The organism is Pseudomonas sp. DF5 (genome assembly GCF_058148225.1).
In genome coordinates, this window is sequence record NZ_JBYVYM010000030.1 from 1 (window position 1) to 57671 (window position 57671).

Below are 57671 nucleotides of genomic sequence, written 5' to 3' on the forward strand. Positions count from 1 at the left end.
ACGTGGCGGAGAACACCACGGCAGTCACGACAGTGGTGGCGACCGATGCCGATCTACCAGCGCAGACGCTGAGCTACTCGATCCTGAATACGGCCGGAACGGACTTCAGCAAATTCTCGATCAGTTCGAGCGGGGTGCTGACGTTCAATTCGGCGCCCGACTACGAGAATCCCCAGGATGTCGGTGGGACCGCCGGCGACAATGCCTATGTTGTGGACGTTCAGGTGGCCGACGGCAATGGCGGAATCGATACTCAGACCATTACGGTAAACGTGCAGAACGTCGTCGAAACGCCAGTCGATACCGTGGCGCCGACCGTGACAGTGACAGGGACTGCCTTAGGAAGCTCGATGGGCTCAACGTCGACGGTCACATTCCAGTTCAGTGAGGTTGTGAGCGGCTTCAGTCTTTCTGACGTCTCAATGACTACAACAAGCGGAACGCCTCGCGGAACCTTCAGTAACTTTACCCAGGTTGATGGCGATACCTACACGGCAACCCTGACCAGAACCCAGGGCGGTAGCATAAAAGTCGACGTTGCCGCGAACAGCTACACCGACCTGGCGGGTAATGCTGGTGCGGCCGGGAGCAGTGCCAACCTTCCGGCAGGCGTTGCCGGCGAACCGATCAATCTAGCCCTCAACGCTCCGTTGGCCGATATCAGCGGCCCTGTAACGGTGTCCATCAGCGGGGTTCCCTCGGGGTGGGTGTTCAATGCAGGAACCGACAACGGCGACGGCACATGGACCGTGCACACCAACGATCCCGGCGCATTGACTGTGACAGCCCCAAGCGACTTCGTGGGGGCGTTGGTGCTTGATGTCAACATGAACTGGAGCAACAGCGACGGCAGCACCGCCAGTGCCTACGTGTTCAACAACGTCGAAGTCTATGCCCCAGGCGCGCCGATCTTCGCCTTGTCCGCTGATGACAACCTGAGCGGCTCGTCCGGTGCCGACACCTTCGTCTTCGCCCAACCGATCGGCAACAACCAGATCTTCAATTTCGATGCCACGGCGGACAAGATCGACTTGGTCGGCTTCACGGGCATCAACGGCTTTGCAGACTTGAGTATCACTAACGACGCCAACGGCAATGCATTGGTCAGCATCAGCACCGGCCAGACAGTTACCCTCAAAGGTGTCGATGCAGCGGACTTGAGCGAAGCGAACTTCCAGTTCGATGTCGACCCACTCACCAACAACACCGGGACCCTCACCATTGCCGACGGCGCGATCATGCCGTTCGGTGGCAGCATCAATAACAGCGGCACCATCGAGCTTGGCTCCGCCGGCAGCACGACCAGCCTTGAGATTCTGTTCCGTGGCGCGACATTGACCGGTGGCGGCCAGGTGCTGCTATCCGATAACGCGCAAAACGTAATTTTCGGCGGCAGTGCCGACACCGTACTGACCAACGTCGATAACCGTATTTCCGGCGCCGGTCAGTTGGGTGCCGGGCAGATGGTGCTGATCAATGCGGGGCTGATCATGGCCAGCGGGCTGAACAGCCTGGTGCTCGACACTGGCACCCACACCATCACCAACAGCGGGGTGCTGGAGTCCACAGGCCCAGGCGGCATGACGGTTGCCAGTGCAGTCGAAAACACCGGCCACTTGTGGGCCAACGGTGGCGACCTGCACCTGCTGGCCGATGTGACCGGCGATGGCAGCGCGACCATCGACGGTAACGCGACCCTGACCTTCTCCGGTGCTGCACACGGGTCCGTCGCCTTCCACGGCGAAGGCGCGGGCACGCTGGTGATTGCACAGGCCGAAACGGCGGGCTCGCTGGCCGGCATCCTCGGCCTTGAGAGCGATGACATGCTGACGTTCGGCAATCTCGCTTTCGGCGCCAACACCCAACTCAGCTACAACGCCAACGCCTCTGGCGCCGGCGGCCTGCTGACGGTGGACGACGGCGTGCACCGGGCCGAGGTGAACCTGCTGGGGCATTACTCGGCGGAAGACTTCCAGGTCACCGACGGCGGTCAGGCCGGCACCCAGGTCAGCTACCACGGTGAATCCAGCGGCACGCTGGTAGGCAGCATGCTCGCGGACACGATCAGTGGCGGCGATGGCAACGACATCATCGTGGGTCGTGGCGGCGAAGACACGCTCAGCGGTGGCGCGGGAGCCGACGTGTTTGCCTACTTCAACGTGAATGAAGGCGGCGACCATATCCTCGATTACAACTACGCCGAAGGGGACAAAATCGACCTCTCCGCACTGCTCAAGGCGAACTTTGTCGCCGGCACCAGCCAGGTGTCGGACTTTGTCCAAGTGGTGCAGACCGGCAGCGACATTACCGTGAAGGTGGATACCGATGGCGCAAGTAATGGCAAGAACTTCGTCGACGTGGCGGTGCTTGACCACGCTGGTACGCCTGGGCCAGATCTGGTGCGCACCTGGTTCGGGGATACGGACCATACACTGACGGCGTGATCGTGGGCAGGAGTTGAGCAGTTGATGATGGTGGAGACCAGGGAAGGTCGAACCATTATCTGACTACTCAACTCCTTCGCTCACACTGCCCCTGACCATTTGATACATCGGAGAATGCAACGCGTTAGATGAACCTCTGGGTTGCGTAGTTTAATGTGCACTACCCTGGAAAAGGATTTCATCGTGTACATCAAAGGACGCTACATCGTATCTGCCTGCGCACTGCTGTTTTTCCAGCACGCACTGGCAACCGGAATGGACTGCACAAAAGCGGCAAACGCTGTCGAAAATACAATTTGCGCGAACAAAGAACTGTATGAGCTGGATACGCAAATGGGTTCGGCCTATCGAAGGCTGATGAACGCCGCTTCACCAGCGCAAGTTGAACTGAAGCAATCCCAGCGCCATTGGTTGAAAGTGCGCAATGAATGCGTCGAAGACGTCGCCTGCCTGGACCAACACTATCGCGAACGCTTGCAGGCATTGCACGTGCAATGGGTCGACGCCATTGCCTATCAACCCGACAACGTCGATAGTCAGGCGATGGAGGATTTGCAACAACGCATCCAGGACCTTAGCAAGGACAATCCGGAATTTGCACTGGAGCGAGCACTCGACTCCATGGCGTTCGACAGCAGCACAACGTCATTCCCAGGCGACTTGGGTGAAGATGAGCAATCCGTCTTTCCCAAGACCATTCCCCAAGATGTTACAGAGGATGAGTGGAAGGCACTGAAAGCGTCCGACATCGGCAACGCCGCTGAGTCCGGGCAGACTTCATACACGCTGATGGATATGGATGGCGACGGACAGCGTGACCTCATCGTTGAAACCAATTCCGGCGGCACCGGGATGTTCAGTTACACGCAAACCTACCGTCGCAGTGAAGGTCGGTTCATCAGCAGGACATCCGAGCCTGCCAATGAATCCGGCCCACTTTTCTATACCAATGAACGCGGCGCCAACCAATCCGTGAACTGGATCAAGGCTCGCGGAAAAATCTACTTAGCCTACCGAAACGGTAGCTACGGCGTTGACCAGGTCTTTCTTCTCAATCCCCTGAAGATCAATAACAAAGTGCCTACACTGACCGTTCGCTATGGCTATCAACTGACAGTGCCCCACACTCAATATCTGGAGGACGGAACCACCGCTTTCGAACTGGAGCCAGCCCTGCAAAAGGTACTCGCGAAAGCCTTGATCGAAGTGAATGCAGATGAAGCCCTGGAGACTGGTCAACAGAAAACCCCGATCTGCCCCATTCCCCCTTCAGTAAAAGACAGTGATGACTATTACAGCTTCGGAGCGAGTTACTACGCAGTCGAACCCGTCGCCGATATGCCGGTGGTCATCGGCAACGAGTGCTTCATCGCAAGACTGGTCAATTGGTACGGGAGCTACGGCGACAAGAATGGACTGTTTGCACTGCTGACGTTGCGCAAACCGGGATCTGAAGATCAGGAACGCAGTTATTCGGTCAACGGACGTCGACATATCACACGAATGAGCACATCAATTGGCAAGGCCGAAGGTGGAGTTGAAGATTTTTAGTCAGCTTATCCACCGATAGATGGCCACAAAAAAAGCCCCACCAGATCACTCTGTGTGGGGCTTTCAAATATATGGTGTCCCAGGGCAGGTTCGAACTGCCAACCTTCCCCTTAGGAGGGGGATGCTCTATCCAATTGAGCTACTGAGACACAAGTCACGCGCAAGCAATGCGCGGGGATGGACGGCGTGCATGTTAACGGGCAGGCCCGCGTTTGTCATGTCGTCCGTAGGGCTTTTTAAGTGTAGGCAGACACCTCACAGAGGCGTGGCTTTGTTTACCGTGCAAATTGCATCACCGCAAAATGCCATCATTGCAAAATGCAATGTCGGCCTTTGGTGAAAATATCTTAAATCGTTGTTTTTAAAGAATTTAATAGCCGTTAAACTTTTGGCATGCGGGCTGCTTCGATTGTTCTCAAAGAATAAAGGAGATCAGCCCCATGAACAGCGCTCTTTTAGTCGCGAATGCAGTCGCCCTGGCGGTTCTGCTGGGTTTTCAGTTCTTCCCCGCAAACGATACTGCGATGGTTACCCAACGCACGCCTCATTACCTGCAGCTGCAAAAAGCGCCTCAATTGGCAGTCACGAGCGATCAACGCAGTTTTGTCAGCCAAGAGGTAAGCCAGGAGAGTCTTCAACTGCGCACGCAGTCTTTTGAACGCTTGGTATTTTGATTCACCCCATCAGGAGCACAGCATGTCCAAATCAGCCGCAGGCTTTTTCATCCTCGCTTTACTGAGTGGCATCCTTCATCTGTCTTTGGTCCAGGACAGAGTCATCACCCTGCCCTTGATTGCCTGCGGTGTGTTCAGTGTGCTTTTTGTGCTGGCCCTGATCGCCGGGCGCAAGATCAAATTCGATCCGGTTCTGCGCTGACACTCAGCAGCTCCAGAAGACTGGCGACAGTCACAGCCAAGTCGCCGGAGTTATCGAGTCGGCGGATTTGCGCATCACCAATCAAATCGTTTGAATCGTCAGCCGTGAACAGCATATTGCGGTGTAGTCTTGCTTCTATTTCTGCCGGGTTCTCACGCCCCCGCCGTAGCAGGCGCTCTCGCAGAACCTCTTCCTTGACCGTCAACAGCACCGGCAAAAGCGTGGGATAGCGCTGTAGCGCTTCTGCCAAGTGGCCGCGCGAACCATTGATCAGCACATCGCGACCATCCTTGAGCCATTGATCTATGCGCACAGGAATACCGTAATCCAGCCCGTTGGCCCGCCACGACAGCGCGAAATCCCCTTGGCTTCTGCGTCGCTCGAATTCTTCACGGGATACCTCGATGGCGTCTTCACCTACGGATTCAGCCGAGCGCGTGATAACCCGACGCACAACCTCACAATTACGCGCCCGCAGCGGTTTGCGAGCGGCTTCGATGAGGCTATCCTTGCCGGCCCCCGAAGGCCCCATTAAATAAATCAGCCTGCCATCCATCCTGAAATTATCCCATACCGTCCGTCTGCCCTAGTAAATCGGCCATTTGCCACTATCCTGTAAAAGGTAAGGAACAAGGATCGAATCCGCATAGCATGCACCTTCAGGCGTCTTCGGGCATTACCTGTCGGGCAAGAGGACGCGGTCAGCAATACGGACTCATGGAATGTTTTCAAACCAGTCCGCATTTCTGATAATAGGTGCTGGCATTAAGCCTTTACCCAGATCAATATTTGTCACAGAATTGACGCCAATGATCTGGCTAATTTGAGGCATGATGCGCGCCTCTATCAATTCAGGTTGAACATTTGGTCGTAGTGCTTGTCCTATCTGACATCCTGCGGCCAATCCCGAGAACCGCTCCCCTGAACTAACCGGTTAAATATATGCGCCCATTGAAACAGGCAATTTATTCCAGCCGTACGGCTGACAAGTTCGTCGTACGTCTGCCAGACGGAATGCGTGAACGCATTGCCGAAGTGGCTCGCAATCATCATCGCAGCATGAATTCCGAAATCATCGCGCGCCTTGAGCAGAGTCTTATTCAGGAAGGTGCGCTGGGCGAAGAATTGAGCATGCGCCTGGACAGCCCAGAGCTGTCATTGCACGAACGCGAACTACTGCAACGCTTCCGCCAACTCTCCCACCGTCAGCAAAACGCTCTGGTTTCGCTGATCGCCCATGACGCCGAAATGGCTGCAGACGCATCCTGATTCATCCCGAAAGCTCAAGCCAGCGTAATTGCTGGCTTTTTTTTGCCTGAAATTCGACCCCAAAAAAACCCGCCGATTGGGCGGGTTCTTTTGAGGTAGAAAGTCAGAGCAGAAAAATCGTCGCCAGCCCGAGGAAGATGAAAAAGCCACCACTGTCAGTCATGGCAGTGATCATCACACTCGCGCCCATTGCCGGGTCGCGCCCAAGCCGCGCCAGGGTCATCGGAATCAACACACCCATCAATGCCGCAAGCAACAGGTTAAGCGTCATGGCGGCGGTCATCACCACGCCCAGGGACCAACTGCCATAAAGCAGGTAGGACACCACACCAATCACCCCACCCCAGACCAGGCCATTGATCAAGGCAACCGCCAACTCCTTGCGCATCAACCTCGACGTATTGCCGGTACTGACCTGGTCCAGCGCCATGGCCCGAACGATCATGGTGATCGTCTGGTTACCCGAGTTGCCACCAATACCCGCCACAATCGGCATCAATGCAGCGAGCGCTACCAATTTCTCGATGGAGCCTTCGAACAGGCCGATCACCCGGGACGCAACAAACGCGGTGATCAGGTTTATCGCCAGCCAGGCCCAACGGTTACGCAGGGATTTCCACACTGACGCAAAAATATCTTCTTCTTCGCGCAGACCCGCCATGTTGAGAACTTCGTTTTCGCTCTCTTCACGAATCAGGTCGACCATTTCATCGATGGTCAGACGGCCGATCAGCTTGCCGTTCTTGTCGACCACCGGGGCCGAGATCAAGTCATAACGCTCGAACGCCTGAGCGGCCTCGTAAGCGTCTTCGTCCGGATGGAAGCTCACCGGATCGCTGGCCATCACTTCCGAGACCTGTTTATCCGGGTCATTGACCAAAAGGCGCTTGATCGGCAACACGCCCTTGAGCACGCCGTCGTAATCGACCACGAACAGTTTGTCGGTGTGGCTTGGCAACTCTTTGAGACGGCGCAGATAACGCAAAACCACTTCGAGACTGACATCCTCACGGATAGTCACCATCTCGAAGTCCATCAGCGCACCGACCTGCTCCTCGTCATAGGACAACGCGGAGCGGACGCGCTCACGCTGTTGAGCATCGAGGGTTTCCATCAGCTCGTGGACGACGTCTCGCGGCAGCTCGGAGGCCAGGTCAGCGAGTTCGTCGGCATCCATGTCCTTGGCCGCCGCCAGGAGCTCGTGATCGTCCATGTCGGCGATCAGGGTTTCACGAACCGAATCGGATACTTCAAGCAGAATGTCGCCGTCGCGGTCGGCCTTGACCAATTGCCAGACGGTCAGACGATCGTCCAGTGGCAAGGCTTCAAGGATGTAGGCAACGTCGGCGGAGTGCAGATCATCGAGCTTGCGTTGCAACTCGACGAGGTTTTGCCGGTGAACCAGGTTCTCGACCCGGTCGTGATGCGGACCTTCCTGGCGATGAGTCAGGTCTTCGACCACCCGCTGGCGATGCAGCAGCTCAACGACTTGAGCGAGGCGGTCCTGCAAGCTTTCTTGCGTTTTCTTTACTTCAACTTCAGACATAGGCGAACTCCACTCCCAGCAGCGGGGCACGCCGGAAGGATCAATCAGTCAATTCATGATTGTAAAAACGGGGTACTGAGTAACTACTGGGTAAGTCCATGGAGGTATTCCACAAGCCCCGGCGGGGCTGACGGGCGTAATGATAACACCGCCAGACGGTTTTAAACGTTAAAAAATTGCGGCTGAAACAAGCGCTTGCGAGACAAACCTGAGCGCTGTCCTGATCCATGGAACTGCGACGACTTATCCTGAAAAGAAAACACACCCTAGTCGAAAAATGCAGCGGCTACTCTTGATAAGGACCGTCAAGGAGGACGTCGAATGCCATGGAATGCTGATTATCTTTTACTTGCCGCCCTGCTCTGCCTGCCGCCCTGGGCGCTTGCTACGACCGTCCACCGGTGCGAAGCCCCTGATGGACGCATCACCTTCACGACCTTGAGCTGTACGACTGGAGAAAGCCTTTCGCTTCAAGACGTGCACACGTTCATGCCAGGCAGCACGACAGCTTTGATGCCAGAAGCCGAGGCTCGCGAAACATCAGGTATGAAAATCAAAAGGAGAGAGCCGACGATTGTTGGCCAATCCGAGGACAAATGCGGAAATCTGCTCAGCGCGAAGGAACGCCGCATCGCGATCATCAATCAACGAGTGGTTGCCGGCATGAGTCAGCAGGACGTCGAAAGCGCTCTTGGCAAGCCAGACAAGATCAGCACCCGAAACTCAGCCATGAGCTACCGCTACGACAACAAGCGAGGTCGCAGCGCTCACATCGAGTTCGATGAAAAAGGTTGTACTAAAGGAAAAGCCAAATCGCAGACGGCAAAAAGCCCGCGTTAAACGCGGGCTTTTTGGTGTTTGGTGCACTCGACAGGATTCGAACCTGTGACCGCTCGGTTCGTAGCCGAGTACTCTATCCAGCTGAGCTACGAGTGCATTTGTGTTTTTATACCAGATCACAACTGGTTGAAGCCAAGTTATCTACATTACTGCAAACAACTCTTAAATGGTGCACTCGACAGGATTCGAACCTGTGACCGCTCGGTTCGTAGCCGAGTACTCTATCCAGCTGAGCTACGAGTGCATTTGTTGCCGCGCATTATAGGCCGTTAAATCTTTTTGTAAAGCACTTTTTCTAGTAATTTCAACAACTTACAGAAGAAGCCAGATTACAACGTACTAAGCAAATAATGGCGGAGAACGGGGGATTCGAACCCCCGACACCCTTTTGAGGTGTACTCCCTTAGCAGGGGAGCGCCTTCGGCCACTCGGCCAGCTCTCCGCAACACGGGGCGTATATTAACCAGCTTTATCCCCGTTTGCAAACATAAAAAACGATAAAAATTAATGGCTTGGTTCTTCGTCCTTCTCTTTCTTGATACGCAGGTAAATTTCCTCACGATGCACCGCCACCTCTTTCGGGGCGTTGACACCAATACGCACTTGATTTCCTTTAACGCCGAGCACGGTCACGGTGATTTCGCCATCACCAATAATCAGGCTTTCTGCGCACCGACGAGTCAGAATCAGCATACCTTTCTCCTCACGCATTTCATTTCAGGGACAACAGTCTGCAAAAAAAAGGCATTCGACCTACAACCCAAAAGGTCGCAGCCCTACATGCCTGAGTATTGACTAGCGCGAGCAAAAGAACAGTTTTGGTACGCACCATTCAAAAAAACGAAGGGCGCGGTCAGACCGCGCCCTTCGGGGGAAACGCATTACTCGCCCTGTCGGGCCGGCGCGTCCAGTTCAAAAGCTGTGTGCAGGGCGCGCACAGCCAGTTCCAGGTACTTCTCTTCGATCACCACGGACACCTTGATTTCCGAAGTCGAGATCATCTGGATGTTGATGCTTTCTTTCGCCAGGGATTCGAACATGCGGCTGGCCACGCCTGCGTGGGAGCGCATGCCGACGCCAACGATCGAGACCTTGGCAATCTTGGTGTCGCCAACGACTTCACGGGCACCGATCTCGCGAGCGGTGTTTTCCAGCACCGATTGCGCCGCCTGGTAGTCGTTGCGGTGTACGGTGAAGGTGAAGTCGGTGGTGTTATCGTGCGCAACGTTCTGCACGATCATGTCGACTTCGATGTTCGCGGCACTGATCGGGCCGAGAATCTTGAACGCCACGCCCGGGGTGTCTGGCACGCCACGGATGGTCAGCTTGGCTTCATCGCGGTTGAAAGCGATGCCGGAAATGATCGGCTGTTCCATGGTTTCCTCTTCATCAATAGTAATGAGGGTGCCCGGACCCTCCTTGAAGCTGTGCAGTACGCGCAGCGGAACGTTGTACTTGCCGGCGAACTCAACCGCACGGATCTGCAACACCTTGGAACCGAGGCTGGCCATTTCCAGCATCTCTTCGAAGGTGATCTTGTCCAGACGCTGAGCCACGGACACCACACGCGGGTCGGTGGTGTAGACGCCGTCGACGTCGGTGTAGATCTGGCATTCGTCAGCCTTCAGGGCTGCCGCCAGTGCCACGCCAGTGGTGTCGGAACCACCACGACCGAGCGTGGTGATATTGCCGTGCTCGTCGACGCCCTGGAAACCGGCGACAACCACCACACGACCGGCCTTCAGGTCACCGCGAATCTTCTGGTCATCAATCTGCAAGATACGCGCTTTATTGTGCGCGCTATCCGTCAGAATCCGTACCTGGTTGCCGGTGTACGACACCGCTGGCACGCCACGCTTGATCAGCGCCATGGCCAACAGTGCAATCGTCACCTGCTCACCGGTGGAAACGATCACATCCAGTTCACGCGGAACCGGTTGGCCGTCGCCACTGATTTGCTTGGCCAGATCGATCAGACGGTTGGTTTCGCCGCTCATTGCAGACAGCACAACCACCAGGTCATCGCCCGCATCGCGGAATTTCTTAACCTTGTCGGCGACCTGCTCGATTCTCTCGACAGTGCCGACTGAGGTGCCTCCAAATTTCTGTACGATCAAAGCCATTTCAAAGCCGCCTCTGCCCATGAAGGGCGCCCAATAATCACTCAAACAGCGTTCTGGCCCGCCACTAGACCGCGGGCCATGCACACTGCCTTATAAACCCTGCTCTACAAATGGAACAGTCAGGGCCAATGCGGCATCCAGTGCGCCAGCGTCAGTACCACCGCCCTGCGCCATGTCTGGACGACCACCGCCCTTCCCGCCCACTGCCGCAGCAGCCTGCTTCATCAAATCACCGGCTTTGAGTTGGCCAGTCAGGTCTTTGGTCACGCCTGCAACCAGAACGACCTTTTCCTCATGGACACTGCCGAGCAGGATCACTGCGCGGCCGAGTTTGTTTTTCAGTTGATCGACCAGCGCCAGCAGCGCCTTGCCATCCTGACCGTCCAGACGCACGGCCAGCACTTTCACGCCTTTGACGTCCAGGGCAGAAGCCGACAGATCGTCGCCCGCCGCGCTGGCTGCCTTGGCCTGCAACTGCTCGAGTTGCTTCTCCAGCAGACGGTTGCGCTCCAGCACAGCCGACAGCTTGTCGATCAGGTTATCGCGGCTGCCCTTGACCAGGTTGGCCGCTTCCTTGAGTTGTTCTTCTGCAGCATTCAAGTAGGCCAGCGCCGCAGCACCGGTGACTGCCTCGATACGACGCACACCCGAAGCCACACCGCCTTCGCTGATGATTTTCAGCAGGCCGATGTCGCCGGTACGGGTGGCGTGAATACCGCCGCACAGCTCGACGGAGAAATCGCCCATGCTCAGTACGCGTACGCTGTCGCCGTACTTCTCGCCGAACAGCGCCATGGCGCCTTTCTGCTTGGCGGTTTCGATATCGGTTTCTTCGGTTTCAACCTCGGAGTTCTTGCGAATCTCGGCGTTGACGATATCTTCCAGCGCTTTCAGCTGCTCAGGCTTGATCGCCTCGAAGTGGCTGAAGTCAAAGCGCAGACGCTGACTGTCAACCAACGAACCTTTCTGCTGAACGTGCTCGCCCAGTACCTGGCGCAATGCGGCGTGCAACAAGTGAGTTGCCGAGTGGTTCAGCGACGTCGCGTGGCGCACTTCGGCATCGACGTGAGTCTCCACCGGAGCACCTACGATCAGGCTGCCCGACGCCAACACGCCGTGATGCAGGAAAGCGCCGCCGGTCTTGGTGGTGTCGCGTACGTCAAAGCGCGAAGCACCGGCCTGCAGGAAGCCGCAGTCGCCGATCTGACCACCCGACTCAGCATAGAACGGGGTCTGATTGAGGACGACGACGCCCTCTTCGCCCTCACTCAATACGTCGACCGATTGCCCTTCTTTATAGAGAGCGACCACTTTGGCCGAGCCCTTGGTGGCGTGGTAACCGGTGAACTCGGTGGCCACATCAACCTTGACCAGGCTGTTGTAGTCCATGCCGAAGGAGCTGGCGGAGCGGGCACGCACGCGCTGGGCTTCCATTTCGCGCTCGAAGCCTGCTTCGTCGATGGTCAGGCTGCGCTCACGGGCGATGTCGCCGGTCAGGTCCATCGGGAAACCGTAGGTGTCGTAAAGCTTGAACACCACGTCGCCCGGCACCACGTCGCCTTTGAGTTCGGCCAGATCCTGCTCGAGGATCTTCAGGCCCTGCTCCAGAGTCTTGGCGAATTGCTCTTCTTCGGCCTTCAGCACGCGTTCGATGTGCGCCTGCTGGGATTTCAGTTCCGGGAACGCTTCGCCCATCTCGGCGACCAGGGCCGCAACGATCTGGTAGAAGAAGCTGCCCTTGGCGCCCAGTTTGTTGCCGTGACGGCAAGCGCGACGAATGATCCGGCGCAGTACATAACCGCGGCCTTCGTTGGACGGCAGCACGCCATCGGCAATCAGGAAGCCGCAGGAACGGATGTGGTCAGCCACGACTTTCAGGGAAGCCTGATTGTCGTTGGTGCAACCGATGGCCTTGGCCGATGCGCTCAGCAGGCTCTGGAACAGGTCGATTTCATAGTTCGAGTGAACGTGCTGCAGCACGGCACTGATCCGCTCAAGCCCCATGCCGGTGTCTACCGACGGAGCTGGCAACGGGTGCAACACGCCATCGGCGGTGCGGTTGAACTGCATGAACACGTTGTTCCAGATTTCGATGTAACGGTCGCCGTCTTCTTCCGGCGAGCCCGGTGGGCCACCCCAGATGTCGGCGCCGTGATCGTAGAAGATCTCGGTGCAAGGACCGCACGGGCCGGTATCGCCCATGGTCCAGAAGTTGTCGGAAGCGTACGGCGCGCCCTTGTTGTCGCCGATGCGAACCATGCGCTCGGCCGGTACACCGACTTCTTTGGTCCAGATGTCGTAGGCCTCGTCATCGCTGGCGTAGACGGTCACCCAGAGCTTTTCTTTCGGCAGGTTCAGCCATTTGTCGGAGGTCAGGAACGTCCAGGCAAAGGTAATGGCGTCACGCTTGAAATAATCACCGAAGCTGAAGTTACCCAGCATTTCGAAGAAGGTGTGGTGACGGGCGGTATAACCGACGTTTTCCAGGTCGTTGTGCTTGCCGCCGGCGCGCACGCATTTCTGGCTGCTGACGGCGCGGGTGTACGCGCGTTTTTCCTGGCCCAGGAAGCAGTCCTTGAACTGGTTCATCCCCGCGTTAGTGAACAGCAGGGTTGGGTCGTTGCCCGGAATCAAAGAGCTGGAGGCTACACGGGTGTGGCCTTGCTCTTCGAAGAAGCGAAGGAAGGCTTCACGGATTTCTGCGCTTTTCATTAGGTTCTTCCACGGAGGCTGCGGCCAAAGGCCTGTTCGAAACGTCAACAGACGAAGCGACGGCAAAGGGCCGCATTATATCGGCCCTGCGCGCGGGGTACAGCGTGTTTATACGATAGAAACGGTCAATTGGACGCCTAACGCGATCAGTTGCGGGAAAACTCGACGAATGTCGCGACGACCTGCCCGATTTGCGCACGATTGACATCCATGTGCGTGACCATTCGCAAACGACCGGCAGCGCTGAGTTTGACCCCGCGTGTCGCGGCGAAGGCCTTGATCGCTTCGGCCTTGTCGCCCATTTTCACGTAAACCATGTTGGTCTGCACCGGCTCGACCTCATACCCTGCTGCGCGCAGGCCTTCGGCCAGCAGCTGTGCATTGGCATGGTCGTCGGCCAGGCGCTGAACATTATTATCCAGCGCATACAGCCCTGCCGCCGCGAGAATGCCGGCCTGGCGCATGCCGCCGCCGACCATCTTGCGCAATCGCCGCGCCTTGGCAATGAATTCCGACGAGCCGCATAGCACCGAACCAACCGGCGCACCCAGCCCTTTGGACAGACAGACCGACACCGAATCGAAATGCTGCGTGATCTCCCTGGCATCGACCCCCAGCTTGACCGCTGCGTTGTAGAGCCGCGCGCCATCCAGATGCAGCGCCAGGCCATGCTCACGCGTGAAGCGGCGAGCCTGGGCCAGATATTCCAGCGGCAGCACCTTGCCCTGCATGGTGTTTTCCAGTGCCAGTAAACGGGTGCGCGCGAAGTGGAAGTCGTCCGGCTTGATCGCGGCGGCGACTTGCGCCAGGTCCAGCGAACCATCGGCCTGCACTTCCAGCGGCTGAGGCTGGATCGAACCGAGCACCGCCGCACCACCCCCTTCGTACTTATAGGTGTGGGCCTGCTGACCGACAATGTACTCGTCACCGCGCTCGCAGTGGGCCATCAAGCCCAGCAGGTTGCTCATGGTCCCCGTCGGGACAAACAGTGCCGCAGCAAAACCCAGCCGTTCGGCCAGTTCCGCTTCCAGACGATTGACCGTCGGATCTTCGCCATAAACGTCGTCACCAGTGGCCGCATTGGCCATCGCGTCGAGCATCCCTGCGGTCGGTTGGGTGACGGTGTCGCTGCGAAGATCGATAACGCTCATGAATCTGGCCTCGGTAAACAGGGGAAAAATCCGTTTCGGAAACGGATTACTGCGGTCATGCCGACAATTAATCAAGCCTTGAACGAGGAAAAGACGCTGTATGCCTTCGGAAAACCCGATAGCAATCATCAGAAAGCAGCCATGCGCGCCCCGTAAATATGTGTTAAAAACGCAGCGCCGCCAAACATTCTGGCGGCAAAACGTTCTCAGGGCGGGGTGTAACTCCCCACCGGCGGTAATTGCGCGCAATGCGCATAGCCCGCGAGCGCTTGGCGACAGGCACGGCAATGGCTGTGATGGCGACAAGGTCAGCAGACCCGGTGTGATCCCGGGGCCGACGGTCATAGTCCGGATGAAGAGAGAACGGGATTGACACAAAAGGGCCGTCCGCAGGCATTCGTGCGAGCGTGCGCACCCTTGAATCCCATTCGATTCATAACGCCCTGTTTTTCACACAAACAGGAGTCAGAACATGCAACCCACCGCAATCGATAGCAAAAGCAAAAACCATCAGGGCGAGCGCGTCGCGTTCATCCAGGCCTGCTGGCACAAGGAAATCGTCGATCAGAGCCGTAAAGGCTTCGTCGCTGAAATGATTGCCCAGGGTTATCAGGAGTCGGACATCGATTTCTTCGAAGTCGGTGGCGCCTTTGAAATTCCGCTGCACGCCAAGTTGCTGGCCAAGTCCGGTCGTTATGCCGGCATCGTCGCCGCGGGCCTGGTGGTCGATGGCGGTATCTATCGCCACGAATTCGTCGCCCAGTCGGTGATCAGCGGCCTGATGCAGGTTCAGCTGGAAACCGAAGTGCCGGTGTTCTCGGTGGTTTTGACCCCGCACCACTTCCATGCCGGTGAAGAACATCAGAAGTTCTTCTTCGAGCATTTCGTGCATAAAGGTCAGGAAGCGGCGAAGACGTGTGCAGATACGCTGCACAAGACCCGTGCATTGCGCCGCAGCGAGCCTCGCGCGGTAGCTGTCTAAACACCGATAAAACCTGTGGGGGGCGGGCTTGTGTGGCGAGGGAGCTTGCCCCCGTTCGGCTGCGAAGCAGTCGTAAATCCAGATAACTTGGTTTGTCTGGACCCAAACCGGGGGCCGCTTCGCGACCCAACGGGGGCAAGCCCCCTCGCCACACAGGCCCGCTCCTACATTTGACGGGTGTTGTGCCTAGACCAGGTTTTCGTCGGTGGTCGGTACGATCAGGATGCCGGCGCGCAGGCCGTTCTTGACCCTGGGGTTCGGGAAGATGATCCGGGCGCCCTGCTCTTCGATGATCCAGCGGGTATTGGCAATATCCTCGGCCAGCACATAACCCACTTTCAATTCCGAAAAGTTTTCGATGTCCGCCGGCAGGTTCAGGCGGAAGTTATCGCTGTGCTTGATCACTTCCCGGGCCACGCTGAACAACTGCAACCCTGCCAGCCCTTCATCGGTCATTGGCGGCTCGTTGCCTTCGATGATCTGCTTCAGGCGGGTTTCCAGCAGGCTGACATTGACCCCTTCGTTCTGCCCGAACGGCCGGGCCTTGCCCAGCTCCAGGGTGAAGGACTCGGCATCGAGCTTGTCGTAGGTGTAGGAGCTGAAGACGATGGAGGGTTTGTTCTGCAACAGCACCGCTTCCATGCCGGCGGCGCGCAAGCGAGCCAGCTCCTGGCGTGAATGCTGACGGCCTTCTTTCCAGGGGTACAGGGCGAACTGCTCGATTTTCGAGCCACGGATCGCCGTGTGCAGATCGTAGTGCAGACGGTTACGGTCCGGCAAGCTGAAGAATGTCGCCGCCAGCCGCTCCAGCTCACAAGCGCGCAAAGCCTCGGAACCGCTGCTTTGTTCGTGACGGCCGTTGAACAGCCGATTGACGTCCTGCTCGATGAAACGCTCACCGCGACGGATAGCCTCGGGATTGCCGAACAGGAACAGAATACGGGCGCGCGGCTTCAAGTCACCGCGGGCGATGTCATGCAACAGGCGATCGAGCAGCTCGATCGGCGCTGTTTCGTTGCCATGGATACCGGCCGACAGCAGCAGGTCCAGGCCATTGTCGCGAGCTTCAGGTGGCCGGACTTCCAGCGCACCTTCGCTCAACCAGCGCATCCGTACGCCTTCGACTGTCAGTTGAGTCTTCTCCGCCGGTTCGCGGCCGGCGAGGGTCAGTTCAAGCAGTTTGCCGAGGGCGAGCATAGAGCGGTTTCCTTAGTGGTCGTGATTGCAATCCGGGCCGTGCACGTGTTCCTCATCATCGCCGAGGTCGGCCGGTTCCATCTCCAGTTGCAGACTTACCAGATTAGTCGCCAATGGGCGCAGAAGCAGGTTGGCGTATTCAGCGTCACCCTCTTCGACGTCCACGCCGATCAGCAGCTGGCCGCGGCCGTCCTGCTGGATCCACAGCTCTTTGCCTTGCCACATGACCGCGACGCGGGTGCAGGAAGTTTCCAGTTGCGTGCCGTCGGTGTCTTCAAGGATCAGCTGCAGGGTATCGCTCATGTATTTACGCTCTCATCTGGAGATATCAATTGATCTGAAATGGATAAACCGCGCCCAGTTTAAGGATTTGCGTCAGTTCATCCAGTGCCGTCCGGCACTCAAGCAACAATTGCGGGTCCGCCAGATCGTTTTCGGTCATGCGGTCGCGGTAGTGCTTGTCGACCCATTCGGTCAACGTGCCGTACAACGGAGCCGTCATGATAACCCCTTGGTTGACGGCCGCCAGTTCGGTTTCGTTGAGTGCGACGCGTAACCGCAGGCAAGCCGGGCCACCGCCGTTCTGCATGCTCTGTTTGAGATCGAACACCTTCACTTCGCGGATCAGGCCGCCAGAGCTGGTCAGGCCTTGCAGGTACTGCCAGACACGCTCGTTGCCACGGCATTCTTCCGGCACGATCAACAGCATGGAACCGTCAGGACGCGACAACAGTTGGCTATTGAACAGGTAGGAACGAACGGCGTCTTCCACGGTGACCGCGGAGCGCGGTACACAGATCGACTGAAATTTCCCACCGACTTTTGCGAGTTTGCCTTGCAGCTCAGCGAGCATCTGGTCGGTGTCGAGGAAGGCGTCCTCGTGATAGAACAGCACTTCGCCATTACCCACGGCGATCACGTCGTTATGGAACACGCCCTGATCGATCACCGAAGGGTTCTGCTGGGCATAGACCACGCCGTCGTCACTCAGACCGTGCAAACGCGCGACCGCCTGGGAGGCTTCGAGGGTCTGGCGCGCCGGGTACTTCTGCGGGGCTGGATAACGGGTGTCGAACGCGCTGCGACCGAACACGAAAAACTCGACGCCGGCTTCACCATAGTCACGGCAGAAACGGGTGTGGTTGGCCGCGCCTTCGTCACCGAACTGCGCCACGGCCGGCAACGCGGCGTGGTGAGCAAAGTGCTTCTGGTCGGCGAACATCGCGCCCAACACACGACTGGTGGTCGGGTGCTCGATGCTGCGGTGATATTTGCAGTTCAGGTTGGCAGCCGTGAAATGCACGCGGCCGTCGGCGGTGTCGGCGCTCGGGCTGACCGTGGCGGCGTTGGCCACCCACATGCTCGATGCCGAGCAACTGGCAACCAGCAGCGGCATTGCGTCCTTGGCGGCGCGCTCGATCACTTGCGCGTCGGTGCCACTGAAACCCAAGCGGCGCAGCGCGCCGACGTCCGGACGTTCCTGCGGTGCCAGCACGCCTTGCTGAAAGCCCATCTCCATCAGCGCTTTCATTTTTGCCAGGCCTTGCAGCGCAGCTTCCTTCGGGTTCGAGGATTGCTGGCTGTTGCTCTGGGAGGCAACGTTGCCGTAGGACAGGCCACCGTAGTTATGGGTCGGCCCCACTAGACCGTCAAAATTGACTTCATAGGATTTCATCAGCGAGGCTCCACGAGAATCTGTTTTTTTAGGCATCAGTAACTAACTGTTCAGTGCGACCGTGTCGCGGCCATCGCGGGCAAGCCCGCTCCCACAGGTTCAGCAGTGTTCACAGATTTTGTGTTCCACGCAGACCTTGTGGGAGCGGGCTTGCCCGCGATTAGGCGTTACGCCATTTTCACGCCAGGCGTCAGGGCCGCTGGCAACACCAGGCTCGGGGTTTCCAGCGAGGCCACCGGGTACGCGCAGTAATCCGCGGCGTAGTAGGCGCTGGCGCGGTGGTTGCCCGAGGCGCCGACGCCGCCGAATGGCGCGCTGCTCGCCGCACCGGTCAACTGCTTGTTCCAGTTGACGATACCAGCGCGGCTTTCCAGCCAGAACTGCTGATAACGCGCTTCGGAATCCGACAGCAAACCAGCCGCCAGGCCATAAGCGGTGTCGTTGGCTTCAGCGATCGCCGCTTCAAAATCAGCGTAACGGATCACTTGCAGCAGCGGACCGAACAGCTCTTCGTCCGGGCGATCGGCAACCGCTGTCACGTCCAGAATGCCAGGGGTCAGCAAGGCAGACTGAGCCTGGGGCTGAGTCATTTCCAAAAGCGCCACGGCGCCGTTGGCCAGCAGATGTTCTTGCGCGTCCATCAGGGCTTTCGCCGCGCCGAGGGAAATCACCGAGCCCATGAACGGCGCCGGTTGCTGATCGAACGCACCGACATCGATGGTCGAGCTGACTGCCACCAGACGTGCCAGCAGCGTATCGCCCCAGGCGCCTTGCGGCACCAGCAAGCGACGAGCACAGGTGCAACGCTGGCCGGCAGAAATGAACGCCGACTGAATAATGGTGTAAACGGCCGCATCGAGATCCGCAACCTGATCCACCACCAGCGGGTTGTTACCGCCCATTTCCAGCGCAAGGATCTTGTCCGGACGACCGGAAAATTGTTTGTGCAGATGATTGCCGGTACGGCTGGAACCGGTGAAGAACAGCCCGTCGATGCCAGGGTTCGCCGCCAGGGCGATACCGGTTTCGCGAGCGCCTTGCAGCAGGTTCAGCACGCCGGCCGGCAGACCGGCTTCGATCCAGCACTTGACCGTCAGCTCGGCGACTTTCGGCGTCAATTCGCTAGGTTTGAACAGCACACTGTTACCGGCCAACAGCGCCGGCACGATGTGACCGTTCGGCAAGTGACCGGGGAAGTTGTAAGGACCGAACACCGCCACCACGCCGTGCGGTTTATGACGCAATACAGCAGTGGCGTCGCCCAGTGGGCCGCTCTTCTCTCCGGTGCGTTCGCGGTAGCTCTGTACCGAGATGGCAATCTTGTTGACCATGCTGGTGACTTCAGTCGCCGCTTCCCACAGGGGTTTGCCGGTTTCTTCGCCGATGGTGCGAGCCAGTTCGTCCGCGTGATTCTTCAGCGCGGCAGCAAAGGCTTCCAGCACGCCGATGCGCTCTTCCAGGGTACGACGGGCCCAGCCCGGGAACGCCTGACGCGCGGCTTGCACGGCCGACTCGACCTGAGCGGCAGTGGCGCCCTCGCCGGCCCACAGCACTTGCTGGGTCACCGGGTTGACCGATTGAAAGGCTTCACCCTGGCCGGCCAGCCATTCACCGGCGATGTATAGCGAATTCATTATTTCGACTCCCGAGCTGCAGACAACGGAACGGCGCGTACTTGATCGCCAGCGTTGAGTTGAAGACGTTTGGCGGTCAGCGGATCAACCACCAACGTACCGGCGGCGAAGCGTGCTGGCGCAGCAGTGATCCGGCAGTCTTCGCGCTTGCGGTTATGGATCAGGAATGGCGTGGCGTCGTCACCCGGGGTGCCGATGGCCAGCACCAATGCCTGGCTGTCGCGCACCGCGCGGATCTTGGCGGTTTCGCACTCCACCGCAGGGCCGGCGTCGAAAATATCGACGTAGCCTTGGTAACTGAAACCTTCACTCTTGAGCATCGCCAGGGCCGGCTCGGTGTCCGGGTGAACCTGGCCGATCACGTTGCGCGCGTCTGGCGACAGGAAGCAGGTGTACAGCGGGAATTTCGGCATCAGTTCGGCGATGAACGCCTTGTTGCCTACGCCAGTGAGGTAATCGGCCTGGCTGAATTCCATCTTGAAGAAGTGCCGGCCCAGGCTTTCCCAGAACGGCGAACGGCCCGAGGCGTCGGACACGCCGCGCATCTCGGCGATGATCTTGTTGCCGAACAGTTGCGAGAACTCGGCGATGAACAGCAGCCGCGCCTTGGCCAGCATGCGGCCGTTGAGGCCACTGCGGTAATCGGCGTGCAGGAACAGCGAGCACAGTTCAGAGTTGCCGGTCAGGTCGTTGGCCAGAAACAGCGTCGGAATTTCGCGGTAGATGTTCAGCTCTTGCGAGGCGCTGACCGTCAGGCCCACCCGGAAGTTGTACCAAGGCTCACGCAGGCCGACGGCGCCGGCAATCGCGGAAATACCCACCACGCGCCCATTGTCGTCTTCGAGCACGAACAGGTAGTCCGCATCGCCCCGCCCGGCTTCGCCGCGGAAGGTTTTTTCGGCCCAGCCGACCCGATGGGCCAGACGCTCTTCGTTGGCCGGCAAAGTGGTCAAGCCGGTGCCGGTGCTGCGGGCCAGGTCGATCAGAGCGGGTAAATCGCTGCTGCGTACGGGACGAACGATCATGCTATCTCCTCAAACGGGCCGCAGACGCCACCCGTGAAACTTCGCTGCTTTCCAGACATTTCTTTCCAGGATTAAAGCAGGCGTTAAACCGCCACCAGGCGCACGCTGGCACCTTCACCGACGCCCAGGGCTTCGGCCGCTTCAAGATCCAGGGTCACGGGTTTGCCCGGCGCGTAATCGAGCTCAAGCAACACAGCGCGGTAATCCTGCAACTGGGCGTTGGCCACCAGATACTGACGACCGGCGCCTTTGACCGGCTCACCGATTTTCACCGGGACTACACGGCTCTGGGCGATCGAGCGGATCCCCGAGACACGGGCATGCAGGGTCGGGCCACCGTCGAAAATATCGATGTAGTGATCGGTCTCGAAGCCTTCGCGCATCAGGATGTCAAAGGTGATTTGCGCCCGAGGGTGCACCTGGCCCATCGCCTCTTGAGCGGAGTCCGGCAGCAACGGCACGTAGATCGGGTAATGCGGCATCAGCTCGGCGAGGAACGTACGGCTCTTCAAACCACACAGACGCTCGGCTTCGGCGTAGTTGAGGTCGAAGAAGTTGCGACCGATGGCATCCCAGAACGGCGAATCGCCATTCTCGTCGCTGTAGCCGACGATCTCGGTCACCACCGAGTCGGCAAAGCGCTCCGGATGGCTGGCCACGAACAACAGACGGCCACGGGAGTTGAGCTCCGCCCAAGGCGTGCCCACCAACTCCCTCTGCACGTAAAAACTGGTCAACAAGCTGTTGCCGGTCAGGTCGTGGCACTGGGAGAGCACGTGGATCTTGTTGTGAATCTTCAGCTCACGGGAGGCGTGCACGAACGTTTCGTTTCGAAAACTGTAGAACGGCTCGGAATAACCGGCCGAGGCAACGATGGCCGAACAGCCGACCAGTTTGCCGGTGGCGGTATCTTCGAGCACGAAGAAATAGCTCTCTTCACCGTTGAAGCTCACTTCGGCGGCGAACGAGGCTTCGCTTGCAGCGATCTTGTCGCTCAGGCGTTCAACGTCATCCGGCAAGGAAGTGACACCAATCGGGCTGTCCGCAGCCAGACGCTGTACCTCGCCCAGATCAGCCATTTGCGCGGGGCGCATCACCAGCATGGTGTCACTCCTTTCTCATCTAACACTTCAGGAAAAGTAACCGGGCTGTCATTGAAGACACAGAGGTCAGTGTGGGAGCGAGCTTGCTCGCGAAAGCGGTGTACCAGTCAACATCATTGCTGTCTGACCCACCGCTTTCGCGAGCAAGCCCGCTCCCACATTTGATCAGTCCCGGCATAACAATTGGGTTCGACGCCTGCATTGTCAGGCGTCGAAGGGTCTATCAGGCTTGCGTCAGCTTGGCCACGGCGCGTTCGAAGCGGTCCAGACCGGCATCGATATCGGCGTCTTCGACCACCAGACTTGGCGCAAAACGAATCACGTCCGGGCCGGCTTGCAGAATCATCAGGCCTTCACGCTCGGCGGCGTTGAAGATGTCCTTGGCCTTGCCTTTCCAGGCGTCGCTCAGCACACAACCGAGCAACAGGCCCAAGCCACGGACCTGAGTGAAGAGGCCGTATTTTTCGCCGATCTGCTCAAGACGGGTCTTGAACTTGTCGTGCTTGGCTTTGACGCCGTTCAGCACTTCGGGCGTGTTGATCACGTCGATCACCGCTTCAGCGACCGCGCACGCCAGCGGATTGCCGCCGTAGGTGGTGCCGTGGGTGCCGACGACCAGGTGTTTGGCCAGGTCTTCGGTGGTCAGCATCGCCGCGATCGGGAAACCGCCGCCCAGGCTTTTGGCGCTGGTCAGGATGTCCGGGGTCACACCGTAATGCATGTAGGCGAACAGCTCACCGCTGCGGCCCATGCCGGTCTGGACTTCGTCGAACACCAGCAGCGCGTTATGCGCATCGCACAGTTCACGAGCGCCTTGCAGGTAAGATTGCTCGGCCGGCAGCACGCCGCCTTCGCCCTGGATCGGCTCCAGAACCACCGCGCAGGTCTTGTCGGAAACAGCGGCTTTCAGCGCGGCCAGATCGTTGTAAGGCACGTGGGTGATGCCGGTGATCTTCGGACCGAAGCCGTCGGAGTACTTCGACTGGCCACCGACGTTCACGGTGAACAGGGTACGGCCGTGGAAGCTGTTGAGCGCGGCAACGATTTCGTACTTCTCGGTACCGAAACGGTCATGGGCCACGCGACGGGCCAGCTTGAAGGCGGCCTCGTTGGCTTCGGCGCCGGAGTTGCAGAAGAACACACGATCGGCAAACGTGGCGTCGACCAGCTTATGGGCCAGGCGCAAGGCCGGCTCATTGGTGAACACGTTGGACACGTGCCACAGCTTGTTCGCCTGTTCGGTCAATGCAGCGACCAGCGCCGGGTGCGCATGGCCCAATACGTTAACGGCAATCCCGCCGGCGAAGTCGATCAGCTCGCGGCCAGACTGGTCCCAGACACGGGAACCGGCGCCACGCACAGGAATGAAAGCGGCAGGCGCATAGTTGGGAACCATTACCTGGTCAAAATCGGCGCGTTCTACCGCAGCGTGCTCAACGGACATCGGAGTCTCCTGATGAGGAACACTCGCCTGAAACTGGCGAGCGATGAGGGGATTGTAAGGACAGTTTTCAGCCCGGCCTTGCCGCCAAGCGACAACTTCTTATAGCGCAAACACAGGTTTTGCCTGGGTTTACGGCAATGCGACAAATAGGGTCGCAAAGGCGCAGTTTAAACTGTCGACACAGGTTATAGGCAGGGTTGTCGGACGGCGCGGTAATTATGTACCGCACCGAACACATCGGTGTCTGTTTTGCTGGCGGCCAATCCAAACGCTAAGGGAATAGCGCATGAGCCGATACGAAAATGATCACCCTTCCACTGTCGCCGTCAGTGAATCCGCCACACAGCCGGACGATCACTACCATCACCTGTTCAATAATCTGCCGAGTTGGGTATTAGAAGCCTCGCCCGGTACACGTAGTGCCCTCAAACAAGCCTCGCTTGCAGTGCCGGACTGGCATGGCACCGCAACGCCTTCGCAATATGAATCACTGAAAAAGCTCAGCCAGGAACACTGGACCCAGCGAAATCGCCTGGATTCGACGCTGTCGAAACTGCAAAACGCACGAGACTTTGCCGCCCCCCTTTTGAGCGCAGCCCTGAAAACCCGGTTTGACCTGGAGCTGGACGTCAAAACCACTTTCCTGCGCCTCTACACGCCTCAAACAGTGCCCTTATTCGGGATCAAGACGGGTGCTGCGCGTACCTGGACCGTATCGCTGCTCGATGCCTGCCTTCATAATTTTCAGGAATCGGAAACCGCAGCGGATGCCTATGAGTCCGCCTCGACGTTCATCACCGAACCGTCACCCACAGGACAGTTCGAGACACTGCCAATGGTCAAGCAGAAACTCACTGTCGCAGCCTTTGCCCTGTTGTGCCGGGAACTGGATATCGGTGGCCAGTACAGCACTTACCTTAAAGACAATCTGGGGCTGACCAATCCGGTGGCCGCAGCGGTGTTGAAATCGAAGGTGATCGGCTCGCACAAAACCGCACTCAAGTCCGCACTGCAAATGGCGCACATCCGAGGGGACATTCCAGAGGACGCCCGTCTCTCGATCCTGCGCATTGTGGAAGGACGTTCGGGCGCGCGACTGGATGGTCAGCCGCTTTATTGTCATGACCTGACAATCATGTCCTCCTCACTGACCGGCATCGTCGTGTTCACGCCTAAGCTTGACCGGGCACGCAAGGCAACGCGGGTCATCGCCTACATCCCGGACGATCCGGAGCACCCTCTCAAGCAATATCCAGACACACTGGCGTTCCTCAACGAGCTAACCCGCAAGCTGCGCGCTCCCGCTTACCAAACGTTTTTCAGTCGCTTCGTCGACCACAAAGAAAGGGGACATTTTTTTGCTGATCTCAATCGTCGCCTCCAGAGCGTAACCTGGCACCCACACCAGCATGGCGACCCCATGCCGAGTTGGCGCGAAACGCCCATCGACAGGCCCAATCTCCGGTTTGCGATAACCCCGTTCAGAGCGGACCTGTGGAACCATCTCCATCAGCGGCAGTTGAACAAGATCCTCAACGACGCCAGCACGCTCGCCGTCTCCACCGCCTCTGCCGACCGAAACGCACGATGGGCATTGTGGGATGCCTTCAGCAAAGTGGCCTCGACACTCCTTGAAATCGCGACATTTGTTGCATTGCCATTTGTTCCGCTTCTTGGGGAATTGATGCTGGCCTATATGGCCTACCAGTTACTCGACGAGACCTTCGAAGGCATCGTGGACCTGGCCATAGGGCTGAAAACAGAAGCGCTGGGGCACTTGATGACATTCGCCGAAACAGTGGTCCAGGTAGGCACCTTCGCGGTGGGCGGCGCCATCGCTGCCGGCGCCTTCAGTCGCCTGCTTTCGCGCGAAGCTGTTGGGCTTATCGCCCCATTCAAACCCATCACGACGCCTGAGGGGAAAATCCGCTACTGGAAGCCAAATCTCACACCTTACGAACAAACACTCAGTTTGCCCGAAGGATCAAAACCCGATCAGCTTGGCCTCTATCGTCACGCAGGCAAGACACTGCTGCGACTGGAAGAAAAACTGTATGCCGTGAAACCCGATCCTACGTCGGGTGCGTTTCAGATTGAGCATCCGAACCGGGCCGATGCCTATCAGCCGACTCTGCTGCATAACAACCATGGCGCCTGGTACACAGAGCTGGAGCAACCGCTGAACTGGGACCGGGAAAAGGTCATGCGTCGCCTCGGCCATAGTGTTGAACCGTTCAGCAGCGCCGAACGCGAGCAAATCCTGCGGATCAGCGGTTACCACGACAACGTAGTGCGTGAAACGCATGTCGAGCGGTATCGCCCGCCTTCGCTGCTGACCGACACAATCAAGCGCTTCAGGATCAATCGTGACATTGAAACCTTTATCGAACAGATTGGCAGCGACCAGCCCGAGCACTATCGAAAAGCCGATCCGGCCATGCAACATAAACTGCTGACCCGATACGACTCATGGCCTGCAGATACTCCTGTGCCGGCACCGGAAATCCAAACGCAAACACTCCGAAAGCAGACTAAGGATCTCGCCCTGAGGTACCGCAAATCGCTGTTCGAAATGCACTACCGCGCAGAGGAAAAAACGGATAGCCCGCAAGTTCAGCGACTGCTCGACGACGTGCAGGGACTACCGACCGATATTGCACAAGAACTGGTGAGTAATGCCACCGGCACCGAATTACGGCAGCTGCACAACAATCGCATGCCCCAACGCCTCAAGGACGCAGCAAATAAAGCCATGGAGGCCGTACGTGCAACCCGAGCCAGTGAAGGCCTTTATGCCGAGGCTCTGGAAACCACCGATACCCATCGGCTGGCCTTGCATAGCCTGAACTCATTACCTAACTGGCCTGCCGAGCTGCGTATCGAAGTGAGGGATTATTCCCATGACGGGACCGTGCGCGACAGCATTGGTCAGCCCGATGCGCCGACATTTAAAACGCTGGTGCGTGCCGAAGACGGGACCTACCAGATTCATCAGGACAGTGAATCGGTTCCCGGTGATTTCTATCAAGCACTCTTTCAGGCGTTGCCGGATGCACAACGCAATGCATTGAGCCCTTCGCCTCAAGACGCCCGGACATTCAAACAACGCATCGCCGAGCATGCGCTGGAGCAACCGGCATTACGCGCACTGTTCGCAAAAAAACCCCATCGCAAACCCTTCTATGACCCCTCCACCATGCGCCTGCCCGGTGGCACACAAGGCTATAGTCGAGCTAACCGCGAGACACCTACGCTTAACGACCGGGTTCGAGATGTTTACCCCAATCTGTCTCGAGAAGAATTACAGTCCGTAGTCCAGGCATTGCAGCATCACCCCGAGGGCGCTCGCGTTGAACTCTCACGCCAGATTAGAGAGCTGACCGGACTGCATCAGGACCTGGGCATCTGGATAAACGAGGTACCCACTGTTCATCCTGAAACCGGACGCCCTCTCAGTGAGCTGGATCAACAAGCCGAGAGAAACAATCGCAAGTTGCTGGCTCAGGAAATCCAGCGCAGCTGGCGACGACAGACCGAACGGGACTTCGATACACCGGATGGCACTAGCCGGTATACGCTCAAGTTTGCAGAGCCGATAATCGGTGACTTGCCATTAATCAACGCCAATTTCGCTCATGTGTCGCTGCTGTCCCTGGAAGGCAACCATACCGTGCAGGGTATTCCAGCGTTTCTACAGCGCTTCAGTGGATTACATCGCCTGGAGTTACGCCGTTTCTCCCTGGCCACCCTCCCCGACGCCATCCCCCGAATGAGCGACCTTCACGCCTTGGTTCTAAGCGATTGCGGCATCAGGATTGACGCGGTCACATGGTCGAAACTGACGTCTTTGAAGAAGCTGACCGCGCTGGATCTGTATAAGAATCCGTTTGAAACCGCACCCCACATCGACACAATGCGCGAACTGACCCACCTGGATCTGAGCGCCACCCATCTGTCCGAAATTCCGGCCGGTGCCCTGCAACACCCAAGACTCGAAACCCTCCTGCTGATGAACAACCGTATCAGCGAGCTGCCTGCCGAGTTGTTCAACAGCTCGCTGTACAACAAGCGCGGCATACACCTCACACACAATCCGGTTTCCAACAGAGCGCTAGAGCTGATCAAGCGACACCACTTCGATACCGCTTACAACCTGGCCGTCTATGCCCCCGAGGCGGACATTGATCGCGTCACTGCGCTATACCCCGGTATGGAGGTCGAGCAAGCGAGTGAGTTTGTCTACGAATTACCGGGCACGTTCGAAGAAGGCCGCACCTATCTGACGCGCCTTGAAGAAGAGTTTGCCCAATTGAGAAATGATTTGTCTGTCTGGACCGCCGACGTTCCGGACCGGCACCCCGTAACGGGCGACCCCTTCAACGCCAACCAACTGGCTGTCGAACAAGCCAACCGTGACCAATTCAAACAGCTTCTTGAGAGGTGCTGGCAGCATGAATCCGAACTGGATGATTTCAGCGATGCCCTTGAGCCCACGTTCGAGCTCACCGCCCCCTCCATCATCATCGGAGAGCTGCCGGCACTGAGCGCCGACTTCAGCCACGTGTCAGCGCTGGAACTTCGCAGTGCCAACGGCGCGACCCGTATCGGGCGCTTTCTGGAATCCTTCCCCAACCTCAAAAGCCTCAGGCTGCGCGACTGCAACCTGGGCGACATTCCTGAGGCGGTATTCAAGATGAGTCGACTGAGATCGTTGTCATTGCCCTATTGCCGCATCCGTTTGTCACCGGAGTCGACAAACGGATTAACAGGGATGGAACAGCTTGATTATCTCGATCTGGGCCACAACCCTCTGGGACAAACACTGGACCTGAGCCAGATGCCAAATCTGGCGACCGTCGTGCTTAACGACACCGGCCTCACTGAAATACCACATGGCCTGTTACAACTGACCGAACTGGACTGGGCAGACCTGAGCGAAAACGCAATCACCGAAGTCCCCAGTGACGTCCTGGAGATGCCATTGGACATCGCGGAGAACATTAGCCTGAGAGGCAATCAGCTTTCCGAGGAGAGCCTGTTACGGCTGATCGGCTACTTTGAACACACGGGTGCGGATTTCGGCGTGGAAGAAGTAATCAATCGAGGCGAAATGGAGGTTTCATCCTCCGATAGCTCAGCGATAGACGAGTAACACAGCCTTCAGCTCCGAGCGTGGAGCACTTGATCACCCGCGCTCGGACGGCACCGACGACAATTCGAACGGGCTGCTGCTACGTCGCTGGTTGCGGTCTTCCCGCGGTGTAGCACCGAAGAAGTTGCGGTAGGCGCTGGAGAAATGCGGCCCCGAAGAGAAACCACACGACAGGCCGATCTGGATGATCGACTTGCTGGTTTGCATCAACATCTGCCGAGCCTTGTTCAGACGCAGCTCCAGGTAATACTGGCTTGGCACACGGTTGAGGTATTGCTTGAAGATCCGCTCCAGCTGCCGACGCGATACGCACACGTGCTGGGCGATTTCGTCGGTGGTCAGCGGCTCTTCGATGTTGGCTTCCATCAGCAACACCGCCTGGGTGAGCTTCGGATGACTGGAACCCAAGCGGTTCTGCAAAGGAATACGCTGGCGCTCGCCGCCCTCGCGAATGCGTTCGACCACCAGTTCTTCCGACACCGCACCGGCCAGTTCGGCGCCGTGATCGCGGGCCAGCACCGCCAGCAACAGGTCGAGCACCGACATGCCGCCGCACGCGGTCAAGCGGTCACGATCCCAGTCGAACAGATGACTGGTGGCAATCACCTTCGGGAAACGCTCGGCGAAATCGTCCTGCCAGCGCCAATGCACGGCAGCGCGATAACCGTCGAGCAAACCCAACTGCGCCAACGGGTAAACACCAGCGGACAAACCGCCGATCACACAACCGGCGCGCACCAGCTGTTTCAGCGCACTGCTGAGCGGCGGCGCGAGAGAAGTCGGTGGTTCGTCGGCGAGCAGGAACAGTTTCTGAAAGTTTTCGAGCTTGCCGGCCCATGGCTCACCGGGCAATTGCCAGGCGCCGTCGGTCGGCGGTTCGGCCTGCAAAAACGACAATTCGTAAACAACGTCCGGGTGCACACGCTGGGCAACACGCAAGGCCTCCTCAGCCAGCGCAAGCGTCAGAGCTTTAGTGCTGGGCCAAATCAGGAAACCAATTCGATGGGCAGTCATGGCGGGCAATCCGAAACGAAAACAGTGTTAAAGCCAAAGGCGGCTGCAACCAAATTAGACCATCTGGCGCGCGGTGCGCAGCATGACCTAATTTGGTGCGTAACGGGAGCGATTACTTGAGGCTGCCCGAGAGGAATTGTTGCAAGCGTTCCGACTGCGGATTGACCAGCACTTCGCGCGGGTTGCCGCTTTCTTCGACGACGCCTTTGTGCAGGAAAACCAGCTGGTTCGACACTTCACGGGCAAAGCCCATTTCGTGCGTCACCACCACCATGGTCCGGCCTTCCTGTGCCAGGGCCTGCATGACTTTCAGCACGTCACCCACCAACTCCGGGTCGAGGGCCGAGGTCGGTTCGTCGAACAACATCACCTCAGGTTCCATCGCCAGCGCACGGGCAATCGCCACACGTTGCTGCTCGCCACCGGACATGTGCCCTGGGTAGGCGTCCTTGCGATGGGCCACACCGACCTTGTTCAGGTAGTGCTCGGCTTTCTCGCGGGCTTCAGCCTTGGACACACCCAGTACGTGAACCGGTGCTTCCATGATGTTTTCCAGCGCGGTCATGTGCGACCACAGGTTGAAATGCTGGAACACCATCGACAGGCGCGAACGCATGCGTTGCAGCTGTTTCGGGTCGGCGGCTTTCAGCGCGCCGTCCTTGTTGGCAACCAGCTTCAACTCTTCGTTGTTGAGCAGAATCTTGCCCGCGTGCGGCTGCTCGAGCAGGTTGATGCAGCGCAGAAAAGTACTTTTGCCGGAGCCACTGGAGCCGATGATGCTGATCACATCGCCAGCCGCCGCTTTCAGGGACACGCCCTTGAGCACTTCGTGACTGCCATAGCGTTTATGCAGGTCTTGGACTTCAAGTTTGTACATGCGGTCGGTTCTCACAAAAACAGTCAGTCAGTCGTTGAGCAAGCGCCCGTGACGCAGCGCTTCGCGCCCCGCCACCTTGGCCAGCCAGAAACCGGGTTGGGCGTAACGCAGCCGTTCAATGGCAAACAGCACCCCGGACGTACCAGCACACACCGTGCTGACCCGATCCGCCAGCGGATCGATCACTTCAAAAATCTCGTCGCCTGCTTCAACCCATTCACCGGGTTTACGCAGAAAACTCAGCACGCCAGGATGCGGCGCGAACAGCAATTCGGTGCCTTCGAACGGCATGCCTTCGCACGCGTCTTGCGCAGGCTTGGGCCATTCACCGCCGATCAAGCCTTGCTCGGCGAGGAACGCCAGAATGCCTTCGGCGTGAGCTTGCGCTTCAGCGCGACCGGTATCGGCCTGACCACCCAGTTCAATGGTCGTCGCCAGGCAGGCCAGTGGAATCTGCGCATCCGGGAACAGACGCGACAAACGCAGCCACGGCAGCGAGCACGCTTCGTCAAAGGAACTGCCGCCGGAATCTTCCGCCAGCAGACCGACCTTGACGTTCAAGTGCGCAGCCAGTGAACGCCAGTGCGACCAGTGTTGCGGCAAGGCGTACATGTGCAGCGCCGCTTCGCAATCGCAATGCAGATCCAGCACCACATCAGCGGTGCAGGCATGGCTGAGCAAAATGCGCTGCATGCCTTGCAACTGGCTGCTCGCCGCTGGCAACGCCGCCAGGTGATCGCTCATGGCCTGACGGATGAGTCGAATATTGGCATGCGGATCGTCACCCAGATGCCCATCGAGCTGGGCGGCCACCGGCGCGCTGAGTTCGACGAAGTCCCGGTTGAAGTTCTTGCCGCTGCCCGCTTCGAAACGCCCCTGATGATTGCCTTGCAGCAATTGACCCAGGCCCAATGGATTGGCCACCGGCACCAGTTCAATCACACCATTGAGCAAGCCCTGGGCTTCGAGTTCGGTCAGGCGCTTTTTCAGCTCCCACGCGGTGCGCATCCCCGGCAGTTCATCGGCGTGCAGGCTGGCCTGGATGTAGGCCTTGCGCTCGCCAGCGCCGAAGCGGAACACCGAGATCCGGCGTTCACTGCCCAGGTGGCTCCACGGCAAAGCATGATCGATGCGCTCCATATCAGTGCTTCCGCGGGGCCAGATAGCCCAACCAGCGGTGTTCGGCCAGTTTGAACAGCTTCACCAGAATGAACGTCAGGCACAGATAGAACAGGCCGGCGGTGATGTAGGCTTCGAACGGCAAGTAGAACTGAGCGTTGACCGTGCGCGCAGCACCGGTGATGTCGATCAGGGTCACGATCGACGCCAGACTGGTGGTCTGCAGCATCATGATCACTTCGTTGCTGTACTGCGGCAGTGCCCGGCGCAGGGCCGATGGCAGCAGGATCCGCTTGTACATCTTGATGCGAGACATGCCCATGGCCTTGGCCGCTTCGATCTCGCCGTTCGGCGTAGCACGCAGGCTGCCGGCGATGATTTCGGCGGTGTAGGCGCTGGTGTTGATCGCGAAGGCCAGGCACGCACAGAACGAGGCACTGGACAGCCATGGCCAGAGGAAGCTTTCACGCACGGTTTCGAATTGCGCCAGACCGTAGTAGATCAAGAACAGCTGCACCAGCATCGGCGTGCCGCGGATCACGTAGGTGAACAACCAGGCACTCATGTTGACCAGCGGCTGCTTGGAGACGCGCATCAACCCCAGCGGCAGTGCCGCCAGCAAGCCGAAGAACAGCGACAGCGCGAGCAGTTTGAGGGTAGTCACCAGCCCGCCGAAGTACAGCGGCAAGGCCTCCCAAATGACGTTGTAGTCGAAGATCATAGCTCAGCCGCCCTTACGCCTACCGAGTAGCGCTTCTCAAGATGACGCAATGCCAGCAACGAGACACTGGTGATCACCAGGTACATCGCCGCCACTGCGAGGAAGAAGGTGAAAGGCTCGCGGGTAGCATCTGCCGCCTGCTTGGCCTTGAACATCATGTCTTGCAGACCCACCACCGAAATCAGCGCGGTGGCCTTGGTCAGTACCAGCCAGTTGTTGGTGAAACCCGGAATCGCCAGGCGAATCATCTGCGGCACCAACACCCGGAAGAACACCTGAAAACTGCTCATGCCGTATGCCATGCCGGCTTCTGCCTGACCCTTGGGGATCGCCATGAACGCGCCACGGAAAGTTTCCGACAGGTACGCACCGAAGATGAAGCCCAGGGTGCCGATACCGGCGGCCAGTGGGTTCAGGTCGATGTAGTCGTCATAGCCGAGCATCGGCGCAACGCGGTTGAGCAGGTCCTGGCCGCCGTAGAAAATCAGCAGAATCAGCACCAGATCGGGAATACCGCGGATCACCGTGGAGTACAGATCGCCCAGCCAGGCCAGCCAGCGCACCGGCGACAGACGCAGCGCAACGCCGATCAGCCCCAGGACGATGGCCAGGGCCATGGACGACAAGGCGAGCTGAAGCGTCAGCCATGCGCCATCGAGGATGACAGCCCCGTAGCCTTTCAACATGATTCAGGTCCTCGAAAGTTGGGATGAAAAAATGGCGCAAACCTCAGAGATCCTGTTGCTTGCGCCATTTCGGACTTGTTGCGAAGACGATTACTTGCCGTAGATATCGAAGGCGAAGTACTTGTCCTGGATTTGCTTGTACTTGCCGTTCTCGCGAATGGCGGCGATCGCGGTGTTGATCTTGTCTTTCAGCGCGTCCCCCTTGCGAACCGCGATCCCTACGCCGTCGCCGAAGTATTTGACGTCGGTGAAGGCAGGGCCGACGAAGGCAAAGCCCTTGCCGGCGTCGGTTTTCAGGAAGCCATCATCCAGCAGGGTAGCGTCTGCCACGGTGCCGTCGAGGCGACCGGCGGCCACGTCGAGGTAGATTTCGTTCTGCGAACCGTAAGGCTTGATCTCGGCACCCAGCGGGGCCAGGACTTCGCGGGCGAAACGCTCGTGGATCGAACCACGTTGCACGCCGATGTTCTTGCCCTTCAGCTCAGACAGGTTCTCGCTGACCTGAGTGCCGGCCTTCATGACCAGGCGAGCCGGGGTGTTGTAGTACTTGTTGGTGAAGTCCACGGACTTCTTGCGGTCTTCGGTGATCGACATGGACGACAGGATCGCGTCGATCTTGCGCACTTTGAGTGCCGGGATCAGGCCGTCGAACTCTTGCTCGACCCACTGGCACTTGACCTTCATCTCTTCGCACAGGGCGTTGCCGATATCGTAGTCGAAACCCACGATGCTGCCGTCCGGTGCTTTGGAGGCGAACGGAGGGTAAGCCGCTTCGATACCGATTTTCAGAGGTTTTTCATCGGCGAATGTCGGCAGGGACAGCACGGACAGTGCCAGGGCGCCAAGCAGCACGAGTTTCTTCATCTTGGGACTCCATCGGTAAAGGGCAAAAACGGCAGAGTGAGCGACAGCCCAATATGCGAATGGTTAAACCAAAAAGCGGTGCTGCGTCCTAGGAACCGTGCGCTGATTTCAACGCAGGCAACGACGAGCGAGTGATTGGCATTCTAACGACAGGCCCGAAGCCGATATTTCTTCAATGCGACAACAAATTACAGAAGCACCGAGAATGCCGCTTGAGCACGTTGACAGCTCTTCAATTTCATGCAAGAGCAAAAGACAGTGAACCGATCTATGTTGCAAATTGCGGGCCTATTATTGGCAAACCCTTCTAATCCGGCAAGCGCAGCGTTGTGTCTTATTTTTCATGGCGATTGAGAAGCCCTGAAACGGGGCTTTGCGTTTCCCAATGCCTCGTTATCGGGCAGGCGGTTACACATTCAGTTACTTGAAGGGTGATGGGTAACAGTGGGAATTGGCCTACGGCTGACACCGATAATTATTGGCCGTTGTTTATGTTGCGCCTGACACGCCGCCATCGCGGGCAAGCCCGCTCCCACAGGTTTTTGGGAGGTGGTTCAGATTGCATGCACGCCACAAATCCTTGTGGGAGCGGGCTTGCCCGCGATGAGGCCCGGACTGCCGATACAAAAACATCAGGCAATAAAAAGCCCCACCAGGCTCAACACCTGGCAGGGCTTCGATGACTCAGGAATCAGCGCTTACGCGACGTTCATGGTCTTGTGCGTATCAATCAAATGCTGCACCACACCCGGATCCGCCAGGGTGGAGATATCGCCCAACCCGTCGTATTCCGCCGTGGCAATCTTGCGCAGAATGCGCCGCATGATTTTGCCCGAGCGGGTTTTCGGCAGCCCTGGCGCCCACTGAATCACATCCGGCGAAGCAATCGGGCCGATCTCTTTACGCACCCAGTTTTTCAGCTCCAGGCGCAGTTGCTCGCTCGGCTCTTCGCCCGCATTCAACGTGACGTAGACATAAATGCCCTGCCCTTTGATGTCGTGCGGCACACCCACCACCGCCGCTTCGGCGACTTTCGGGTGCGCAACCATCGCGCTTTCGATCTCGGCGGTGCCCATGCGGTGCCCGGAGACGTTGAGCACGTCATCCACGCGACCGGTGATCCAGTAGTAACCGTCTGCGTCACGACGCGCACCGTCACCGGTGAAGTACATGCCACGGAAGGTCTTGAAGTAAGTGTCGACAAAGCGGTCATGGTCGCGATACAGCGTGCGCGCCTGGCCTGGCCACGAATCGAGAATCACCAGGTTGCCCTCGGCAACGCCTTCGATGATGTTGCCCAGGTTGTCCACCAACGCCGGCACCACACCGAAGAACGGCCGCGCCGCCGAGCCTGGCTTGAGAGCGTGAGCCCCCGGCAACGGGCTCATCAGGGTCGCGCCAGTTTCGGTCTGCCACCAGGTGTCGACGATCGGGCAACGGGACTGGCCGACATTCTTGTAGTACCAATCCCAGGCTTCCGGGTTGATCGGCTCACCGACCGAACCCAACAGACGCAAGCTGCTGCCATCAGCGCCTTCAACAGCAGCGGTGCCCGACGCCATCATCGCGCGGATCGCAGTCGGCGCGGTGTAGAGAATGTTGACCTTGTGCTTGTCGACGATCTTCGCCACCCGGGTGATGTCCGGATAGTTCGGCACGCCTTCGAACAGCAGCGTGGTCGCGCCATTGGCCAGCGGGCCGTAGACAATATAAGTGTGGCCGGTGACCCAGCCGACGTCTGCGGTGCACCAGTAGATTTCGCCCGGACGGTAGTCGAATACACGCTCGTGAGTCATTGCCGCATACAGCAGGTAACCGCCGGTGGTGTGCTGCACGCCCTTCGGCTTGCCGGTGGAGCCGGAGGTATAAAGGATGAACAGCGCTTCTTCAGCGCCCATCTCCTTCGGCGCGCAGACACTGCCCGCCACTTTCATCAGGTCTTCGTACCAGATGTCGCGATGCTGGTTCCACTTGATGTTGCCACCGGTGCGCTTGCACACGATGACTTTCTGAATACTGTTGGTTTCCGGGTTGGTCAGCGCGTCGTCGACGTTGGACTTGAGCGGGATCTTCTTGCCGGCACGAATGCCTTCGTCGGCGGTGATCACCACTTTCGAGCGGCAGTCGATGATGCGACCGGCCAGGGCTTCCGGCGAGAAACCACCGAACACCACCGAGTGAATCGCACCGATCCGGGTGCAGGCCAGCATGGCGACCACGGCTTCGGGGATCATCGGCATATAGATGGTCACCACGTCGCCGCGATGCACATCCTGGCCGCGCAAGGCGTTGGCGAACTTGCAGACTTGTTCATGCAGTTCGCGGTAGGTGATGTTGCGGCTTTCGGCAGGGTCATCCCCTTCCCAAATAATCGCGACTTGATCGCCGCGCTCGGCCAGATGACGGTCGAGGCAGTTGTAGGAAACGTTCAGCGTGCCGTCGGCGAACCATTTGATGTCGACATGGTGATCGTCGAAGGACGTCTGCTTCACCGTGGTGAAAGGCTTGATCCAGTCAAGGCGCTTGGCTTGTTCGCGCCAGAAGCCGTCCGGGTTGACGACCGATTGCTGGTACATGGCCTTGTAAGTGGCCTCGTCAGTCAGCGTATTGGCTGCTACCTCGGGACGAACGGGATACAAAGAAGCCGCACTCATCTTTCTTACCTCGGTGGAATAGTTGTTTTTGTATGGCCCCAGTTGTAGCCGGGGCGGGCCTATAGAACCATTCGACGATGGTAGTAACAAGCCCCTACAAAATGTGGCTATACCGCAACGAAGCGCTCAAACCCAATGTTTTAGGGGGCTCGACGATTATTACCAAATCTGCCAAAGGTGTTTATCAAAAGCACAGCTATATGCCCGTCATGCCCAGGCCTAAAATCGGTCTCGCCAACACGGCAATGTGATTAACCCAGTTGCAGCCCCCACGAAGGCAGTTAATCCAAGACTCTCTACTAAAGCTCCACACGCAATCCTAAAAAGATTGCGTGACCCCATTCGACCTCAGAAAGGTAACTTTTAAATGAAAGCTTTATTGGTTCTGGCCCTCAGCAGTCTGTGCGCAACCGCCATGGCAGACGAGGCCCCGACTGATGCCGCAAAACAACAACCCGTCGTCGAGGAATACACCTACTCCACCCACCTGGACATCGCCAAAGTCATCTCGATGAGCGAAATCCCGAATGTCTGCGAAGTAGTACCGGCCAAAATGGTCTACGACGACTCCAAAGGCCAGCGACACATTCTGCGTTACAGCGTCATGGGTAACGGCTGCTCCAACGGCTGATCCGCCCCACTTTTACCCCCTAAGGCTCGACCCATCCTTTTTAAGAGACCGATGAAGTGCCGAGCCTTACATCGATTAACTTGATTGTTTTTAGCATTTATTTGCGCTTTTTAATCAAATTATCTGGCGTAGTATGAATTCCACACCAAGGCACACAACGCCAACGAACCTGGAGCCACTACCATGAAAACCAAACTGATCCTCGCCCTGACCCTTTCCGTCCTGGCCGCCAACACCTTCGCCGCCGATGGCTACGACCGCACTGGCTCGGCTGCTTTCAACGATGCGGCTGTCGCTTCTGACGGTTACGACCACACCGGTTCTGCCTCTTTCGCGGCTGACGGTTTTGATCGTACGGGCGCTGCCAAAGTCGCTGCCGATGGTTCTGATCACATGAGTGCTGCTCGTCTCAGCTGATGGCTGAACGCATCATTACAGCCCGGCCTCGGTCGGGCTTAGTCATTTCCGGTTAGAAAAACTGACGAAATACATTTTTAGCGCCCTTCCTGCCTTCAAACCCAGCACACGCTAGCCTCGCGTCACATTTCTTTCTCACCTCTTCCCGCAGCTGCGGAAATTTGAAAAAAATCGGTCCGATTTTTCGTCAAAAGTCTCTATACTCACGGCCGTTGATTTGGCCGTAGAATATTCCTATATAGGCCTCAACCCTCGGTAAGCCAAGCCCCATGCGGCTGGTAGGCGATCTCCTATCACAATGCGACTGGTCGGCTTGCTCCGTACAGAATTCATGTATTGCGTGCGTATAGTTTTACTACTGCAAGCTACATTTCCTTTAGATCCAACGCGGCCAGAACCGGCCGTGTGAAAAACCAACCTATCAGTTTTCACACGGGCAACTGGCCCTCACGCAGGAGACGACACGTCATGCTGAGCTGGGACGAATTCGACAAAGAAGATGACGGCGAAGTCGCTGTAAAAGGCGCCAATGCCGGCCACGCTTCTGAAGCCAACATGGACCGCCTCGACAGCGCCGGTGGTGCCGCCGCTCAAGAGGCCCGCGCCGTGACCGCGACGGACTCCGCCGCGATCGCCCGCGCCAAGGCTGCCCTGGACTCCCTCGACGTCGCCGAAGGCCTCGCCGAACTGGAAGGCGCCTCTGCCCGTGTAGCCGTCGATGAAAAGCGCATGATCAACTGCCGCGCCGACCTCAACCAGCTCGTGCCATTCAAATACGATTGGGCATGGCAGAAGTACCTGGACGGCTGCGCAAACCACTGGATGCCGCAAGAAGTCAACATGACCGCCGACATCGCCCTCTGGAAAAACCCGGAAGGCCTGACCGACGACGAGCGCCGCATCGTGATGCGCAACCTCGGCTTCTTCTCCACCGCCGACTCCCTGGTTGCCAACAACCTGGTCCTGGCCGTGTACCGCCTGATCACCAACCCGGAATGCCGCCAGTACATCCTGCGCCAGGCCTTCGAAGAGGCGATCCACACCCACGCCTACCAGTACTGCATCGAATCGTTGGCCATGGATGAAGGCGAGATCTTCAACATGTACCACGAGATCCCATCGGTCGCGAAAAAAGCCACCTGGGGCCTGAAATACACCCGTTCGATCTCCGATCCGAAGTTCGAAACCGGCACCGTCGAAACCGACAAAGAGCTGCTGCGCAACCTGATCGCCTACTACTGCGTTCTGGAAGGCATCTTCTTCTACTGCGGCTTCACCCAAATCCTCTCCATGGGCCGCCGCAACAAAATGACCGGCGTCGCCGAGCAGTTCCAATACATCCTGCGCGACGAATCCATGCACCTGAACTTCGGCATCGACGTGATCAACCAGATCAAAATCGAAAACCCGCACTTGTGGGATGCTGAGATGAAGGAAGAAGCGAGCCAGATGATTCTGCAGGGGACTCAGCTGGAGATTGAATACGCTCGGGACACCATGCCTCGCGGGGTATTGGGCATGAATGCGGCGATGATGGAGGACTACCTGAAGTTCATCGCTAACCGTCGTCTGTCGCAGATTGGGTTGAAGGAAGAGTATCCAGGGACTACTAACCCGTTCCCTTGGATGAGCGAGATTATGGACTTGAAGAAAGAGAAGAATTTCTTTGAGACTCGGGTTATTGAGTATCAGACTGGTGGGGCGTTGAGCTGGGATTGATTCCCAAGCTCGCCGTGATTTGACGATGTAAATCGAAAAATCGAATTGCAAGAGGCCCCGATCTGATCGGGGCCTTTTTATTGGGTAAGAAAATTCTCACTGATTCGACCCTCACTACCAAAACTCCTACAATAATTCCAGCACCGTCCGCATTGATGTCGTTTCAGAGCATCTCTAAGCTCTATAGCAGGTGCCTAAGAAACGCCCAACGTAGAAGCTAACTTCCTTTCCACAGTACGCGCGCTGATATCAGCGATATACGCGTAATCCTGTGAATGGGAGAAACAGCCTGTTGGGATTTCTTAGATCCTCTACGTCGGGTTCCGGCCCTCTTCCACTCATACGTAGAGGTAATGGATATGCCTGCAGAAACTCCACACCGATCGGTCATGCGTGATCCCTTTAGGCCGACGATCTTCACCCGCCACAACCTCCACCTCCATGCTCTCCTCCTTGAAAACCAGCCATGGTTCTGCGCCCGCGATATTGGCCGTTTGATGGGTGTCCATCTGAGTGATCGTATGGTCAGCAAACTGGATAAAGATCAGCGTTGCGTCTTGTGGATTGAGTATTTCCGGCAACCAGAAAAACAGCTGATGCTCAGTGAGTCCGGCGTGTATGCGCTGTTGGTGTATCACTACGTTCCAGGGAATCGGTTGCTGCGAGAATGGTTGACCCATCAGGTGGTGCCAGCCTTACGCGATGCAACCCCCTCGGAAAATTCGGATCGTCCGATGTTGAGTGTCTTAGATTGGCCGGAGATGTCGTTGAGTTTGCTTCATTGGCAGAATGAAAGTTGGATTCGGCTTCGGGACATGCCGTACCTGTTGAGCGATCAATCGCAGCGGCACGTTACAGTGGTTAGGCCTTGGTGGCGGAAGGTTGCGGAGGTGTTTCAGTCTTCGAAGCATTCGGTGGGTTAGAACGACGTGTATTTGTAGGATCGCTTGAGCGATGCGTCGGTCTTTTCTGTAGGAATTTTCGTAGACAGGTGTAATGGCCACTCAGTATCGTCCGAGGGTTTTCAACCCTCGGCGATTGTATGGATACTGGAAAGAACAACAGCGATTGGAGTGACGCGGAGATTCAGGCTGCGGTCGATGCCTATCTCAGCATGTTGTCACGCGAGCAAAACGGTCAGAGGGTCAATAAGGCGCATGAGAATCGTGTTCTACGTGAAGGCACCTTAGCGGGCCGCACCAAAGGTTCGGTTGAATTTCGGATGCAGAACATCTCTACCGTGTTGGTCGAACTCGGGCGAGATCGCATTGAGGGATACAAACCTGCCAAGAATGTCGGCGCGAATGTTGCGCGTAGCATTCGTGAAGCGCTGAACGCGCCGAATACTGTAACGCCGGAAGACTTTGCCCCGACCGCCGATGAAGCAACGCTAGAACAACGCGCTGCCAAACTTGAGAAGCGACAGTTCAAAGGCGAACCGAAGGGGATTTTGAAACCACAACAAGTGCCGAGCTCGGGCAACTCTTTTGTACGCGATCCTGAGGTTAGAGCCTGGGTGCGGAAAGAGGCCAAGGGTATCTGCGAGGGTTGCGGAAAACCGGCTCCGTTTGAAAAGGACGGCAAGCCGTTTCTTGAGGTTCATCACGTTAAGCATTTGGCGCAGGAAGGTTCGGATCGCCCGAGCAATGCCGTGGCGCTATGTCCGAATTGTCATCGACGTTGTCACCATTCGAGCGACCGGGATGAGTTCACAGCTTCACTGTTTCAGAAGGTGGAGCGGTTGAAGTTTGAGTGATTGGGCCTGGAAAACTTCATCGGCGCATGTACACAAAGGCGGCGAGTCGTAAGATTTGCGCTGCCGTCCTGAAAAAAAAGAAAACACCTAGAGTCATCCAGGACTCGTCCTACAGCCACGATTAGCCACGTTCGTTAATGTCGCGCAGCCCCTTTTCCGGGGCTGCCGATGGATGAACGAAAGGATGATCAGTGGCTGGCAACAAGGACATTCCGCGGATTAAGAATCCACCCTCCGGTGATGGGCATCACGTCACCTACCGCTACATGACTGCCACCGAATTGGCCGAGCGAGACGCCAGACAAAAAGCCTACGAGGCCATGCTGGCCAGGCAAGACGCCTTCGAACGCAGCCGTCAGGTCATAGCGGAAAAGCAGAGGCTCACTCAAGCAGGATGTGTCTTCGCCAAGTCCTGCAAGCTGCCGGACGCCATCATCGATTACTCGAATCCCTCAGGGATGGTGCCGACCGATAGCCTGAAAGACTACGGTGACCTGATTCTGCTGGGTGCTCGCGAAGCGGATGAATCAGGCGCAGTGCCACTGAAGAAGATCAGTGGCACTGCGATTCCCGTCGGTCTGGGCTCCCTCGCCTTGGCCGGCTCGGCATTCGCCGCTATCCCCGCCGCAGCCGCAGGCACCGTCGCAGCGGCGCTGGTTGGTCTCGTAGCTTTGGTCACACCCTCGAGTCTGGGCGACAGCTCGCTTTACACCGAAGACCAACTCCGTGCGCTCAAACAGGCCCGCACCCGCGTTCGCCTGCGGGTCGAGCAACAGACTGACGGCAGCCTAAAGGGATACGGTTTCTACACCGGCAAAAATCGCGACTGGGAAATGGTGGATGTCGCGCAGTTCACATTGCGTGGCAGCCAGCAGGTGGCTGACCTGGGTGACGGCATTGAACTGATCTGGACCCCGGCCGTGGATGGTTCCGACATCCTGGGCATTCCTGCGCTGGAGGCTGCCCCGCAAGCGCCGCATATCTGGGTTTACCCGCCAACGAAAGCGGCTGACAGCATCATCGTGAACCCGGTTTATCCGCCGGAGTACAAGGATTTCATCCTCGTGTTTCCGGCTGATTCAGGGATTAGACCGGTTTACATTGTTCTCAGCCAAATCGGTGATCATTCGTATTATGACCACCCGAAAACGCTTCCCGCATTTCCAGATACAACCCGAGTAAAGTCGAAGTCATCTGTTCAAGGGGGAGGAAAGAAACGCGCTCGTTGGGTTGACCGTAAGGGGCGAATTTATGAATGGGACTACAAAAGTAATGCTGTGGAAAAATACGACAAACTCGGAGTCCATTTAGGCGAATTCAACCACATCACAGGCGAACAAATAGAACCTGCGAAACCAGGCAGAAAAACCTCAAGAAATTAAGGATTACAGCATGCGCCACCTTTCAATAACTGGCTTTTATCCGGATGACAGACAGGACGACTCTTTGCAGTTTGAGCTGGATATCGAAGGAACTGAGCTCAATGAGAAAGTTGCCCATCTTATTGAATCGAAGCCACTAAACGAAGTGGAACCAGGAGAATTACTTTTAAGCGAGAGTCAGGTAATGACGCTGTCAGAACTTCTAGGCGTCAGTTTTCCTGAGGGTCTAGAGTACTTTATGGGCACTTGCGCCAAGCAATGAAATCCATTGTCACAATTAGTCAAATAAAGCCCTGACCAATCACACTGATCGGGCTTTTGCTCAAGAAAACCCAATACAAGGGAGGACTTCGGGATCGCAGGACGGATGCGAAGGGTAGAACAATTTACGAGTGGGATATTTTTCATGGTGAACTTGAAGCCCTGTCAAAATCCACCGACATCCGAATCTTCCCCTTTAATCGCCTAGGCTTGCGCGTCTGCGGTGAATCGACATGGGGCAGCAGGTCCAGATAAGGCTTGCCGGCCTTGGTGATCACCACCCTGCCGCCCTGCCATGCACGCGCACCTGCGGATTTTGCGTCATCACTCATTCGGTCGGGCTCTTGTCGCCATCCTTGGTCTTCGTTGCCGCTCGCAACGTAGCCACTCTACTAAGCTGCCCTGCGGACTTGCGTTTAGGATTGGCGCCGCGAACGGGCGCTTTGGAAACCGGCTTTTGCTGCCCAAGCGGCGGCGTGTAAAGGGTTGTGGCAATGGTCAGCCCCAGACGCAGCCCAAACTTCCTCAGGATGGCTTCGAGGGTGCTGACGGTCGGATTAGCCTTGTCCTTCTCGATCTGGTACAGAGCCTTGGTCGACATCTTGCACATGGCTGCAAAGGTTTCCTGGTCGAAACCGGTCACCTCTAGCCTTAGCCGACGAATAGCGGTGCCCAGGGTTTCGATCCCCGTCACATGCTGCATGACGATGTCGTCAATGATCTCCCTGCGCCGTTCGTTGGTGTTCTCTTTCATCGCAGCCCTCATTCAACCAGGCGTCCTAGCATGGCTTGCCACACAGTCGGAACTATAATGCCAACTATCGTGGCTCAACCCTCCACTTCCAGCAATATAATTCCGGTTATGCACGCGCGTGGTGAAGCGGCCTGCAATTGCAACGCCGTCATTCGTGTTCGGGCGGCGTTTTTTATTGGCAATATGGACTGGGGCTGCTTCGCTGCCCAGCGGGGGATAAATCCCCTCGCCACAGGATCAGCGTCGAGCTGAGCGTCTTTCAAAAGTAGCGTCTCAAGCCCTGCCCATTGACCGGTGCATTGCTACGGACTTTGCGCTGAGCCAAAAACAGTCAGTGCAACCCGCCCCGCCTCCCGCTATTAATACCCTTCCCCTCTCAAGGACCCGAGCCCACCATGAAATTCGACCTCGCCTACTGCCTCAGCCTCGACGACAAGCTGTCGATCTATGACGTGCGCGATCTGAATTTCGATGAAACCATGGATTTCGATTCCGCCAAGGAACACTTCCAGTGCCCCAACGATGCCTGTCGTTTGTCCTTCGATGCGGCCAACGTGCTGGGGACGTTCAACGCCAAGAATGTGAATTACGTGCGCACGCCGCACTTCAAGAACATGCCCAGCACGCGGCATGTGGCGGATTGTCCTTATGTCAGTCTGAAGACGCCGGCGTCGGGTCTGGAGGCGGACGGGGCGGAATCGGATGACAGTCGGGAGGAGCATTTTCCGTCGGAGTTGTTGCTGACTCGGCGTGAGTATGTGCGTAAGCCTGTGAGCCCGGCGGTGGCGGCGGATGTTTTGCGCGATGCCCCGACACTCACTTCAGCGAGCAGTAACGTCGAACATCCGAGCCGCGAGACGGCGCCGGACAAGACCAGCATCTTCGCCCATCCCGTTGAGTGTTTTGTGTCGAACTTCGCGGACAAGGAGCTGCTCAAGCGCATGCCGCTGAAGATTGGCGAGCACACGGCGCCTTATGGGTCGTTCTTCAAGAAGATCGAGTACCTGCAGGACAACAAGGGGCTGATTTACTGGGGCAAGATCAAGGAGATCAAGGATTACACCCAGAGCTTTCGCATCGATTTCGAACAGAAGGTCTGGTTCAAGCAACCGGACGAGGCGAAGAAGAAGCCTTATTCGGTGAACGTTTATCTGAGCAAGAAGCTGATCGACAACTACCGCAAGCGCAAGGCGTTTCTGGAGGAGATCAAGCACGCCGTCGACAGTGATGCCGAGTTGTATTGCTTCTTTTATGGCGTGACGCCGGAGTTGAAGCAGGTGCCGAGCAAGAAAAACCCCGAACAGACGTTCGGGGTGTTCAGTGCCAACATCGAGAACCTGGATCACTTCATTATTCGGGAAGCGCCGGGGTTGGCAGCAGGCTAAGGATTAGTTGTGAGGCAGTTCGAGTTTGACCGCGCCGGGGTTTTGCTTGACCACGGCGTACGGCAGCACTGACCAGCCCGGGTCATCGCAATTACGTTGTACGCGGGCGAAGTACGGTCCCAGGTACAGGCCTTTGGCGGTGAAGTGCCAGTTGGAATAACCCCAAACGCTTTCGTCGGTGTAGTCGCAGCTGTCCTCGTCCGCCGGCTTCTGCATTTCCTCGGGGTACAGCGCGGCGAATTGCTTGATCAGCCAGGGTACGAACACTTCGCGCTGATAGGTGAATCGTGCCTTGCTCTCTTCCTCGGTCAACGATGTATCGCTCGCGCCGTCGCGGTCGGCGTGCAGCAGCGGCTTGCCGTTGCCCACCCACAGCACGTCTTCCAGCGACAGGCTATGGCCGGTGTGAACGTCGAGGTTGATCGGCGAATTGCCAAAGTCCGGGTGAGCGCCGCCGCAGCTGTAGCTGGTGGAGATGTTCAGGCTGACCACATCGGGCGACAGGAATTGGGGGGCGACGCCTTGGTCGAACTCGGCAAATTCCCCACCTCCCAGCAAGCAGCCGTGGTAGTTGATGACTTCGCTCCAGAGCCGCTCCAACAATTGCTGATTGATCCGCTGCTGGTCAGCTTTCGGGTAGCCGGACTCGATGCTGAACATGGAGAGACCGGACGCGGGCTCCGTCCACCATTGCAGGTCGTAGCCCATGAAGGACTCTTTCTTGCCCGGTTTGAGTTTCAAGCCTTGCAGGCGCAGATATTCGTAAGGATCGCTTTTCGGCAGCGCGGCGATGAAGGGCAAGGCGTCTGCTGCCGGTGCCGGGAGCTTGGCCTCGGTCAATTGCATTTGCAGGATTTTGCCCTTGGGGCCTTTCCATTCGCCTTGCCAGCCGTTGGCCGTTTCTTGCAACTTCAGGGTTGGCTGGGGTTTGTCTTCACCGTAGCGGTTGTTGCCTTCGGTTAGCGTCAGGGTCTCTTCTTGCAGCGAGCCGCTCAGCTCCAGGTCGCGATGGTATTTCTCATAGAAGTAGCGGCCGGTGACTTCGTCCGGCTGGTTGGTGTTGAGTTCCAGCACGATCGGCATCTTGCCCAGGGTGCCGGTGAAGAGGCGATTGGTGTATTCGGCATCGGCAGTCGAACAGAACGCGAGTAATAACGTGGCGCAGGGTGCAAGGCGCAACAATCCTTTGAACATCAATACATCCTTGAAAAAAGTGAGCGTCTGCTCACGAAATATTGGCGCGGAGTATGGCGAATCAGCGTCCAAGAATCGATATGGTCCGATCAATCCTGATCAAGCTGATTCAACAGTTCAAAAGTTTCCCGTCTCACTTCTTTGCGCCGATCACGCGCAGCTTGTATGCCTGACTCGTCGAGGCCGCAGTACTGGCACAACCAATGGACCATCATTTCCTCATCCGGAAAGTAATAGTCCTTGTGCCCTTTACCGCCTCTCGGGGTGTCGTTCATATCAGCATCGAAACGGCCAGCCGAGAATTCGTCCGAAGGCAAAGATCCCCATTCGGCGGCGCAATCCTCAAAAATCCAGGCAATCTCGTTGATGTGCTTTTGCGCACCGCGATGACCGCGCTTGTAAAACGTGTACTGGCGGCAGCTTTCCTGGAAGCGCTCCATCATCGGCTCATCGTTAACCCACTGCAGGATATCGTTCTGCCCCGCATGGCGTATCAGGCCATTGATCCATCGCTCGGAAAACCGTTGAACAAAACCTTCCACGTCAGCCTTTTTAGCGTCAGCGAAGATCATGCAATAACGGGTTTTCACATGGATGACGAACAACACGTGCTTGCGTTGCACGGTAATGGCGTGGACCAGCCACTGTTCGGTTGAGTCACCCTGCTCGTCGTCCTCGATAACGGACGATGGAGGTTTCTCCACCGGGGTTATTTTCTTGCCCTTGTGGACGCGGCTGAAGAAGGTGCTGGCAGCTTCGGTGCAGTTGAAGATCAACATGCAGGGTCCTTTTATAAATTCTGTATGCGGCTGTCAGTCCTGTCCCACGATCTCGTCAACCCACTCAAGCTCATAGGGCTGGCGAACAACCTCCGAGATATAGTTCAGCGCTTGTTCGCTGAGAACTGATAACTCTGCTTCGGTCAGCAAGTCATGCATGACCATTAACCACAAGCCTCTGAGTGCACTGGAACGGGATTGGCTGTTATGGTCAAAAGCCTGAGCCATGTCCTTGTTTCGATCCTGAATCAACCCGTAGAGCATTCCATATCGAGCGTGGGCTGATAGCGCTCCGTGCTGGGCAATTGTCTTGGCATCGGCAAGAACACCTTGGCAAAATCTATCGAGCGCAATCTTGCGCAGTTCCTTGAATTTCTTCCAGTCGCTTTCGAGGATCGGCATGACGTTCTCCTGCGTGAGATCTTGAAATGCAAAAGTCTATTCTTGCGAATTAGCCCACTGATTCCAACCTTACCTGGCGCACATACTCAGCATCACCACCACCAGCAAACCAATATAAACCCGCGCATGCACCCGATCCGGTATCCGCCCGATCCACGGCGTGGCCAGCCGAATCCCCACCAGCGACCCAACCGTCAGCAGCGCAAACGCCAGCACATCCACATAACCGACAAACCACGGCCCCAGATCAAACTCGGTAAACCCCGCCATCGCCATATAGGTCAGCGTTCCGGCCACCGCAACGGGCAGGCTCAGCGGATTAGCCATGGATGTGGCTTGCGACATGCTAAGGCCACAACGTCTTAGCAACGGCACGGTCATGACGCTACCACCCACCCCAAGAAACGTGGCGATAGCGCCAATTCCCACACCGCCGCCAGACACTTCTGCCCCGCCCAATCGCCGTGGGACTTCGATGTAGGACTGTGTAAGAAAACCGCGTCTGAACAAGCAGTCCAGAATGGTCACACCCAGGTAAACGATGAAGGCAAAACGGATCAGCTCACCACTCGCCCACATCGCGGCAATAGCTCCGACGATCGCGCCCAGGCCGATGAACCCGCCCAACGGCCACAGGTAATGGCGAATGAGATTGCCCGCGTGATGATGTTTTCTGGTGGCGATCAGCGCATTGACGATCATCACGCAGGTCGAGGTGGCTACGGCAATGTGCATCGCCGATTGGCCGATGGGGTCGTCGGTGCCGTGGCTGGCCGTGAGCATGCGGTACAGCAAGGGCACGACGACGAAGCCGCCGCCGAAGCCGAATAGCACGGCGGTGACGCCGGTCATGCAGCCGAAGAGTGTCAGCAAGAGGTAGAAGAACATCGCGCATCGTCCGTGGGTTGGGAGTGGCGAACGATAGAGCGACGGAGCTTGGCCTGCTTCAGCAAGTCAGCCAATAATGTTTGCGTTTACGCCAATCGCTGGGTGCCGCTCGATGCGCAATGTTTCGATTGATCTGCTGGACGACACGCCACGGCCGGTGGTGGCCATCGGTACGGATTACCCCGATGGTCATCGGTTGCCGAGCCATACCCATCGGCGGGCGCAGTTGTTGTATGGCGCCACGGGGGTGATGCAGGTGAGCACGCTCGACGGCAATTGGGTGGTGCCGCCGCAGCGAGCGGTGTGGATTCCGCCGGGGGTGGCGCATGAGGTGTTGATGCTGGGGGTGAGCACTCGCAGTGTGTATATCGAACCGGGGGCGGTTGATCTGGGCAGCCGTTGCCAGGTGATCAGTGTTTCGCCGTTGCTGCGGCATTTACTGATGGAGGCGGTGGAGGTTGCGCTGGAGTACGACGAGGCCGGGCGCGATGGGGCGCTGATCGACTTGTTGCTGCATGAACTGGCGCGCAGTGCTCCCCTGCCGTTGCACATTCCGCTGCCTGTGGATTCGCGGTTGCTCGGGTTGTGTCAGACGTTTCTCCGGCAACCGAACGTTCACCAATCGCCGCAGCAATGGGCCGATCAGTTGCATATCAGCCTGCGTACGTTCAATCGCCTGTTCCGCCAACAGACCGGGCTGAGTTTCAGCCAATGGCGGCAGCGGGCCTGTGTGGTGCTGGCGTTGGCGCGGCTGGCGGTGGACACGCCAGTGACGCGCATTGCCCTGGATTTTGGCTATGAAAGCCCGGCGGCGTTTTCGACCATGTTTCGGCGCGTGCTGGGGCAGGCCCCATCCGTTTGGTTGGAGGGGACGAAATGACCCCGTAGGAGCGAGGCTTGCCCGCGAAGAATGCACCGCGGTTTTCAGGGATTACGCATCATCGTTCTTCGTGGGCAAGTCGGATCGCCGCACCGCTCGCGTCTACAGGTTCTGCACCAGGCGCATGATTGTCTTGACTGGCTTGTTCTGACAGCAATTCAAAGCTCTGCTCCTTCACATCCTGGGAATCCAGGCCGATCTGCACCCGGAACTCACCCGGCTCAGCGACGTATTCCAGTTGGGAGTTGAAGAATTTCAAGTCGTTCTCATCAATGCTGAAGTGCACCGCTTTCTCCTCGCCGGCCTTGAGCATGATTTTTTGAAAGTTCTTCAGTTCTTTGACCGGACGGGCGACAGAGGCAACAACATCGCGGATATACAGCTGAACCACCGTTTCGCCGTCACGCTGGCCGGTATTTTTCACCATGATGCTGGCGACGAGGTTGTCGGTCTTGTTCAGCGTGGTCGAAGACAGGGCCATGTCGGTCAGGCTGAAATCGGTATAGCTCAGCCCATAGCCGAAGGGGTAAAGCGGCCCATAGGATTGATCGAAATATTGCGACGTGTAGTTGCGAAGCGCACCCGGCAAGTACGGACGGCCGGTGTTCAGGTGGCTGTAGTAGTTGGGGATCTGCCCCACGGAGCGCGGAAAGGTGATGGGTAATTTGCCAGACGGGTTGTAGTCACCGAACAATACATCGGCAATGGCGTTGCCTCCCTCGGAGCCGCTGTACCAGGTTTCCAGGATCGCATCGGCCTGTTTCTGCTCCTTGCCTATGGACAGCGGCCGACCGTTCATCAACACCAGCACCAGCGGCTTGCCGGTGGCTTTCAGGGCGGTGATCAATTCACTCTGGCGCCCAGGCAAATCGAGGCTGGTTCGACTGGCCGCTTCATGGGACATGCTGCGAGGCTCTCCCACCACGGCAATCACAACATCGGCTTGCTGTGCAGCCTTGACGGCTTCGTCAATCATTTCTGCTGCCGGACGGGGGTCGTTGGCGATTTCGGACACGCCCTGGTATTCCAGGTATTTAACAACCTCCTGATCCTCCTCGAGATTGGCACCTCGGGCATAGATCAGCGAGCCCTGGTTCATCGCGTTTTTCAGCCCGTCGTAGATCGTCACCGATTGCGCGGGCACACCGCTCGCGGACCAACTGCCCATGATGTCGACAGCACTTTTTGCCAACGGGCCGATGAGCGCGATCGTGCCTTGTTTTTTCAGCGGCAAGAGCCCGTTTTCATTCTTCAGCAGCACCAGTGTCTTGCGTGCCACTTCACGGGCCTGCGCTCTGTGCAGATGGTTTTCGGGGTTGTTATCAGCTGCGTTTTCACTGGCAGCGCCGAGGCGCCGGTAAGGGTCTTCGAACAGCCCCATGTCGTACTTGGCACCCAGGACTTCCCGCACCGCGTTATCAATATCGCTCTGGGAAATAGCGCCAGACTCAAGCAGCCCCGGCAACTCCGGGCCATAGGAGGAGTCGTTCATGCTCATATCAATGCCGGCCCGAATGGCGAGCCTGGCCGCGTCGCGAGGATTCCTCGCAACACCGTGCTGAACCAGATCGGTTACCCCGTTATGGTCGCTGATGACCAGTCCCTTGAAGCCCCACGCTTTGCGAAGCAAATCCTGCATCAACCATCTATTGGCCGCCGCCGGCACACCATTTATCGAGTTAAGCGCCGCCATGACGGCTCCCGCGCCACCCTCGATCGCCGAACGATAAGGTGGCAGGTAGTCCTGGTACATTCGGGCCAGGCCCATGTCGACGCTGTTGTAGTCGCGCCCGCCCTCGACGGCCCCGTACAACGCAAAGTGCTTGGCGCTGGACATGATGCTGTCGGGCGCGTTCAAGCTCTGGCCCTGGTAGGCCTGGACCATCACTCTGGCAATGCGCGAAACCAGATAGGTGTCTTCACCGAAGCCTTCGGATGTGCGCCCCCAACGAGGATCACGGGCGACATCGATCATCGGTGCGAAGGTCATGTCGATACCGTCCTCACTGGCTTCTTTCGCCGCCGTTCGACCGCTCAACTCGATGGCGTCCATATCCCAACTGGAGGCCAAGGCCAGGCCGATGGGAAAAATGGTTCGATGACCGTGTATCACGTCCCAACCGAAAAACATCGGTATCTTCAGGCGGCTTTGTTGAGCCGCGTCCTGCATGGGGCGGTTTACATAACGGCTCACAGAGCCATACGTCCCCCCGATTCGCCCGGCAGCGATCTCCTGGCAGATTTTTTCGGGCGTCATCTTTTCATCGATAGCGATCAGCCGCAGTTGGCCGACTTTTTCGTCGAGGGTCATCTGATTGATGAGGTTGGTGACAAAGGCATCTTTGTTTGGCGATGCCGTATCGGCCAGGACCGGCAGAGTTGTAAAGCTGATCAGGGCACATAGCAGACGTAGTCTTTTCATGATTCCCTTCCCCGCATAACGCTGTGGCGCACTGCTTTTGAAACGCCACCTTTCCTGCATTGAAGATCAGAAGGCTGACGTTCAATCATTTGGAGCTTTCAGGAAACCGCCTAGAGACAGCGTAGTCGGTCCAACGCCCCTGCCTGAGCGAAAAAAGAGAATCGATCAAAAAATGAGTTTGATCCGGGCGCAAAACAACTGTACAAAAACACAGTACATTTTCGAATCGCCACGCTCGATCCCCGGAGAAAACCATGGCCTCTCTTGCAATGAAAATCACCCTGGAACGCATCGCCCTCTTCCAGTTCACCCCCGCCCACTGCGCCCAGGCCCGAGCGATGCTGGGTTGGAGTGTGGAAGAGTTGTCCGAGGAATCCGGGGTTTCCGTTGACGCCATCCAGCGATTCGAGGCGCAGCGTAATGTGCTGGATGTCACGCGGCTGGCGTTGGCGTATCGGTTTGAATCGCAAGGCCTGGTGTTCTTCCCGGGGTTTGCACCGGGCCGAGGGATGAATGTGAAAGGGTCCACACCGAACCCGGTGGGGCGGGCGGATTATGCGATGGTTGAGTGAGCCAGTGACACCATAAAACTCACTGGCCCGGTTACATCCCTTTACTGCTGTTTAAACGCCGGATCCTGGCGCTCTAACGAAGCCTGTTCATAGCTGTAAGCCAACGCCAACAGTTTGGGTTCACTCCAGCGAGGGCCGTAAAAGAACACGGAAGTGGGCAGGCCATCGCCCTTCATGCCCGACGGCAGTGTGACGGCTGGGTAGCCGGCCACTGCGGCACTGAATTGCGAATAGCCATCGGCATCGGCGACCAGGGCGTCCAGATTGTGCTGGGCCAGTTGCTCATCGATGGCTTCCTTGAAGCTGGCATTGAGTGCTGCGAACAGTTCGGTTGCCTGCGCGTGGCTCATGTCCAGTTTGCTGATTTCTCTGAGCATCTGCTGACCGTAACCTTCAGGGCCAGGATTGAGCTCGTTGAACTCGATCAACCCTTGAAGCGTTTGGATCGGCAACCCGGATCGGCTGGCCAGATATTCGGGCAGCTCATGTTTCATGCCCCCCATAAGCGCGTTGAAGTAACCGTCAATGCTGGGCAGCCGGACTCTTAATGGCACCAGAGTAGCGCCTTGCTCTTCCAGCGTGGCCAGTGCCATCAGGAATTCAAAACCGGGACGCAACACCGAACCGTTCGGCCCCATGTACTCGGTTGGGTAACCGATTCGTTTGCCGTTCAAGGCGTCCGTGGCGAGCAATGCGGTGTAATCGACACCTACCGGTGCGTCGCTGGTTGCGGCGTCCGCAGCGTCGACACCTTGCAGGGCGTTGAACATGAGCGCCGCGTCACGAACGGTGCGCGTCATAGTGCCAGCAGTGTCTTGCAGGCGTGTGATCGGGATGATGCCGGAACGGCTGAACAGCCCCAGCGTCGGCTTGACGCCCACCACGCCGTTGGCCGAGGCGGGGCAAGTGATCGAGCCATTGGTTTCGGTGGCAATGGCCAGCGGTGCGAACCCGGCGGCTACGCCTGCGGCCGAACCGGAACTGGAACCGCATATTTCGCCACTCAGTACGTGGGGATTTTTCCCTTGGCCGCCTCGACCGCTCCAGCCATGGGGCAAGCCCATTTCTCGAACGTAAGCCCATTCACTCATGTTGGTTTTGCCAAGAATGACCGCGCCTGCGTCACGAAGCTGCTTGACGACAAATGCATCGTTGGCCGCCGCTTGGCCGACCATGGCCAGTGAGCCCGCGCTCGTTTGCATCGAGTCTGCGGTATCAACGTTGTCTTTGAGCAGAACCGGAATCCCGTGAAGCGGGCCGCGAACTTTTCCGTCCTCACGTTCCTTGTCCAGCGCCATCGCAATCTCGATGGCCTGAGGATTGAGTTCCATGATCGCGTTGATCGCCGGCCCTTGCTTGTCCAGTGTCTCGATACGCGCTTGCAAGTGCTTCACCAGCGCTACGGAGGTGAGTTCGTTACGCTCCATCTGTGCAGTGAGTTCGCCGACGCTTGCGTATTCGAGCGCGTTGACCGCTGCTGATGTTGCAGCGGCGCTATTGGCGTAAGCGGAACCCGCGACGGAAAGCAGGATGGCTTGCGCCAATACCGTCATGCGGCTTTTGAAAATGTACTTCATGTAACGTCCTTATTTTGGCTAATCACGAGTGAGTCATTTCACTCGCCGCACAGCCTACCGAAGTCGCAGGAAGCGACTGTCAGCAACAAGGAGCGCAAGCCGTACGAAAGTTCACCCAGACTTGTAGCCGCTACAAGCAATCTGCCCTTTTTCCTTCATCGCACTTTCCAAATTCAGCCACCACGCGCCACCACGCTGCGGGTACAGCACGTTGAACGCCTCGCCCATTTGCGGCGTGGTGATCGACACGTTCCGCTCCCAGGCCAGCGCCAGAATACGGTCGAAAGGTTCGTACCAGGCGTGCATCGACAGGTCGAAGGTGCCGTTGTGGATCGGCAGCAACCAGCGCCCTTTAAGGTCGATGTGCGCTTGCAGGGTTTGCTCGGGCTGCATGTGCACGTGAGGCCACTCGACGTTGTAGGCGCCGGTTTCCATAAGGGTCAGGTCGAATGGGCCGTACTGCTCGCCGATGCGTTTGAAGCCGTCGAAGTAGCCGCTGTCACCACTGAAGAAGATCCGCGTGTCGCTGTCGATCATCACCCACGACGCCCAAAGGGTGCTGTTGCTGTCGAACAGGCCACGACCGGAAAAGTGCTGCGAAGGTGTGGCGACGAATTGAAGGCCATCGACGTCGGTGCCCTGCCACCAATCCAGCTGTCGCACTTTGCTGGCGTCGACGCCCCACTTGATCAGGGTGTCGCCCACGCCCAACGGTGTGAGGAAGTAGCGGGTCTTGTCCGCCAGTTTGAGCACGGCCTGATAATCGAGGTGGTCGTAATGATCGTGGGACAGGATCACCGCTTCAATCGACGGCAAGTCTTCGAGATTGATGGGCGGCTGGTGGAAACGCTTGGGGCCGGCCCATTGCACCGGGGAAGCACGCTCGGCGAACACCGGGTCGGTGATCCAGAATTTGTCCCGCAATTTCAGCAGGACCGTGGAATGACCGAGACGATAGACACTGTGGTTGGGCGCAGCGGCCAATGCTGCCTGGGTCAGGGCGTGCACCGGGACAGGGGCCGATGGCCGGGTGTCTTGCGGCTTGTTGAAAATGAAGTTCCACAGGATGCGCAAGGTTTTACGGAAGCCTTCGCGCTGCACTGGTGTGTGGTTCTGGTATTGCCCTTGAGCCTGACGAGACGCTTCAGGCGTTGAGGCGTTATCCGCTGGAGAAGTTGAAGTGGCCATGACTGAATGACTCCAGAAAAACCGCACAATTGACGATTTTCCGCTTGGGACGATTTATGGCCAAGGCACGTACGCATCAGCCGGAGATTGCATTGTTTACGGTGCAGGATTAACAAAACATTACACTGCACAGTGTAGTTTCTAGGTTGCATCAAAGCCGATCACAAGTAAACTACCAAGTGTAATTCTCCACTTCTTCCTGCCGAAACGTACTTATGACAGCTCCACAGCGCCTCACCGACCGAAAACGCGAAGCCATCATCCAGGCGGCGATTGCCGAATTCCGTACCAACGGTTTCGACATCACCAGCATGGACAAGATCGCCGCCACCGCCGGCGTGTCGAAGCGCACGGTGTACAACCACTTCCCAAGCAAGGAAGAGTTGTTTGCCGAAATCCTCAATCAGTTATGGACCCGAGTAACGGCCGAACAGGAAACGGCCTATCGCCACGACCTGCCCCTGCGCGATCAGCTGCGTCTGATGTTGCAGGCGAAATTGCAGATGCTGGCCGATGACAATTTTCTCGACCTGGCGCGAGTAGCGATCGCCGCCACCATCCACTCTCCCGAGCGTGCGCAGAACATGGTCGCCCGAATGGGTGAGCGCGAAGAAAGTTTGACCGTGTGGATTCGCGCCGCCCAGGCCGATGGCCGATTGAAACCGGTCGCGCCTGAGTTCGCCGCGCAACAGATCCACGGGCTGCTCAAGTCCTTTGCCTTCTGGCCCCAGATCTCCATGGGCCAAACGGGTCTGTCGCCCGAGATGCAGCACACTGTGGTGGAATCTGCGCTGGACATGTTCCTGGCGTGTTATGCGCTCTGAACCAGCTGCAAAAAATGACAATGTCCGCCGCTTTATCGCTGACTGATCGCTCTGAATAGAAACACCGCAATGTGTTTCTGAATGAGACTGACGCTGGAGCTATAGTGAGCTTTCAGTTCCAGAACGATACAGAGAGCATCATGAGCACTCCGACCCGCGAAACCGAAACCGAAACCGAAGTCACCGGCCCCATCGATCATCTGCGCTTCCATCGCCCTCACGCTCACCTGGCACCCACTTTCGGTACCGACCGTTTTGCCCTGCGCGCCGAGGCCTTTGCGCGGTTCTTCGGCACGCCGACCTTTCTCGGCGCCCAGACCCTGATTGTGGTGGTCTGGATGTACCTGAACCTGTCCGGCATAACCCACTTCGATGCGTACCCATTCATCCTGCTCAACCTGGCGTTCAGCCTGCAAGCGGCCTATGCCGCGCCGCTGATTCTGCTGGCCCAGACGCGTCAGGCTGCGCGGGACAAAGCCCAGTCAGACGCCGATGCACAACACCGTGAAGCCTTGGCCGTCGCCAACATTGAACGTCAGGCCCACGCCGCCCGAACCACCGCGCAATTGATGGAACTGCTGGAGCAAAACACCCGGCTCACCGAAATCACCAAGACCCTGAGCGAACGCATCGAAAGCCTGACGTCGGAAATGCACCAACACTTCATCGGCAAGGAGCCACCGAAGGTTTGATCCGAAGCGCCCGCCCCAACTCGTCGAACAATGTCACCACCGAGCGCAACGCACGGCAGTCCGGGCGGGTTAGCAACCACAGCGCGGTGTCGTAACCGTGCAAGGGCTCGGTCAACGGTTGCAGTCCGTCGCCGATGAGAAAGTCCGGCAATGCCGCGACGCCCAATCCAGCCCGCACCAATTCGGTCACCGACAACATGCTGTTGCAGCGATAACCGGGTGTTACGCCAGGCAACTGCTGACGCCGCCAGGCGACGGTGGGGTGATCGGGCAGGAAGTCGTCGGGGGCGATCCAGGTCAATGAGGCCAAGTCGTGGGATTCGACCGATTGCAGATAGGCCTGGCTGGCACAAACCCGGTAGGAAATGTCTGCCAATCGCCGCCCGACCAGATGCTCGGGCGGGGTACGGGTCAACCGCAAGGCGATGTCGGCGTCGCGACGACTGAGGTTGGCGAAGTCGTTGGAGGTGCAGAGTTCAATGGTCAGCGCCGGATAAGACGGCATGAACTGCGCCAGCGCCGGCAGCAGCAGACTTTGCAGGACCGAATCGGTGCAGGTCAGGCGCACGGTGCCGCTGATGATTTCACCGCCCTGCTCCACGCCAATGCGCGCCGCCTCCAGTGCTTGTTCGGCGCGTTCAGCCTGCTCGGCCAGGGTCTGAGCCAACGTGGTAGGCAGGTAACCAGCGCGGCTCTTTTCGAACAGTTGCTGGCCCAGCCCGGCTTCGAGCCGACGAACCGCGCGAAACACCGTCGAAACGTCGACCTTCAACAACGCCGAAGCCCGAGCCAGAGAGCCGCCGCGCACCAGGGCGAGGATCAGCGACAGGTCCGGGTAGTCCAGTTGATAGTGCGTCGATGCATTGATCACTTGGGATAACGCCAATATTGATTGCGTGAGCGCCAATCTATAGTCGATGCCAGAAATCAACAAGCGTCGAGATCACTCATGGAAACCAACGCCATCCGCATCGCCCTGATCGGTGACTACGACCCACAGGTCACCGCCCATCAAGCCATTCCCGTCGCCCTCGGCATGGCCGCCGAACACACAGGCCAGAACATTCAGTTTCAATGGCTGGCCACCGACCGCATCACCGCCGATACGCCACTGGATGACTTCGATGGTTTCTGGTGCGTGCCCGCCAGCCCTTATCGCAACATGGATGGCGCGTTACGGGCGATCCGCTTTGCCCGGGAACAACAACGGCCGTTTCTCGGCACGTGCGGCGGTTTTCAGCACGCGGTGCTGGAATTCGCCCGCAACGTATTGGGCTGGGAAGATGCCG

Annotated in this window: 51 protein-coding genes, 4 tRNA genes, 1 pseudogene and 1 riboswitch (1 of these 57 running past the window's edge); of the genes and pseudogenes, 22 read left to right on the forward strand and 34 right to left on the reverse strand. The window is 57.7% G+C overall.

The genetic code is table 11. The features are described from left to right. Positions 1 to 2444 (forward strand): Ig-like domain-containing protein (locus AC30D7_RS23805; RefSeq protein ID WP_490135724.1); only part of this gene is annotated, 2444 nt, incomplete at its 5' end. 183 nt (positions 2445 to 2627) lie between these two features. Continuing rightward, the gene (locus tag AC30D7_RS23810) at positions 2628 to 3995 is read left to right on the forward strand and encodes a lysozyme inhibitor LprI family protein (RefSeq protein WP_490135725.1); all 1368 of its coding nucleotides are present in this window, start codon (positions 2628 to 2630) and stop codon (positions 3993 to 3995) included. Positions 3996 to 4067: 72 nt separating this feature from the next. Here AC30D7_RS23810 and AC30D7_RS23815 read toward each other — a convergent pair. Then, positions 4068 to 4144, reverse strand: a tRNA-Arg gene (locus AC30D7_RS23815). A gap of 291 nt (positions 4145 to 4435) precedes the next feature. Here AC30D7_RS23815 and AC30D7_RS23820 point away from each other — a divergent pair. Then, positions 4436 to 4669 (forward strand): hypothetical protein, encoded by a 234-nt coding sequence (locus tag AC30D7_RS23820; RefSeq protein WP_490135726.1) that lies wholly within the window; start codon positions 4436 to 4438, stop codon positions 4667 to 4669. Between the two features lie 22 nt (positions 4670 to 4691). Beyond that, on the forward strand, positions 4692 to 4871 hold the full coding sequence (locus AC30D7_RS23825; RefSeq protein ID WP_490135727.1) for a PA3371 family protein: 180 nt from the start codon (positions 4692 to 4694) through the stop codon (positions 4869 to 4871). Here AC30D7_RS23825 and phnN read toward each other — a convergent pair. Beyond that, positions 4846 to 5427 (reverse strand): phosphonate metabolism protein/1,5-bisphosphokinase (PRPP-forming) PhnN, encoded by a 582-nt coding sequence (gene phnN / locus AC30D7_RS23830; RefSeq protein WP_490135728.1) that lies wholly within the window; start codon positions 5425 to 5427, stop codon positions 4846 to 4848. The two genes, AC30D7_RS23825 and phnN, sit on opposite strands and share 26 nt — an antisense overlap. 386 nt (positions 5428 to 5813) lie before the next feature. On the opposite strand from phnN, the gene AC30D7_RS23835 reads away from it, so the two are divergent. Further along, positions 5814 to 6140 (forward strand): Arc family DNA-binding protein, encoded by a 327-nt coding sequence (locus AC30D7_RS23835; RefSeq protein WP_003178899.1) that lies wholly within the window; start codon positions 5814 to 5816, stop codon positions 6138 to 6140. A 103-nt stretch (positions 6141 to 6243) separates the two neighbouring features. On the opposite strand, the gene mgtE is transcribed toward AC30D7_RS23835, so the two are convergent. After that, positions 6244 to 7686, reverse strand: a complete 1443-nt coding sequence (gene mgtE, locus AC30D7_RS23840; protein WP_490135729.1) for a magnesium transporter — start codon at positions 7684 to 7686, stop codon at positions 6244 to 6246. A gap of 321 nt (positions 7687 to 8007) precedes the next feature. Between mgtE and AC30D7_RS23845 the strand changes: the two genes are divergently transcribed. After that, positions 8008 to 8526 (forward strand): cell envelope protein SmpA, encoded by a 519-nt coding sequence (locus tag AC30D7_RS23845; protein ID WP_490135730.1) that lies wholly within the window; start codon positions 8008 to 8010, stop codon positions 8524 to 8526. A gap of 19 nt (positions 8527 to 8545) precedes the next feature. On the opposite strand, the gene AC30D7_RS23850 is transcribed toward AC30D7_RS23845, so the two are convergent. From AC30D7_RS23850 to ltaE, 7 genes are all read right to left on the reverse strand, one after another. Further along, positions 8546 to 8622: transfer RNA gene (locus AC30D7_RS23850), tRNA-Arg, on the reverse strand. A gap of 71 nt (positions 8623 to 8693) precedes the next feature. Then, positions 8694 to 8770 (reverse strand) — tRNA-Arg (locus tag AC30D7_RS23855). A 107-nt stretch (positions 8771 to 8877) separates the two neighbouring features. After that, positions 8878 to 8968: transfer RNA gene (locus AC30D7_RS23860), tRNA-Ser, on the reverse strand. Positions 8969 to 9030: 62 nt separating this feature from the next. Beyond that, entirely contained in the window at positions 9031 to 9219 is a 189-nt protein-coding gene (csrA, locus tag AC30D7_RS23865; protein WP_002554426.1) for a carbon storage regulator CsrA, read from the reverse strand. A gap of 188 nt (positions 9220 to 9407) precedes the next feature. Next, complete coding sequence (locus AC30D7_RS23870) at positions 9408 to 10649, reverse strand: aspartate kinase (protein WP_007934911.1); 1242 nt, start codon at positions 10647 to 10649, stop codon at positions 9408 to 9410. Between the two features lie 90 nt (positions 10650 to 10739). Further along, positions 10740 to 13361 (reverse strand): alanine--tRNA ligase, encoded by a 2622-nt coding sequence (gene alaS, locus AC30D7_RS23875; RefSeq protein WP_490135731.1) that lies wholly within the window; start codon positions 13359 to 13361, stop codon positions 10740 to 10742. Between the two features lie 146 nt (positions 13362 to 13507). After that, positions 13508 to 14512, reverse strand: coding sequence for a low-specificity L-threonine aldolase (gene ltaE, locus AC30D7_RS23880; protein WP_490135732.1), 1005 nt, complete (start codon positions 14510 to 14512; stop codon positions 13508 to 13510). A gap of 198 nt (positions 14513 to 14710) precedes the next feature. Further along, positions 14711 to 14881, forward strand: a riboswitch (FMN riboswitch). 103 nt (positions 14882 to 14984) lie between these two features. Between ltaE and AC30D7_RS23885 the strand changes: the two genes are divergently transcribed. After that, positions 14985 to 15494 carry a 6,7-dimethyl-8-ribityllumazine synthase gene (locus tag AC30D7_RS23885; protein WP_019582888.1) on the forward strand — a complete coding sequence of 170 codons (510 nt, stop codon included), beginning with the start codon at positions 14985 to 14987 and terminating at the stop codon, positions 15492 to 15494. A gap of 186 nt (positions 15495 to 15680) precedes the next feature. Here AC30D7_RS23885 and astE read toward each other — a convergent pair whose 3' ends face one another. The 7 genes from astE to AC30D7_RS23920 all read right to left on the reverse strand — a co-directional run bounded on the left by astE (position 15681) and on the right by AC30D7_RS23920 (position 23572). Then, complete coding sequence (gene astE / locus AC30D7_RS23890) at positions 15681 to 16691, reverse strand: succinylglutamate desuccinylase (protein WP_019582887.1); 1011 nt, start codon at positions 16689 to 16691, stop codon at positions 15681 to 15683. 12 nt (positions 16692 to 16703) lie between these two features. Then, positions 16704 to 16994, reverse strand: a complete 291-nt coding sequence (locus AC30D7_RS23895) for a hypothetical protein (protein ID WP_045057447.1) — start codon at positions 16992 to 16994, stop codon at positions 16704 to 16706. A gap of 25 nt (positions 16995 to 17019) precedes the next feature. Next, positions 17020 to 18366 (reverse strand): N-succinylarginine dihydrolase, encoded by a 1347-nt coding sequence (astB, locus tag AC30D7_RS23900; RefSeq protein WP_105346360.1) that lies wholly within the window; start codon positions 18364 to 18366, stop codon positions 17020 to 17022. A 167-nt stretch (positions 18367 to 18533) separates the two neighbouring features. Continuing rightward, positions 18534 to 20003: a succinylglutamate-semialdehyde dehydrogenase gene (gene astD / locus AC30D7_RS23905; protein ID WP_490135772.1), complete on the reverse strand. Its 1470-nt coding sequence runs from the start codon at positions 20001 to 20003 to the stop codon at positions 18534 to 18536. Further along, positions 20000 to 21025, reverse strand: a complete 1026-nt coding sequence (gene astA, locus AC30D7_RS23910; RefSeq protein WP_490135733.1) for an arginine N-succinyltransferase — start codon at positions 21023 to 21025, stop codon at positions 20000 to 20002. The genes astD and astA overlap by 4 nt, the downstream gene beginning before the upstream one ends. 83 nt (positions 21026 to 21108) lie before the next feature. Further along, complete coding sequence (gene aruF / locus AC30D7_RS23915; RefSeq protein ID WP_007934901.1) at positions 21109 to 22128, reverse strand: arginine/ornithine succinyltransferase subunit alpha; 1020 nt, start codon at positions 22126 to 22128, stop codon at positions 21109 to 21111. A gap of 223 nt (positions 22129 to 22351) precedes the next feature. Beyond that, positions 22352 to 23572: an aspartate aminotransferase family protein gene (locus tag AC30D7_RS23920; RefSeq protein WP_490135734.1), complete on the reverse strand. Its 1221-nt coding sequence runs from the start codon at positions 23570 to 23572 to the stop codon at positions 22352 to 22354. A gap of 286 nt (positions 23573 to 23858) precedes the next feature. On the opposite strand from AC30D7_RS23920, the gene AC30D7_RS23925 reads away from it, so the two are divergent. Next, positions 23859 to 28724 (forward strand): dermonecrotic toxin domain-containing protein, encoded by a 4866-nt coding sequence (locus AC30D7_RS23925; RefSeq protein WP_490135735.1) that lies wholly within the window; start codon positions 23859 to 23861, stop codon positions 28722 to 28724. Positions 28725 to 28757: 33 nt separating this feature from the next. Here AC30D7_RS23925 and AC30D7_RS23930 read toward each other — a convergent pair whose 3' ends face one another. From AC30D7_RS23930 to acs, 7 genes are all read right to left on the reverse strand, one after another. Then, positions 28758 to 29738, reverse strand: a complete 981-nt coding sequence (locus AC30D7_RS23930; protein ID WP_007934898.1) for a GlxA family transcriptional regulator — start codon at positions 29736 to 29738, stop codon at positions 28758 to 28760. A 112-nt stretch (positions 29739 to 29850) separates the two neighbouring features. Beyond that, entirely contained in the window at positions 29851 to 30615 is a 765-nt protein-coding gene (locus AC30D7_RS23935; RefSeq protein ID WP_007971015.1) for an ABC transporter ATP-binding protein, read from the reverse strand. 27 nt (positions 30616 to 30642) lie between these two features. After that, positions 30643 to 31755 (reverse strand): succinylglutamate desuccinylase/aspartoacylase family protein, encoded by a 1113-nt coding sequence (locus AC30D7_RS23940; protein WP_490135736.1) that lies wholly within the window; start codon positions 31753 to 31755, stop codon positions 30643 to 30645. Position 31756: 1 nt separating this feature from the next. Then, entirely contained in the window at positions 31757 to 32455 is a 699-nt protein-coding gene (locus tag AC30D7_RS23945; RefSeq protein WP_490135737.1) for an ABC transporter permease, read from the reverse strand. After that, positions 32452 to 33141 carry an ABC transporter permease gene (locus tag AC30D7_RS23950; protein ID WP_007934894.1) on the reverse strand — a complete coding sequence of 230 codons (690 nt, stop codon included), beginning with the start codon at positions 33139 to 33141 and terminating at the stop codon, positions 32452 to 32454. The genes AC30D7_RS23945 and AC30D7_RS23950 overlap by 4 nt, the downstream gene beginning before the upstream one ends. 90 nt (positions 33142 to 33231) lie before the next feature. Next, positions 33232 to 34005 carry an ABC transporter substrate-binding protein gene (locus AC30D7_RS23955; protein ID WP_204125589.1) on the reverse strand — a complete coding sequence of 258 codons (774 nt, stop codon included), beginning with the start codon at positions 34003 to 34005 and terminating at the stop codon, positions 33232 to 33234. A 698-nt stretch (positions 34006 to 34703) separates the two neighbouring features. Continuing rightward, positions 34704 to 36659, reverse strand: coding sequence for an acetate--CoA ligase (acs, locus tag AC30D7_RS23960; RefSeq protein WP_490135738.1), 1956 nt, complete (start codon positions 36657 to 36659; stop codon positions 34704 to 34706). Positions 36660 to 37026: 367 nt separating this feature from the next. Here acs and AC30D7_RS23965 point away from each other — a divergent pair, with 367 nt between their 5' ends. The 8 genes and pseudogenes from AC30D7_RS23965 to AC30D7_RS24000 form a co-directional block, all read left to right on the forward strand. Beyond that, on the forward strand, positions 37027 to 37290 hold the full coding sequence (locus AC30D7_RS23965) for a DUF2790 domain-containing protein (RefSeq protein WP_105346381.1): 264 nt from the start codon (positions 37027 to 37029) through the stop codon (positions 37288 to 37290). 183 nt (positions 37291 to 37473) lie between these two features. Next, entirely contained in the window at positions 37474 to 37707 is a 234-nt protein-coding gene (locus AC30D7_RS23970) for a hypothetical protein (protein ID WP_490135739.1), read from the forward strand. 468 nt (positions 37708 to 38175) lie between these two features. Further along, positions 38176 to 39426, forward strand: a complete 1251-nt coding sequence (locus tag AC30D7_RS23975; protein ID WP_007934889.1) for a ribonucleotide-diphosphate reductase subunit beta — start codon at positions 38176 to 38178, stop codon at positions 39424 to 39426. A 389-nt stretch (positions 39427 to 39815) separates the two neighbouring features. Next, positions 39816 to 40349, forward strand: coding sequence for a BRO-N domain-containing protein (locus AC30D7_RS23980; protein WP_490135740.1), 534 nt, complete (start codon positions 39816 to 39818; stop codon positions 40347 to 40349). A gap of 119 nt (positions 40350 to 40468) precedes the next feature. Continuing rightward, positions 40469 to 41182, forward strand: a complete 714-nt coding sequence (locus AC30D7_RS23985; RefSeq protein WP_490135741.1) for an HNH endonuclease — start codon at positions 40469 to 40471, stop codon at positions 41180 to 41182. A 191-nt stretch (positions 41183 to 41373) separates the two neighbouring features. Then, positions 41374 to 42564, forward strand: coding sequence for an S-type pyocin domain-containing protein (locus AC30D7_RS23990; RefSeq protein WP_490135742.1), 1191 nt, complete (start codon positions 41374 to 41376; stop codon positions 42562 to 42564). Positions 42565 to 42574: 10 nt separating this feature from the next. Beyond that, positions 42575 to 42826: a pyocin S6 family toxin immunity protein gene (locus tag AC30D7_RS23995; RefSeq protein WP_305422867.1), complete on the forward strand. Its 252-nt coding sequence runs from the start codon at positions 42575 to 42577 to the stop codon at positions 42824 to 42826. A gap of 56 nt (positions 42827 to 42882) precedes the next feature. Beyond that, a pseudogene (locus AC30D7_RS24000) lies at positions 42883 to 42951 on the forward strand (hypothetical protein); the annotation flags it as partial. Positions 42952 to 42968: 17 nt separating this feature from the next. Here AC30D7_RS24000 and AC30D7_RS24005 read toward each other — a convergent pair. Continuing rightward, positions 42969 to 43157 (reverse strand): type II toxin-antitoxin system Phd/YefM family antitoxin, encoded by a 189-nt coding sequence (locus AC30D7_RS24005; protein ID WP_305427083.1) that lies wholly within the window; start codon positions 43155 to 43157, stop codon positions 42969 to 42971. After that, positions 43154 to 43579, reverse strand: coding sequence for a helix-turn-helix domain-containing protein (locus AC30D7_RS24010; RefSeq protein WP_490135743.1), 426 nt, complete (start codon positions 43577 to 43579; stop codon positions 43154 to 43156). The genes AC30D7_RS24005 and AC30D7_RS24010 overlap by 4 nt, the downstream gene beginning before the upstream one ends. Positions 43580 to 43974: 395 nt before the next feature. On the opposite strand from AC30D7_RS24010, the gene AC30D7_RS24015 reads away from it, so the two are divergent. Continuing rightward, complete coding sequence (locus AC30D7_RS24015; protein ID WP_490135744.1) at positions 43975 to 44964, forward strand: hypothetical protein; 990 nt, start codon at positions 43975 to 43977, stop codon at positions 44962 to 44964. 3 nt (positions 44965 to 44967) lie between these two features. Here AC30D7_RS24015 and AC30D7_RS24020 read toward each other — a convergent pair whose 3' ends face one another. From AC30D7_RS24020 to AC30D7_RS24035, 4 genes are all read right to left on the reverse strand, one after another. After that, positions 44968 to 46158 (reverse strand): hypothetical protein, encoded by a 1191-nt coding sequence (locus AC30D7_RS24020; protein ID WP_490135745.1) that lies wholly within the window; start codon positions 46156 to 46158, stop codon positions 44968 to 44970. Between the two features lie 89 nt (positions 46159 to 46247). Beyond that, positions 46248 to 46937: a DUF6933 domain-containing protein gene (locus AC30D7_RS24025; RefSeq protein WP_490135746.1), complete on the reverse strand. Its 690-nt coding sequence runs from the start codon at positions 46935 to 46937 to the stop codon at positions 46248 to 46250. 33 nt (positions 46938 to 46970) lie between these two features. Continuing rightward, positions 46971 to 47339, reverse strand: coding sequence for a hypothetical protein (locus AC30D7_RS24030; RefSeq protein WP_490135747.1), 369 nt, complete (start codon positions 47337 to 47339; stop codon positions 46971 to 46973). Between the two features lie 69 nt (positions 47340 to 47408). Further along, positions 47409 to 48227 carry a sulfite exporter TauE/SafE family protein gene (locus tag AC30D7_RS24035; RefSeq protein WP_490135748.1) on the reverse strand — a complete coding sequence of 273 codons (819 nt, stop codon included), beginning with the start codon at positions 48225 to 48227 and terminating at the stop codon, positions 47409 to 47411. A gap of 112 nt (positions 48228 to 48339) precedes the next feature. Here AC30D7_RS24035 and AC30D7_RS24040 point away from each other — a divergent pair, with 112 nt between their 5' ends. Beyond that, complete coding sequence (locus AC30D7_RS24040) at positions 48340 to 49107, forward strand: AraC family transcriptional regulator (RefSeq protein ID WP_490135749.1); 768 nt, start codon at positions 48340 to 48342, stop codon at positions 49105 to 49107. A 58-nt stretch (positions 49108 to 49165) separates the two neighbouring features. Here AC30D7_RS24040 and bglX read toward each other — a convergent pair whose 3' ends face one another. Next, on the reverse strand, positions 49166 to 51529 hold the full coding sequence (gene bglX, locus AC30D7_RS24045) for a beta-glucosidase BglX (RefSeq protein WP_490135750.1): 2364 nt from the start codon (positions 51527 to 51529) through the stop codon (positions 49166 to 49168). A 254-nt stretch (positions 51530 to 51783) separates the two neighbouring features. On the opposite strand from bglX, the gene AC30D7_RS24050 reads away from it, so the two are divergent. Beyond that, entirely contained in the window at positions 51784 to 52101 is a 318-nt protein-coding gene (locus AC30D7_RS24050) for a helix-turn-helix domain-containing protein (protein WP_018926408.1), read from the forward strand. 41 nt (positions 52102 to 52142) lie between these two features. Here the strand turns inward: AC30D7_RS24050 and AC30D7_RS24055 are convergent, their stop codons facing one another. Both AC30D7_RS24055 and AC30D7_RS24060 read right to left on the reverse strand, forming a co-directional pair. After that, on the reverse strand, positions 52143 to 53678 hold the full coding sequence (locus tag AC30D7_RS24055; protein ID WP_490135751.1) for an amidase family protein: 1536 nt from the start codon (positions 53676 to 53678) through the stop codon (positions 52143 to 52145). 111 nt (positions 53679 to 53789) lie between these two features. Beyond that, positions 53790 to 54866: an MBL fold metallo-hydrolase gene (locus AC30D7_RS24060; protein WP_490135752.1), complete on the reverse strand. Its 1077-nt coding sequence runs from the start codon at positions 54864 to 54866 to the stop codon at positions 53790 to 53792. A gap of 215 nt (positions 54867 to 55081) precedes the next feature. Here AC30D7_RS24060 and AC30D7_RS24065 point away from each other — a divergent pair, with 215 nt between their 5' ends. Beyond that, the gene (locus AC30D7_RS24065) at positions 55082 to 55690 is read left to right on the forward strand and encodes a TetR/AcrR family transcriptional regulator (protein ID WP_490135753.1); all 609 of its coding nucleotides are present in this window, start codon (positions 55082 to 55084) and stop codon (positions 55688 to 55690) included. Between the two features lie 140 nt (positions 55691 to 55830). After that, on the forward strand, positions 55831 to 56382 hold the full coding sequence (locus AC30D7_RS24070; RefSeq protein WP_490135754.1) for a DUF1003 domain-containing protein: 552 nt from the start codon (positions 55831 to 55833) through the stop codon (positions 56380 to 56382). Here AC30D7_RS24070 and AC30D7_RS24075 read toward each other — a convergent pair. Beyond that, positions 56354 to 57316: a LysR family transcriptional regulator gene (locus AC30D7_RS24075; RefSeq protein WP_490135755.1), complete on the reverse strand. Its 963-nt coding sequence runs from the start codon at positions 57314 to 57316 to the stop codon at positions 56354 to 56356. The two genes, AC30D7_RS24070 and AC30D7_RS24075, sit on opposite strands and share 29 nt — an antisense overlap. Positions 57317 to 57331: 15 nt before the next feature. Between AC30D7_RS24075 and AC30D7_RS24080 the strand changes: the two genes are divergently transcribed. After that, positions 57332 to 57671 carry the 5' portion of a CTP synthase C-terminal region-related (seleno)protein gene (locus AC30D7_RS24080; RefSeq protein WP_490135756.1) on the forward strand. Its footprint extends 368 nt past the window's final position, so only the first 340 of its 708 coding nucleotides appear in the window; it begins with the start codon at positions 57332 to 57334; its stop codon lies off the right edge, out of view.

Excerpts from the sequence above, each read along its gene's own strand:
- AC30D7_RS24065 (WP_490135753.1), top strand. The coding sequence starts at position 55,082 with ATGACAGCTCCACAGCGCCTCACCGACCGAAAACGCGAAGCCATCATC.
- AC30D7_RS23965 (WP_105346381.1), top strand. The coding sequence starts at position 37,027 with ATGAAAGCTTTATTGGTTCTGGCCCTCAGCAGTCTGTGCGCAACCGCC.
- csrA (WP_002554426.1), bottom strand. The coding sequence starts at position 9,219 with ATGCTGATTCTGACTCGTCGGTGCGCAGAAAGCCTGATTATTGGTGAT.
- AC30D7_RS24020 (WP_490135745.1), bottom strand. The coding sequence starts at position 46,158 with ATGTTCAAAGGATTGTTGCGCCTTGCACCCTGCGCCACGTTATTACTC.
- bglX (WP_490135750.1), bottom strand. The coding sequence starts at position 51,529 with ATGAAAAGACTACGTCTGCTATGTGCCCTGATCAGCTTTACAACTCTG.
- ltaE (WP_490135732.1), bottom strand. The coding sequence starts at position 14,512 with ATGAGCGTTATCGATCTTCGCAGCGACACCGTCACCCAACCGACCGCA.
- alaS (WP_490135731.1), bottom strand. The coding sequence starts at position 13,361 with ATGAAAAGCGCAGAAATCCGTGAAGCCTTCCTTCGCTTCTTCGAAGAG.
- mgtE (WP_490135729.1), bottom strand. The coding sequence starts at position 7,686 with ATGTCTGAAGTTGAAGTAAAGAAAACGCAAGAAAGCTTGCAGGACCGC.
- AC30D7_RS24015 (WP_490135744.1), top strand. The coding sequence starts at position 43,975 with ATGAAATTCGACCTCGCCTACTGCCTCAGCCTCGACGACAAGCTGTCG.
- AC30D7_RS24055 (WP_490135751.1), bottom strand. The coding sequence starts at position 53,678 with ATGAAGTACATTTTCAAAAGCCGCATGACGGTATTGGCGCAAGCCATC.
- AC30D7_RS23945 (WP_490135737.1), bottom strand. The coding sequence starts at position 32,455 with ATGATCTTCGACTACAACGTCATTTGGGAGGCCTTGCCGCTGTACTTC.
- acs (WP_490135738.1), bottom strand. The coding sequence starts at position 36,659 with ATGAGTGCGGCTTCTTTGTATCCCGTTCGTCCCGAGGTAGCAGCCAAT.
- astB (WP_105346360.1), bottom strand. The coding sequence starts at position 18,366 with ATGAAATCCTATGAAGTCAATTTTGACGGTCTAGTGGGGCCGACCCAT.
- AC30D7_RS23825 (WP_490135727.1), top strand. The coding sequence starts at position 4,692 with ATGTCCAAATCAGCCGCAGGCTTTTTCATCCTCGCTTTACTGAGTGGC.
- AC30D7_RS24025 (WP_490135746.1), bottom strand. The coding sequence starts at position 46,937 with ATGTTGATCTTCAACTGCACCGAAGCTGCCAGCACCTTCTTCAGCCGC.
- AC30D7_RS23980 (WP_490135740.1), top strand. The coding sequence starts at position 39,816 with ATGCGTGATCCCTTTAGGCCGACGATCTTCACCCGCCACAACCTCCAC.
- astA (WP_490135733.1), bottom strand. The coding sequence starts at position 21,025 with ATGATCGTTCGTCCCGTACGCAGCAGCGATTTACCCGCTCTGATCGAC.
- AC30D7_RS23920 (WP_490135734.1), bottom strand. The coding sequence starts at position 23,572 with ATGTCCGTTGAGCACGCTGCGGTAGAACGCGCCGATTTTGACCAGGTA.
- AC30D7_RS24005 (WP_305427083.1), bottom strand. The coding sequence starts at position 43,157 with ATGAGTGATGACGCAAAATCCGCAGGTGCGCGTGCATGGCAGGGCGGC.
- AC30D7_RS23975 (WP_007934889.1), top strand. The coding sequence starts at position 38,176 with ATGCTGAGCTGGGACGAATTCGACAAAGAAGATGACGGCGAAGTCGCT.
- AC30D7_RS23885 (WP_019582888.1), top strand. The coding sequence starts at position 14,985 with ATGCAACCCACCGCAATCGATAGCAAAAGCAAAAACCATCAGGGCGAG.
- AC30D7_RS24050 (WP_018926408.1), top strand. The coding sequence starts at position 51,784 with ATGGCCTCTCTTGCAATGAAAATCACCCTGGAACGCATCGCCCTCTTC.
- AC30D7_RS24040 (WP_490135749.1), top strand. The coding sequence starts at position 48,340 with ATGCGCAATGTTTCGATTGATCTGCTGGACGACACGCCACGGCCGGTG.
- phnN (WP_490135728.1), bottom strand. The coding sequence starts at position 5,427 with ATGGATGGCAGGCTGATTTATTTAATGGGGCCTTCGGGGGCCGGCAAG.
- AC30D7_RS23940 (WP_490135736.1), bottom strand. The coding sequence starts at position 31,755 with ATGGAGCGCATCGATCATGCTTTGCCGTGGAGCCACCTGGGCAGTGAA.
- AC30D7_RS24070 (WP_490135754.1), top strand. The coding sequence starts at position 55,831 with ATGAGCACTCCGACCCGCGAAACCGAAACCGAAACCGAAGTCACCGGC.
- AC30D7_RS23970 (WP_490135739.1), top strand. The coding sequence starts at position 37,474 with ATGAAAACCAAACTGATCCTCGCCCTGACCCTTTCCGTCCTGGCCGCC.
- AC30D7_RS23985 (WP_490135741.1), top strand. The coding sequence starts at position 40,469 with ATGGATACTGGAAAGAACAACAGCGATTGGAGTGACGCGGAGATTCAG.
- AC30D7_RS23835 (WP_003178899.1), top strand. The coding sequence starts at position 5,814 with ATGCGCCCATTGAAACAGGCAATTTATTCCAGCCGTACGGCTGACAAG.
- AC30D7_RS23820 (WP_490135726.1), top strand. The coding sequence starts at position 4,436 with ATGAACAGCGCTCTTTTAGTCGCGAATGCAGTCGCCCTGGCGGTTCTG.
- AC30D7_RS24060 (WP_490135752.1), bottom strand. The coding sequence starts at position 54,866 with ATGGCCACTTCAACTTCTCCAGCGGATAACGCCTCAACGCCTGAAGCG.
- AC30D7_RS23995 (WP_305422867.1), top strand. The coding sequence starts at position 42,575 with ATGCGCCACCTTTCAATAACTGGCTTTTATCCGGATGACAGACAGGAC.
- astE (WP_019582887.1), bottom strand. The coding sequence starts at position 16,691 with ATGCTCGCCCTCGGCAAACTGCTTGAACTGACCCTCGCCGGCCGCGAA.
- AC30D7_RS23950 (WP_007934894.1), bottom strand. The coding sequence starts at position 33,141 with ATGTTGAAAGGCTACGGGGCTGTCATCCTCGATGGCGCATGGCTGACG.
- AC30D7_RS23955 (WP_204125589.1), bottom strand. The coding sequence starts at position 34,005 with ATGAAGAAACTCGTGCTGCTTGGCGCCCTGGCACTGTCCGTGCTGTCC.
- AC30D7_RS23935 (WP_007971015.1), bottom strand. The coding sequence starts at position 30,615 with ATGTACAAACTTGAAGTCCAAGACCTGCATAAACGCTATGGCAGTCAC.
- AC30D7_RS24030 (WP_490135747.1), bottom strand. The coding sequence starts at position 47,339 with ATGCCGATCCTCGAAAGCGACTGGAAGAAATTCAAGGAACTGCGCAAG.
- AC30D7_RS24010 (WP_490135743.1), bottom strand. The coding sequence starts at position 43,579 with ATGAAAGAGAACACCAACGAACGGCGCAGGGAGATCATTGACGACATC.
- AC30D7_RS23870 (WP_007934911.1), bottom strand. The coding sequence starts at position 10,649 with ATGGCTTTGATCGTACAGAAATTTGGAGGCACCTCAGTCGGCACTGTC.
- AC30D7_RS24035 (WP_490135748.1), bottom strand. The coding sequence starts at position 48,227 with ATGTTCTTCTACCTCTTGCTGACACTCTTCGGCTGCATGACCGGCGTC.
- AC30D7_RS23925 (WP_490135735.1), top strand. The coding sequence starts at position 23,859 with ATGAGCCGATACGAAAATGATCACCCTTCCACTGTCGCCGTCAGTGAA.
- aruF (WP_007934901.1), bottom strand. The coding sequence starts at position 22,128 with ATGCTGGTGATGCGCCCCGCGCAAATGGCTGATCTGGGCGAGGTACAG.
- AC30D7_RS23930 (WP_007934898.1), bottom strand. The coding sequence starts at position 29,738 with ATGACTGCCCATCGAATTGGTTTCCTGATTTGGCCCAGCACTAAAGCT.
- AC30D7_RS23895 (WP_045057447.1), bottom strand. The coding sequence starts at position 16,994 with ATGAGCGATACCCTGCAGCTGATCCTTGAAGACACCGACGGCACGCAA.
- AC30D7_RS23845 (WP_490135730.1), top strand. The coding sequence starts at position 8,008 with ATGCCATGGAATGCTGATTATCTTTTACTTGCCGCCCTGCTCTGCCTG.